Source organism: Streptomyces spinoverrucosus, from assembly GCF_006539505.1.
Taxonomy (GTDB): Bacteria; Actinomycetota; Actinomycetes; order Streptomycetales; family Streptomycetaceae; genus Streptomyces; species Streptomyces spinoverrucosus.
Map to the genome: position 1 here is coordinate 1 of NZ_BJND01000075.1, position 41,779 is coordinate 41,779.

The 41,779-nt window shown below is 70.3% G+C and carries 36 protein-coding genes and 5 pseudogenes; 28 read left to right on the plus strand and 13 right to left on the minus strand.

The genetic code is table 11. The features are described 5' to 3' along the window. Positions 1-28: 28 nt before the first annotated feature. The 5 genes from SSP24_RS35975 to SSP24_RS35995 form a co-directional block, all read right to left on the minus strand. Positions 29-643 (minus strand): GTP-binding protein, encoded by a 615-nt coding sequence (locus tag SSP24_RS35975; RefSeq protein ID WP_141314351.1) that lies wholly within the window; start codon positions 641-643, stop codon positions 29-31. Continuing rightward, positions 597-986, minus strand: a complete 390-nt coding sequence (locus SSP24_RS35980; protein ID WP_141314353.1) for a DUF742 domain-containing protein — start codon at positions 984-986, stop codon at positions 597-599. Before SSP24_RS35980 ends, SSP24_RS35975 begins: the two co-directional genes overlap by 47 nt. After that, positions 983-1,483, minus strand: coding sequence for a roadblock/LC7 domain-containing protein (locus SSP24_RS35985; protein ID WP_141314355.1), 501 nt, complete (start codon positions 1,481-1,483; stop codon positions 983-985). The genes SSP24_RS35980 and SSP24_RS35985 overlap by 4 nt, the downstream gene beginning before the upstream one ends. Before the next feature lies 1 nt (position 1,484). Continuing rightward, on the minus strand, positions 1,485-3,791 hold the full coding sequence (locus SSP24_RS35990; protein ID WP_141314357.1) for a sensor histidine kinase: 2,307 nt from the start codon (positions 3,789-3,791) through the stop codon (positions 1,485-1,487). Positions 3,792-4,099: 308 nt separating this feature from the next. Beyond that, positions 4,100-4,588 (minus strand): ATP-binding protein, encoded by a 489-nt coding sequence (locus SSP24_RS35995; RefSeq protein ID WP_141314359.1) that lies wholly within the window; start codon positions 4,586-4,588, stop codon positions 4,100-4,102. 350 nt (positions 4,589-4,938) lie between these two features. Here SSP24_RS35995 and SSP24_RS43195 point away from each other — a divergent pair, with 350 nt between their 5' ends. The 5 genes and pseudogenes from SSP24_RS43195 to SSP24_RS36020 all read left to right on the plus strand — a co-directional run bounded on the left by SSP24_RS43195 (position 4,939) and on the right by SSP24_RS36020 (position 10,242). Then, positions 4,939-5,310 (plus strand): hypothetical protein, encoded by a 372-nt coding sequence (locus tag SSP24_RS43195; RefSeq protein ID WP_167529801.1) that lies wholly within the window; start codon positions 4,939-4,941, stop codon positions 5,308-5,310. Between the two features lie 71 nt (positions 5,311-5,381). Then, positions 5,382-7,112: a hypothetical protein gene (locus SSP24_RS36005; protein ID WP_141314364.1), complete on the plus strand. Its 1,731-nt coding sequence runs from the start codon at positions 5,382-5,384 to the stop codon at positions 7,110-7,112. A gap of 102 nt (positions 7,113-7,214) precedes the next feature. Further along, positions 7,215-7,898 carry a response regulator transcription factor gene (locus tag SSP24_RS36010; RefSeq protein WP_141314366.1) on the plus strand — a complete coding sequence of 228 codons (684 nt, stop codon included), beginning with the start codon at positions 7,215-7,217 and terminating at the stop codon, positions 7,896-7,898. Beyond that, on the plus strand, positions 7,895-9,220 hold the full coding sequence (locus SSP24_RS36015; protein WP_141314368.1) for a sensor histidine kinase: 1,326 nt from the start codon (positions 7,895-7,897) through the stop codon (positions 9,218-9,220). Before SSP24_RS36010 ends, SSP24_RS36015 begins: the two co-directional genes overlap by 4 nt. 235 nt (positions 9,221-9,455) lie before the next feature. Continuing rightward, positions 9,456-10,242, plus strand: a pseudogene (locus SSP24_RS36020) (carbon-nitrogen hydrolase family protein). 14 nt (positions 10,243-10,256) lie between these two features. On the opposite strand, the gene SSP24_RS45005 reads toward SSP24_RS36020, so the two are convergent. The 3 genes from SSP24_RS45005 to SSP24_RS36030 form a co-directional block, all read right to left on the minus strand. Then, positions 10,257-10,385 carry a hypothetical protein gene (locus SSP24_RS45005; RefSeq protein WP_268255113.1) on the minus strand — a complete coding sequence of 43 codons (129 nt, stop codon included), beginning with the start codon at positions 10,383-10,385 and terminating at the stop codon, positions 10,257-10,259. A gap of 75 nt (positions 10,386-10,460) precedes the next feature. Continuing rightward, positions 10,461-10,868 carry a PAAR domain-containing protein gene (locus SSP24_RS36025; protein WP_141314370.1) on the minus strand — a complete coding sequence of 136 codons (408 nt, stop codon included), beginning with the start codon at positions 10,866-10,868 and terminating at the stop codon, positions 10,461-10,463. Between the two features lie 50 nt (positions 10,869-10,918). Next, positions 10,919-12,277 (minus strand): COG1470 family protein, encoded by a 1,359-nt coding sequence (locus tag SSP24_RS36030; protein ID WP_141314372.1) that lies wholly within the window; start codon positions 12,275-12,277, stop codon positions 10,919-10,921. A gap of 285 nt (positions 12,278-12,562) precedes the next feature. On the opposite strand from SSP24_RS36030, the gene SSP24_RS36035 reads away from it, so the two are divergent. After that, the gene (locus SSP24_RS36035) at positions 12,563-13,747 is read left to right on the plus strand and encodes a lipid II:glycine glycyltransferase FemX (protein ID WP_141314373.1); all 1,185 of its coding nucleotides are present in this window, start codon (positions 12,563-12,565) and stop codon (positions 13,745-13,747) included. A 47-nt stretch (positions 13,748-13,794) separates the two neighbouring features. Then, positions 13,795-15,531, plus strand: coding sequence for a murein biosynthesis integral membrane protein MurJ (murJ, locus tag SSP24_RS36040; protein WP_141314375.1), 1,737 nt, complete (start codon positions 13,795-13,797; stop codon positions 15,529-15,531). A 25-nt stretch (positions 15,532-15,556) separates the two neighbouring features. Here the strand turns inward: murJ and SSP24_RS36045 are convergent. Next, positions 15,557-16,859, minus strand: a pseudogene (locus SSP24_RS36045) (L,D-transpeptidase). A gap of 185 nt (positions 16,860-17,044) precedes the next feature. On the opposite strand from SSP24_RS36045, the gene SSP24_RS36050 reads away from it, so the two are divergent. Next, positions 17,045-17,503 (plus strand): hypothetical protein, encoded by a 459-nt coding sequence (locus SSP24_RS36050; RefSeq protein ID WP_141314377.1) that lies wholly within the window; start codon positions 17,045-17,047, stop codon positions 17,501-17,503. 32 nt (positions 17,504-17,535) lie between these two features. Here SSP24_RS36050 and SSP24_RS36055 read toward each other — a convergent pair whose 3' ends face one another. Further along, positions 17,536-18,171 carry a helix-turn-helix transcriptional regulator gene (locus SSP24_RS36055; protein WP_141314379.1) on the minus strand — a complete coding sequence of 212 codons (636 nt, stop codon included), beginning with the start codon at positions 18,169-18,171 and terminating at the stop codon, positions 17,536-17,538. Between the two features lie 186 nt (positions 18,172-18,357). Beyond that, positions 18,358-19,418: pseudogene (locus tag SSP24_RS36060) on the minus strand (IS110 family RNA-guided transposase). A 332-nt stretch (positions 19,419-19,750) separates the two neighbouring features. Here SSP24_RS36060 and SSP24_RS45375 point away from each other — a divergent pair. The 3 genes and pseudogenes from SSP24_RS45375 to SSP24_RS44515 form a co-directional block, all read left to right on the plus strand. Continuing rightward, positions 19,751-20,161 (plus strand): annotated as a pseudogene (locus SSP24_RS45375) (IS110 family transposase); the annotation flags it as partial. 313 nt (positions 20,162-20,474) lie between these two features. Then, positions 20,475-20,597, plus strand: a pseudogene (locus tag SSP24_RS45380) (transposase); the annotation flags it as partial. Beyond that, positions 20,598-20,783: a hypothetical protein gene (locus tag SSP24_RS44515; protein ID WP_229866320.1), complete on the plus strand. Its 186-nt coding sequence runs from the start codon at positions 20,598-20,600 to the stop codon at positions 20,781-20,783. A gap of 365 nt (positions 20,784-21,148) precedes the next feature. On the opposite strand, the gene SSP24_RS36070 is transcribed toward SSP24_RS44515, so the two are convergent. Further along, a complete protein-coding gene (locus SSP24_RS36070; protein WP_141314382.1) occupies positions 21,149-21,781 on the minus strand; it encodes a Pvc16 family protein in 633 nt (210 codons plus the stop codon). Between the two features lie 185 nt (positions 21,782-21,966). Here SSP24_RS36070 and SSP24_RS36075 point away from each other — a divergent pair, with 185 nt between their 5' ends. The 17 genes from SSP24_RS36075 to SSP24_RS36155 all read left to right on the plus strand — a co-directional run bounded on the left by SSP24_RS36075 (position 21,967) and on the right by SSP24_RS36155 (position 41,471). Beyond that, the gene (locus SSP24_RS36075; protein WP_141314384.1) at positions 21,967-23,523 is read left to right on the plus strand and encodes a phage tail sheath subtilisin-like domain-containing protein; all 1,557 of its coding nucleotides are present in this window, start codon (positions 21,967-21,969) and stop codon (positions 23,521-23,523) included. Positions 23,524-23,586: 63 nt separating this feature from the next. After that, on the plus strand, positions 23,587-24,048 hold the full coding sequence (locus SSP24_RS36080) for a phage tail protein (protein ID WP_141314386.1): 462 nt from the start codon (positions 23,587-23,589) through the stop codon (positions 24,046-24,048). Further along, positions 24,045-24,452 carry a phage tail assembly protein gene (locus SSP24_RS36085; protein ID WP_141314388.1) on the plus strand — a complete coding sequence of 136 codons (408 nt, stop codon included), beginning with the start codon at positions 24,045-24,047 and terminating at the stop codon, positions 24,450-24,452. The genes SSP24_RS36080 and SSP24_RS36085 overlap by 4 nt, the downstream gene beginning before the upstream one ends. Then, positions 24,449-24,607, plus strand: coding sequence for a DUF6760 family protein (locus SSP24_RS45160; RefSeq protein WP_308439659.1), 159 nt, complete (start codon positions 24,449-24,451; stop codon positions 24,605-24,607). The genes SSP24_RS36085 and SSP24_RS45160 overlap by 4 nt, the downstream gene beginning before the upstream one ends. A gap of 1,269 nt (positions 24,608-25,876) precedes the next feature. Then, positions 25,877-27,238 (plus strand): eCIS core domain-containing protein, encoded by a 1,362-nt coding sequence (locus tag SSP24_RS45385; RefSeq protein ID WP_167529802.1) that lies wholly within the window; start codon positions 25,877-25,879, stop codon positions 27,236-27,238. A gap of 11 nt (positions 27,239-27,249) precedes the next feature. Continuing rightward, positions 27,250-27,717: a phage tail protein gene (locus tag SSP24_RS36095; protein ID WP_141314391.1), complete on the plus strand. Its 468-nt coding sequence runs from the start codon at positions 27,250-27,252 to the stop codon at positions 27,715-27,717. Beyond that, on the plus strand, positions 27,714-28,196 hold the full coding sequence (locus tag SSP24_RS36100) for a phage tail protein (protein WP_167529803.1): 483 nt from the start codon (positions 27,714-27,716) through the stop codon (positions 28,194-28,196). Before SSP24_RS36095 ends, SSP24_RS36100 begins: the two co-directional genes overlap by 4 nt. Positions 28,197-28,203: 7 nt before the next feature. Further along, positions 28,204-28,923 (plus strand): LysM peptidoglycan-binding domain-containing protein, encoded by a 720-nt coding sequence (locus SSP24_RS36105; RefSeq protein WP_141314394.1) that lies wholly within the window; start codon positions 28,204-28,206, stop codon positions 28,921-28,923. 5 nt (positions 28,924-28,928) lie between these two features. Further along, positions 28,929-30,842: a phage baseplate assembly protein V gene (locus tag SSP24_RS36110; RefSeq protein ID WP_141314396.1), complete on the plus strand. Its 1,914-nt coding sequence runs from the start codon at positions 28,929-28,931 to the stop codon at positions 30,840-30,842. Positions 30,843-30,859: 17 nt separating this feature from the next. Next, positions 30,860-31,279 (plus strand): GPW/gp25 family protein, encoded by a 420-nt coding sequence (locus tag SSP24_RS36115; RefSeq protein WP_141314398.1) that lies wholly within the window; start codon positions 30,860-30,862, stop codon positions 31,277-31,279. Continuing rightward, positions 31,279-33,234 carry a putative baseplate assembly protein gene (locus SSP24_RS36120; RefSeq protein WP_141314400.1) on the plus strand — a complete coding sequence of 652 codons (1,956 nt, stop codon included), beginning with the start codon at positions 31,279-31,281 and terminating at the stop codon, positions 33,232-33,234. Before SSP24_RS36115 ends, SSP24_RS36120 begins: the two co-directional genes overlap by 1 nt. Beyond that, positions 33,231-33,770 (plus strand): phage tail protein, encoded by a 540-nt coding sequence (locus SSP24_RS36125; protein ID WP_141314402.1) that lies wholly within the window; start codon positions 33,231-33,233, stop codon positions 33,768-33,770. Before SSP24_RS36120 ends, SSP24_RS36125 begins: the two co-directional genes overlap by 4 nt. A gap of 557 nt (positions 33,771-34,327) precedes the next feature. After that, the gene (locus SSP24_RS36135; RefSeq protein WP_141314404.1) at positions 34,328-35,527 is read left to right on the plus strand and encodes an NADase-type glycan-binding domain-containing protein; all 1,200 of its coding nucleotides are present in this window, start codon (positions 34,328-34,330) and stop codon (positions 35,525-35,527) included. A 608-nt stretch (positions 35,528-36,135) separates the two neighbouring features. Further along, the gene (locus SSP24_RS36140) at positions 36,136-38,676 is read left to right on the plus strand and encodes a CARDB domain-containing protein (protein WP_141314406.1); all 2,541 of its coding nucleotides are present in this window, start codon (positions 36,136-36,138) and stop codon (positions 38,674-38,676) included. Positions 38,677-38,899: 223 nt separating this feature from the next. Continuing rightward, the gene (locus tag SSP24_RS43610) at positions 38,900-39,697 is read left to right on the plus strand and encodes an NlpC/P60 family protein (RefSeq protein WP_141314408.1); all 798 of its coding nucleotides are present in this window, start codon (positions 38,900-38,902) and stop codon (positions 39,695-39,697) included. A 38-nt stretch (positions 39,698-39,735) separates the two neighbouring features. Next, entirely contained in the window at positions 39,736-40,182 is a 447-nt protein-coding gene (locus SSP24_RS36150; RefSeq protein ID WP_141314410.1) for a hypothetical protein, read from the plus strand. 92 nt (positions 40,183-40,274) lie between these two features. Continuing rightward, positions 40,275-41,471, plus strand: coding sequence for a coiled-coil domain-containing protein (locus SSP24_RS36155; protein WP_141314412.1), 1,197 nt, complete (start codon positions 40,275-40,277; stop codon positions 41,469-41,471). Positions 41,472-41,537: 66 nt separating this feature from the next. On the opposite strand, the gene SSP24_RS36160 is transcribed toward SSP24_RS36155, so the two are convergent. Then, the coding region (locus SSP24_RS36160; RefSeq protein ID WP_174864782.1) for a transposase at positions 41,538-41,779 on the minus strand (242 nt) is incomplete at its 5' end.

The following is a 41,779-nucleotide window of genomic DNA, read 5'->3' on the forward strand; positions in this document are numbered from 1 at the left end:
CCCCGCCACAGGCGGGGCCCCGCGCGCTTCAGGCGGCCGGTTGGCCGGTGCGGCAGTGCAGGTGGAAGGCGCGCTCCACGGTGCTGATGAGGGCCAGGACGCAGTCGTCGCGGTGCCGGGCGTCGGCGACGACGACGGGAACGTCCGGGCCGATGCGCAGCGCAGCGCGGACCTCCTCGGGGCTGTGGGGCAGCTGCCCGTCGAAGGGGTTCAGCGCGATGACGAAGGGCAGGCGGCGTTGTTCGAAGTAGTCGATGGCGGCGAAGCAGTCCACCAGACGGCGGCTGTCGACCAGGACGACGGCGCCGATCGCGCCACGGGCCAGGTCGTCCCACATGAACCAGAACCGTTCCTGTCCAGGAGTGCCGAACAGGTAGAGGACGAGGTCCTCGGCGAGCGTGATGCGGCCGAAGTCCATGGCGACCGTGGTGTGCGACTTGCCGGCGGTGCGGGACAGGTCGTCCACGTGGGCGGAGGCGGAGGTCACCACGGCCTCGGTGCGGAGCGGTTCGATTTCGGACACGGCGCCGATCAGCGTGGTCTTGCCGACGCCGAATCCGCCCGCGATCAGGATCTTCGAGGATGCCAGGGAGCGGTCAGAGATCACGGAGGCCACGGAGGACTCTTTCCAGGAGGTGGGCATCAGATGGTCCGGCGGCGCCGGCCTGGTGGACGGTCACCAGGCCGGACTGGGCCAGATCGGCGACCAGGACGCGCGCGACGCCGAGGGGCAGGGGAGCCAGTGCGGAGATCTCGGCGACGGACCGCGGCTGCGTGCACAGATCACGGATGCGCCGGTGCTCGGGAAGCAGGGCCGGCCCCTGGGCGTGGTGCGGGCCGGGCGCGGCGCGCACGAGGGCCTCGACGGCCAGGTCCAGCGAAGCACGGGTGCGGCCCCGGGTGAGGGCGTAGGGGCGGGGGCCGAGCGGGACGACGTCGTCCTGCCACCCCTCGGCGAACGTGGTGGTGGGGGAGGCGGCGGTCATGGGGAGTCCTTGCGCCTGGGGCGGGCGGCGGTGCCCTGGATCTGGCGCGGGCCGGAGCCAGGGGAGGGGGAGCAGGCCCAGCCGGTACGGGCGGACGGTGACAGGACGGCGCCGGCCCGGCGTATCAGGCGGCGGGTCTGGTAGCCGAGCAGGCTCATGTCGCAGTCGTGGCCGGCCAGGACGGCGAGCAGGGCGTTGGGCGGCAGGCTGGCGACCAGGAGGCTGCCACCGCGCATCTCCACCAGGCTCTGCCGCACCCGGCCGCGGCGCAGCAGTTCGGCGCCGCCCGCGGCCAGAGCGGCGATACCGCACGTGAGGGCGGCCAGCTGGTCGTGCCGGGTGGCCGGGCCGGGGCTGTGGTGGGCGAGCAGCAGCCCGTCGCAGGAGACCACGGCGGCTTCGCTCACGTGCGCGGTCTCGGTGACGAACGACGTGATGAGCCAGTCGAGTTCACCTGCCGCGCCGTGCTGGGCCGGGGTGGCCGCGTGACGGCGCATGTCAGACTCCCTCGCTCTCGAGCCGGTCGTCCTGCGCTGCGCGGCGCGCGCCCTGCTGGAAGCCGCTGAGCCGGGCCCGAACCTCCTCAGCCCCGCGCCGAGCGATCTGCGGCCGTCCGCCTGCCTCGGGCGTAGGCGACTGGCCGGCCAGGGCGGGGGCGAGACTGGTGTCGGGGATGCGCTGGGGCAGCGGCGCGGCCGCCTCCACGGCTGCGCTCTGCCCTCGGGCCGTACCAGCGGAGCCGGCCACCAGGGCGGCGGCTGCCTCGACCCTGTGCCGGCCCGCGGGCACCGGGCGGCGTGCCGGGGCGCACTGGCGGCCCGCTGCCGGCTCGTCGGGCGTGCCGGCCAGTGCCGGCGGCAGCACGACCTGTGCGCACACCCCGCCCGGTACGCCCTGGCTGAGGGTGACCTGGATGCCGTGGCGGTGTGCGAGCGTGCCGACCACATACAGGCCCATCGGCTCGGACAGGTCCGCATCGGGCGCGGGCCCGGCCTCCAGGCCGGCGTTCGCGGCCGTCAGCTGCTCGGGGGTCATGCCGATGCCCAGGTCGCGGATCTCGACCAGGACCCGTTCGTCGGGCAGGTGCTGGCCGCTGACGGTCACCTCGGTCTGGGGGCTGGAGAACGCCACGGCGTTCTCCAGCAGTTCGGCCAGGAGGTGGACGACGTCGTTGACCGCGCCGCTGGCGATGTCCAGGGCGGGCAGGGTGTGCGGCACGATCCGCTCGTACTGATCGACCTCCGACATCGCCGTGCGCACCACATCCAGCAGCGGCACCGGCCCGGTGGCCGGGGCCCCCAGTTCGCCGCCGGCCAGGACGAGCAGGTTCTCGCTGTTGCGGCGCATCCGGGTGGCCAGGTGGTCGAGCTGGAACAGCCGGGTGAGCTGCTGGGCGTCGGGTTCGTCCTGCTCGAGCGCGCTGATCAGGACCAGCTGGCGCTGGACGAGGCTCTGGTTGCGGTGGGAGAGGTTACGGAAGACCGCGCTCACATTCTCCCTCAACTGGGCCTGTCCGGCGGCCAGGTGCACCGCTTCGCGGTACACCTGGTCGAACGCCTGGCTCACCTCGGCGATCTCGTCGCGTCCGGGGATGAGCAGGCTGCGGTCATCGAGGCAGGGCGCCTTGAGCGTGCCGGCATCCAGGGCGGTCCGCAGTTCGGGCAGCCGCTGCTCGGCCACGTCCACGGCGGCGCCGCGTAGCCGGCGCAGCCGGCCCATCAGGGAGCGCGAGACACCGAAACCGATCAGCGCGGAGCCGCCCAGCAGTCCGGCGGCCACGGCCGCGTCGGCGGCCGCCTCGTCGCGGGCCTCGTGCTGCCTGGCCGCGCTCTCCTCGACCAGCCGGTTGCTGACCGTGGTCTCCAGCTGGGTGAGCCCGTCCAGCTTGGCGGTCAAGTCCTGGTACCAGGAGGCCGGCAGCACCTCCGGACCGGGGGCAGCCACCAGCAGGCCCAGCGCCTCATCGGCCTGCCGCACCTGCGGCTGGGCCATCAGCGCGTCGTAGCGGGCAAGTTCGGTGGAGTCCATGGCGAGGCGGAACTCCTGCGCCGTGACATCCCGGATGCGCATCGAGGCCAGCAGCGAGGCCCGCACGTCGCCGGCGAGCACCTGGTCGTTGGCGGCGTTGGCGATCAGCGCCCGCTGGCTGGAGACCATCGCGGTGGACAGCGACAGGGTGTACAGCGCCCAGCCCTGGGAGTGCGACTGGTTCAGCTCACCGCCCAGTTCGTTGTCCACGCCCAGCAGCGGCATGACGATATCGGTGTAACCGGAGACAACCTGGACCAGGCGTGCGTGGTCCCTGGCCGCCTCGCGCACCGTGGGCAGGGTCGCCAGCGCCTGGTCGATGGCGGTGAAGTGCCGCTGGAGCCGCTCGGAGCGCGGGGTCCGCTTGGCCTGGGCGCGGAAGGCCGTGATGGCCCGCTGGGTCTGCTGCTCCTGCAGGGCCAGCGCATCGCCTTCCGCGCCGGCCTGGGCGAGCGGGTTGACGGCCAGGTCGCGCTCTTGCTGCAGGTCCTGGATGAGCACGGTGGCCGAGCGGCTCAGCTGGGCCACCGCATGGAAGTCGCCGTAGGCATCGGCCCGGTTCACGGCGTCGTTGACGCGCAGCCCGGCCAGCGTGCTCGCGGCCACGACCGGGATCGCCAGGGCCGCGGCCAGCCGGGTACGGACCCGCATACCGCCCCGGCCCGTCCGGGGCCGGCGCGAGGATGCCTCACCGCTGGGGTGCGGGGGTTCGCCGCCGCCGGCGGAGCGCCGCTTCATCGACGCAAGGCGGGCCTGGGCACGGGGAAGGGAAGGCACGATCAACTCCGCGAAGTCACTGGGCGGGGCGCCGGCCCCGGGCCGAGGGGAAGCCGCACCGGGCGTCGGACGGCCAGAGCACCACAGGGCTCAGGCTGGATGCCGACGGGCGGTGGGGCACAGGATTGAGGTAAACACACGCAGTGCTAACGGAACGCTGGCATCGCCTGGGCAGTGGCGAAGACGGCGTTCGCGGCCACACGATGGCAACGCACGCAGCGCGCACAGAGGTTGGGAGGCAAGGCACGCCACCGTACCCTCGACGGCGCGCCCTCGGGGCGGCCGACGGCCTGCAGGGCGTGACCGCCTCACAGAGCCTGGCCGGCTGAGGGCAGCGGCAGCCGCGCCCACACCGTCTTGCCGGCGTCGGTGCAGTGCACCCCCCAGTCCCGGGCGAGATGATCGACCAGGAGCAGACCGCGGCCGCGCTCGGCGAGCGGGACATCGTCGCCGCGCGGGGCGGTGTCGCCGATGACGGGCCGCTGCGTACTGGCGTCGGCGACCTCCACCAGGAGTTCGGACTGATCCGTGTCGCACAGCACCTGCACCTGGCACGGGCCGGTGCCGTGCTCCAGCGCGTTACCGGCGAGCTCAGAAGTGACCAGCAGCGCGGCGTCGATGGCCCCGACGGCCGCACCCGCGGTGCGCAGAATGTCCTCGAGCGAGTGCCGCAGCTGCGACAGCCCCTGCGGGCCGTCACTGACACGCCAGGCATCGGCCTGTGCTCCGGCTGCCAGGGCAGTGCCGCCAGCGGGACGGGAGGAGGAACAGACGCCGTGAGACTGATGGTTGATCATGAGCAATCCAGGTGTGTCACGAAAAACAGGCGGGGCCGGGTGGCCCACGCCGCGGCCCCGGACGGGCCGCGGCGCGATGTGATGCAAGCCTCACCCGGCACCCCCCGCCCCGCCGCCCCCTGGTGCACGGTCTGCGCGGAGGAATGCCCGATCAGGCAGCCGGGGGACCGGCCCTCCACCGATCGCCCTCCCAACCGGCAGAAAACGCTTCTGACCAGCCACGACGCAGCCGTCCGTTAGCCCTGTGCTTACCGACGCCCTGGTTGACTGCCCGGCAGGGCCGCTGTGCACCCGCACTGCGGCCCCGCCCCGAAGAGAGGAGTACGGGCCAGAAGCTCCCGTCCACGCCAATGAAGTTCATCCACCTGGCGCTGCGTCAGGCAGGCCGCTCCGCCTGCCGGTTCAGGGTGGGGGCCGCACTCGCGGCGGGAAACCGGGTGCTGGCCGCCCAGCCCAACAAGTACCGCAACCCCGGACGCATCGACTTCCGCCACAGCACCTTCCACGCCGAGGAGGCCGTGCTGCGCAGGGTCACCGCCGCCGGGGGCACCGACATCTACGTCGCCCGCCTCGACGCCGCAGGCCGCCCCGCCCTGGCCCGCCCGTGCGAGCGCTGCATGCACACCCTCGCCGACGCCGGCGTGCTGCGCGCCCACTACACCACCGCCCACGGCGACGTGCACACCATCGACGTCCGCCGCGCCGCACGCGGCACGGCCTGAACCTGCCGACACCAGCCGGCGGTACGCCGCCACGCGCGGATACCGCCGCCCCCCGAGAGCCGGAGACACCTGTGACCAAACCGTCCACCGCTCCCGCCGCCGCGATCGTCGCGGATGCCTTCACGCAGCTGTCCGGCTCCATCGTCGAGACACTGGACATACTCAAAAAGGATCTCGGCAGAGAAGGCGATCAGGTCACCTGGCTGAAGGATACGATCCGCACCGAATACCAGGCATACATCTCCAAAGATGTGAACGCATTCCGGCAAGTCGACCCCGAACTGGCAGCACTGGAGGAATGCTGCGAGTCGCTGCGCCATTTCTGGTATGAGACCACCATCTTGAGTGGGTATGAGGACCTGGAAGATCAAGTATTTCTCCGTCACGCGGAAACGCTGATCGAACTCGTCACATTCGGTCTCGTCGAGTTCTGTGAAATCCTCGGCTCGAGGATCCCGGCGGCGCTGGCCATGGGGCAGATTCTTACTGAGGCCTACGATAAGATATGGGGCGAATCTGAGAAATTGGCTAAAAATCAGAAGGAATGGAATGAACTATGGAATGATGTAGCCGCCGCCATGGCGGAGCTTCAGGCTGTGTACCACCATTTCTTTCAGGTTCTCGAATTGCACTGGAATGCGTTTCGGGAAGCGGTGAGGAAGGGCCTGTTCGCGACGCAGGACAAACTTCAGGAAGCCCTTCCGCTGATACCGCAGGACGGTTCCGGAGGTGCTTTCCATCAATCTGTCTCCGGTTTCTTGGCTTCCCTGGAGCGTTTGGGGAGTGAGCTGACGCCCTACCAAGGTGGCGAGATATACCAGGCCGCCGCAGATGCGATCAGCGACTGCGCCAAGGGACTCAGTGAGCGTCGCCGCCAGGCCGGCGCTGCCGTCACCCCGACCGGGGCGCGGCAGTCGTCCCGCGGTGCGGCCGGCCCGGGGCCGTCGGCAGCCCCGGCCGCCGTCGCGCCGGTCAAGGCGACCGGGGTGAGCGCATCGGCCGGCACCGGCGCTGCCGGACAGCCGCTGGACCCGATCGCAGGCGAGGCCAGGCCCGCCGCGTCCGGGCCTGCCGTCCGCGCCGACAACAGCCGGCAAGCCGACACCACCGCTTTGACGATCTATGCACGCGAGTTGGTCAAGCGCATCGATCACAACGTGCCGTACGGCAACCTGAGAAAAGGGCTCGATGGCCTGCTGAATTTGATCAAGAACGACGCTTTTTCGTCCTGCTTTGATAAGGCGCGGCTGCGGAATGGATTCGAGGCTATTGATGCATCACGTAGGAGAGTGGGGGTTGCAAAGGGGAAACTGGCCGGCTGGGCGAAGAGCGAACAGCGCTCTCTAGAGCGTGGCTGCCGCGCCCTCTCCGCTCTGCGGGAAAGTCTTGCTGCTTTTGCCGTGGCTGTCGACAATATTCTCCCTGCGGCGATCGGGCTCGACAAGTCACTCGCCGATGGTATACGCACATTCACTGGCTCCTCTCCGGACAGGCAGAAAAGGGAAGCCTTCGAGAAACAGGTGAAGGAGCTTGCCGAGTCGCATACGCGCCTGATGCAGGACGCCAGGGCCGTTTACGAGGGGGCCCGTGCGCTGGCCACGGAGAACGTCCCCGTTCCCAAGGGTATGACGGTGGAGACGCCCGCCCTGGGCGACAACGAGTATCTGGAGCGGGCCATCAGGGATGTCAATGCGGTGGTCACCGAAGGGCTCCGGCCCAGTGCTCTGTCCAGCGTCGCACAGGGTTTCACCGGCACCGCCAGACGCCTGTGGCAGGCCCTCAAACCAAAGCCGCCCTCCTAGCTGAACCCCTGCGTCCTGCCGCCCGCGCACCCCGGCTGGCTGGCCCTCCGCAACGCCGCGTCCCCCGGCACCCCCTACGCCCGACCTCTCCCGGAAGACCTCATGCCCCACGTACTGCTCGTCGAGGACGACGACCACATCCGCACGGCCCTGGCCGGCTCCCTGCACGATCTCGGCCACCGCGTCGACGCGGTGGCCACCGCAGTCGAAGGCCTGTCCCGGGCGGTGAGCACCAGCCCCGACATCGTCGTCCTCGACCTCGGCCTGCCCGACATGGACGGCCTGCAGGCGCTGAAGATGTTGCGCGCCGGCACCCCGGTCCCGGTCGTCATCGCCACCGCCCGCGACGACGAGCGCCACACCGTGCGCGCCCTGGACCTCGGCGCCGACGACTACGTCATCAAACCGTTTTCCGTCGAGCACCTCAACGCCCGCCTTGCCGCGGTACTGCGCCGCGCCACGCCCGCCGCGCCCGAGCCGACGCTGGCCGTCGGCGACCTGCGCATCGATCTGCAGGCGCACACCGCCACCCTTGAGGGCCGGCCGCTGGAGCTGCGGCCCAAGGAGTTCCGGCTGTTGGCCTATCTGGCCGGCCACGCGGGAAGAGTCGTGGGCAAGGACGAGTTGCGCCAGACGGTCTGGGACAGCGTCTTCGGCATCACCGACAAAACCATGGACGTCCATCTGTCCTGGCTGCGCCGCCGCCTGGGGGAGACCGCGGCCAGCCCCCGCTACCTGCACAGCGTGCGCGGAGTGGGCGTCAAACTCGTAGATCCCGGCCAGTGAGGCTCCGGCTCGCGCTGCTGGCCGTCATCTGCTGCCTGGTCAGCACGCTGCTGTTCGCGCTCCCGCTGGCGGCCTACGCACGCCAGGCCTACCAGCAGCAGGACGACCGGCTGGCCGCCATCCGCGCCCACGTGCTGGCCTCCCTGGTCGCCGGCTCCTCATCCTCCGAGGACGCCGATCTGCTGCAGTACCTGAAGCAGGAGAACGCCCAGGGCGCCAGCGCCGCGGTCTTCTTCGCCACCGGCGAGCGCGTCGGCGCCCCCCTGCCGCGCTCCCGCGCCGTGGAGGACATCCTCGACGCGCATCCCAAGGCGACCGCCGCCCCGCCGCACACCGGTGACACGTACTACTTCCCGGCGGTCACCGCCCACCGGGTGCGTGCCGCGGTGGCGGTGACCGTCGACACCCACCGGCAGGAAGAGCAGATGCGCCGGACCTGGGCGGCGATCGGAGCCGCCGTGATGATCCTTCCGGCCTGCGCCGGGCTGCTCGCCGACCGGCTCGGCCGGCGCCAGGTCACGGCGGTCGACCGGCTGCTGCGCGCCGCCTCCCGCATGGCCAAAGGAGACCTGAGCGCCCGCATCGACCCGGCTGGACCGCCCGAGCTGCGCCGCCTCGGCGTGGCCCTCAACGCTCTGGCGGGCCGGATCGAGGCCCGGGTGGAGACGGAACGGGAGGCCGCCGCCGACCTCTCGCACCGGCTGCGCACCCCGGTCACCGCGCTGATGCTGCAGGCCGAGGCGCTGCGCCACCCGGAGGAGTCCCGTCGGCTGCTGGCCAGCACCGAGCGCCTGCAGCGCGAGGTGAGCCACATCATCGAGCGCGCCCGCCAGGGCGCCTGTGAGCGCCAGGTCGTCGCCGACCTGGCGGCCGTGACCCGCGAACGCGTGGCCTTCTGGCTTCCGCTGGCCGAGGACCAGGGCAGGGCGTGCACCCTGACCGTGACCGGCCGGGGCCACCGGGTCTACGCCGCGCAAGAGGACGTCGCGGCCGCCATCGACGCGCTGCTGGGCAACGTCTTCACCCACACCCCCGAGGGCACCGCGATGGCGGTGGAGGTCACCGGGCACCGCTACGGTGCCGCGACGCTGGTGGTCCGCGACGACGGGCCCGGCTTCGCCTCCCCCCGGGCGATCGAACGCGGACGCAGCACCAGCGGCTCCAGCGGCCTCGGCCTGGACATCGTGCGCCGCCTGGCCTGCTCCACCGGCGGCGGGATGGTCATCGGTGCCGGTCCGGGCGGCGGAGGCTCGGTCACGGTGACCCTCGGCGGCCCGCCCCCCGTCGCCCACACTGTGCCGCCGCGTGCCGCCGCCCGGTGAGACGCCTCGCAGTGCCGGGGCGCAGCGGCGCCACGGACCGGCGGCCGTCCAGCAGGCACGCCGCGCGGGCGCGTCGACCGTCCGGACGGCCCCGCGGCCGGCATGAGCACAGACCAACCGGTCCATCCCCGATGGGGGAAGGCTCTCACCCCGCCGCGGACCGTAGCGTCGTCGCATCGTCTTGACGTGCGGCTCGCCGTGATGCACAGCCAGCCCCGACGTGAGGAAGGACCCGATGCGCATTGCACTGCTCCAAGGCCTCGCCGGCCTGCCCACCACCGAGGACAGCCTCGCCGCGCTCGACGACGCAGCCCGCCGGGTCGCCGCAGCCGGGGCCCGGCTGCTGCTCACGTGCGAGCTGTACACGTCCGGCTAGGGGGCCGGCGCGGGAACGCTCGCCACACGGGCCGAGACCGCCAGCGGCCCACCATGTCGCCCGGATCGCGGCCGAGCACCACCTGGCCATCGCCTACGGCTATCCCGAGCGCGACGGGAGCGCCCTGTACAACTCCGTTCAGCTCATCGGCCCCGACGGCACGCCGCTGGCCAACTACCGCAAGACCCACCTCTTCGGCGGCTACGAAGGTGCCGTGTTCACGCCCGGCGACACCCACGTCGTCCAGGCCGCCTACGACGGCGTCCGGATCGGCCTGCTGATCTGCTAGGACGTGGAGTTCCCGGAGAACGTCCGGGCCCACGCCCTGGCCGGCACCGACCTGCTGCTGGTTTCCACCGCCCTGATGCGCCCCATGGAGATCATCCCGCAGCAGCTCGTTGCGATCCGCGCCTGGGAGAGCCAGCTGTACATCGCCTACGCCAATCGATGCGGCCCCGAGGGCGTCTACCACTTCGCCTGGCTCAGCTGCCTCGCTGCCCCGGACGGGACCACCCGTGCCCGCGCCGGGACGGGACAGGACCTCATCGTCACCGACGTCGACCCCGCGGCCGTCGAGGCCTCGCGCACCGCGACCCCCTACCTCGCCGACCGGCGCCCCGCGCTCTATGCCTCCCTCATGCGCTGAGAGATCTTCCGTAACTACGCGTAGTCGATCTTGAGGTTGGGGAGCACGGCGGCGGCGCGGGCGGTGTCGTTGATCGTCTCGCCGCGCTTGCGGCGTTGCCGCAGGATCTTGTAGTCCTCAAGGCGGGGACTGTCTAAAAACAAGCACTCCCATCCCCGGAGATGGTCTGGAGCAGCTGAGCGCCGTTGTCCTTGGCCTCGAGCAGCCTGAGGCGCCTGCTACCCGATCACCACATTGCCCGTCGCGATGATCTTTCCTTTGGGGGCGGGCACCGGGTCGTTGCAGGTCATGACCGTGTCGCCGTGACGGGCGGCGGGTTTGCCGCCGATCAGTACGGTCGCGCTGCCTGCGGACACTGTGCCGGAGTTGTCCGGCGGGCGGGAGAAGACCGCGCCCGGTGGGGTGGGCGGCGGCAGGTGCGGGGGAGAGTTGACGGCCCGGCTGCCGACCACGGCGGCCGGCCGGCCCGAGATCAGTACGTTCGCGCAGCACCCGGCGGTGAGGGTGCCGGAGAACGGCATCGGCATGACGGTGGGGACCGTGGTGCCCACTGGCGTGGGAACCAGCACGATGTGCTGGTCCACGCCGACGACCCGGTCACCCTGCTTGGCGGCGGGAAGGCTCATGTCCGCGCCCCTTTACGCGCTGTGGCCGGACGGCCGGCGATTGCAGCGGGTCATGAGGCCTCCTTGATGGTGCGGCCGGCGAAGTACGCGGAGGAGGTGCACTCCTCTTCGTCGCTGTTGGTGCAGTTCAACGCGTAGACGACCTTCTGTCCTTCGCTGAACTGCAGCGGTTCCATGAACAGCAGCTGCTTTGAGGTGATGTCCTCGAGTGCGAACCGCAGCAGGACCTTCTTGCCCCGGCGCACTTCGACCACGCCCTTGTCCTTGTGGGGATTCTCCAGGTGAATGTCGCTGATCCGCAGGGTCTGCCCCTTGTCGACCGCGTAGCTGTCGGTGGTGAACTTGCCCTCCACGCCCGGGGCGCCATGGGTCTCCATGCGGAACTCGGTGGACTGGACCTCCACCGACGGCGGCGCGTCATCGTTCTGCGCCGAGACGTCCTGCCCGCCGCCGCTGTCGGAGCTGCCGCCCGTGCCCGCCGGGCTCTTGGACGAGGCGCCCGCCCCGGCCTGCTCGCTGCTCGAGCCCCCGCCCGTCGGGGAGCCGCCGTCCCCGCTCGCCGTGCCGTCCGGCTTCGTGCCCCCACTCGGCGTGCCGTCCTCGCTGCTTCCGCCGCTGTCGCTGCTGTCGCTGTCCTCGGCGTCGGCGACCGTCTCGGCATGGGAGACCGCCTTGGGGTCGAGGAACGACGGCCCCATGATGGCGGCCACCGCCAGCGCCGCACCCGCCAGCAGCATCAGTTTCGGTGCCCCGGCCGGCAGTATCGGCGGCTGCACCAGGGAGCCGTCCACGGTGGTCTTCGTGCCGTCCGCGGTCTGCGCGGTGACCCGGTAGGCGTGCGTCCTGACCGGCCCGCGCAGGAACCGGCGGCGCGGCCGCAGCTTCAGCGGGACGAACCGGGTGGTGCCGCCCTCCACTGTCAGCACCCGCGTGCCGAAGCCGAACTTCAGCTCCCCTTCCTCGTCCACACCGGAGAACTGCACGGTGACCGGAGTGTTGCCGAGGTTGTCGACGGCCAGTTTGGTGCGGCCGCGGCGGCTGCCGCGCGCGGTGCGAGGCACCAGCTCAGCCACGACCTCACAAAAGCCGCCGACCCGTACCGTGCCTTCCTCGACCGCCGAGCCGTCGGTGTCCTCCCGGGACATCACCCGCACGGCGAACGACGTTTCGCCCCGCACGGTCTTCGCCGACCTCGGCGGCGCGAAGGACACCTCCACCGTGGCGTCGTCGCCGGGGAAGACCGACACGGTCTGCGGTGAGACGGTCACCCACTCCTTGGCGTCGCCGAGCACGTCCAGGGTGAACTGGTCGACCACGCCCCCGGTGTTGTGCAACTTCAGCTGACAGGTCGCCACCTCGCCCGGGGTGACGTCGACGACCTTCTCTTCGAGTGATGCGATGACTCCCATGCCCCCACCGTGACGGGACGGCCAGCGGCGCGTTAAGGGCTCCCCGGGCAGCCGTCCGGGAAGCCGCCCGGCCGCTCCCGACTCCCCGCTCCTGCCCGGCCGGTGAGGGCATGGGCGCTGCCCCGAAGGACAACCGGACGCCCCTGTCCGCCCACGCGGCGAGCGGACCAGGATCAGGGCACACCACATCCCCCTGCTCCCAGAAGCGACGAGTCCTTCGAGTCCGGCGCCACGCCCGAGAAAGGCGCACGTGAGCGTTGGACACCCCACAGAGAGGCCCACCTTGTGTCAGCACTCCTCGTGACGGCCGGCCAGGTCCAGGAAACCACCCGGCTGGGAGCCATCACTGCCGACACCTACCGCGCCTTCCTCGCCTCCCCCACCGGCGCGGCCCTCGGCGCCGGATACCTTCAGTGCCCCTCCTGGGCCCGGGTCAAGGAGGGCTGGCAGGCCCAGCTGCTCGGCTGGGGCCCCGCCCCGCAGACCGGCCGGCTGTCCGGGGTGGCCCTCGTCCTGCTGCGCCGGTTCCCCGGCACCCGCAAGTACTTCGCCTACCTCCCCGAGGGGCCCGTCGCCGACTGGGCGGCCCCCGGCATCGACGACTGGCTCACCCCGCTGCTGCACCACCTGCGCGCCGCGGGCGCGTTCGCCGTGCGCATCGGCCCCTCACCCGCCTACCGCCGCTGGAACGCCGCTCGGCTCACGTCGCTCACCGGCCCCGGCCGGCGCCTCGCCGACGTCCTCGCCTGCGAGGTCGACCCGCTCGGCACGGCCGTCGCCGAGCGGCTGCGCGCCCGCGGCTGGCGCCGCTGCGGCGACGACGGCGGCAGCGGCGACGGGGACGCACAGCCGCGCCACGTCTTCCAGGTGCCGCTCGCCGGACGCACCCCCGACGACCTGTGGGCCGGGCTCAACCAGGAATGGCGCCGCAACGTCCGCCGGGCCCAGAAGTCGGGCGTGGAGATTGTCGTCGGCAGCGCCGCCGAACTCCCCGAGTTCTACCGGCTGCTGCGGATCACCGAGGAGCGCGACGGCTTCCGGCTCGGCCGCTCGCTCGCGTACTACCAGCGCCAGTACGAAGCCCTCAACGCCGAGGAGCCCGGCAGGATGAAGCTCTACCTCGCCCGCCACCAGGGCGACATCCTCGCCGCCCACACCATGATCACGGTGGGCCGCCGGGTCTGGTACCAGACCGGCGCCTCCGCCAACCACCGCCGCGAGGTCCGCCCCTCCAACGCCCTGCAGTGGCGGATGCTGCTCGACGCCCACGCGCTCGGCGCCGACGTGTACGACATGCGCGGGGTACCCTCCACACTCGACCCGAACGTACGCGCGTACGGGCTGCTGCGCTGGAAGCTCGGCACGCGCGGGCGGGTCGTCGAGACGCTGGGGGAATGGGAGACACCGCTGGGCGGCACCGCTAACCACACGCTGTACCGCGCCTTCAAGGCGTACCTGGCCCGCAGGTGAGCACGACGTCCGACGCTGAACCTGAGGGAGCCCCGCCCCACCGCCTCGTGGACGAAGCCGCAAGCGCTCACCCCGGTACGGGACAGCCACCCCCGGCAGCGGCCACGCGCCCCCCGGCGGGCCACGGCGCCGCCGCCCCCGCCGCGGCCCGGCAGGACACCGGCCGGCAGCCGTCCGCGCTGCGCGGCAGCGCCGTCATGGCCGCCGGGTCGGTCGTCTCGCGCGCCACCGGGTTCGTACGGTCCGCGGTCGTCGCCGCCGCCCTCGGCGTCGGGCTGACTGCCGACGGGTACGCGGTCGGCAACACCGTCCCCACAGTCGTCTACATGCTCCTCATCGGCGGGGCGCTCAACGCCGTCTTTGTGCCCGAACTGGTCAGGGCCGCCAAGGAGCACGACGACGGCGGCGCCGCCTACACCGACCGGCTGCTCACCGTCTGCGCCGCCGCCCTGCTCGCGCTCACCGCGGCCGCGGTCCTGGCGGCGCCCGCGCTCGTCGCCGCGTACACCGGCTACACGGGCGAACAGGCAGCCATGACGATCGCCTTCGCCCGCTCCTGCCTGCCGCAGATCTTCTTCCTCGGACTCTTCACGCTCCTCGGGCAGGTGCTGACCGCACGCGGCCGGTTCGGGGCGATGACGTGGACTCCGGCCCTCAACAACCTCGTCGTCATCGCCGTGTTCGGGCTGTACCTGGCCACGGGGTACGGAGGCGGGCTCACCCCGGGCGAGACCGCGTTGCTCGGCTGGGGCACCACCGCGGGCATCGCCGTCCAGGCGCTGGCGCTCGTCCCCGCTGTGCGCGCCGCCGGCCTCCGCTGGCGGCCCCGCTTCGACTGGCGCGGCAGCGCACTGACCCGGCCGCTGCGCTCGGCGGGATGGCTCGTGCTCCTGGTGCTCACCAACCAGGCCGCGTACTGGGTGACCACCCGGCTCGCGACGGCCGCGGGTGCGGCGGCCGAGGCCCAGGGCACCGACGGCGGCGTCGGCTTCAGCGCCTACAACAACGCCTATGCGCTCTGGGCCGTACCGCACGGCATCGTCACCGTTTCGCTGGTCACCGCGCTGATGCCGCGGATGAGCGGCGCCGCGGCCGACGGCGACTGGGCGGGCCTGCGGCGTGACGTGTCGTACGCCCTGCGCACCAGCGCGGCCGCCGTCGTGCCCGCCGCGTGTGCGCTGCTCGCCCTCGCCCAGCCGGTGATGGCCCTCGTCTTCGGCCACGGCAGGACCGACGCCGGCGACAGTGCCGCGATGGCGGCCACCCTCATGGCCTTCGCGCCCGGCCTGATCTCGCTGTCCGGCCAGTACGTCCTCTCCCGCACCTTCTACGCCCTCTGCGACACCCGCACCCCCTTCCTGCTCAACCTGGTGATCGCCGGCCTCCACGCGGGCCTGTCCACCGTCGCGTACCTGCTGCTCCCGGCGCGCTGGACGGTGACGGGCATGGCCGGCGGGTACTCGCTGGCGCTGGCGTCGGGCTGGCTGGTGACGGCGTACGTGCTGCGCCGCCGGCTGACGGGTCCTGGCGGCGCGGACCGGCCTGCGCCGCGGCTGTGGCGCTCGGCCGCCGCCGGCACGCACGCCCGGCTGCTGCTCGCCGCGGTCCCGGCCGGACTGTTCGGCCATATCGCGCATCGCGGCGCCGACCCGCTGGGGGCCGCGGCGGCGACGGCGGCCGGGGCGCTCGCCGTCGCGCTCACCTTCGCCCTGCTCGCCCGCCCGTTGCGGCTCACCGAACTTGAGGCACTGATCTGCGCCGCCCGCCGCCGCCTCACGCGCTGACCGGGAACGCACCCCTTGGGATGCGTCAGTGCAGGGCGCTCATCGCCCGCCACTGCTGCCACGGCACGTTCCACGCGCCGAAGCCGTTGCCCGGCGCCACCGTCCCCTTCGTGTCCGCGCCGCTGATCTCGAACGGATCGCCCGCCTGCAGCTGCCCGTAGAGCCAGGCCGCGTCGGCGTCGCTCATGCCGATGCAGCCCGAGCTGTGGTTGGCCCTGCCGAAGTACGCGGCGTTCCACGGCGCCGCGTGCGCGTACATCCCCGACCAGGTCAGCCGCATCGAGTAGTCGACCATCTTGTCGTAGGCGTCGCCGAGGCCGACCGTCTCGGAATTCATGTTGATCCGGCGATCTGCTGGAGGCCGGGCAGGAGGGAGTGCCCTCCTTCGCCATCAGCACCGCCGTGCCCCGCCAGGAGCGCTTGTCGCCGCCGGGTGTGCCGCCGGAGACCGGGATGTCCCGTACGGTCCTGCCGTCGCGCTCCAGCGTGAGGTGGTGGCGGTCGAGGTCGACCTTGACGATCTGCCCGGTGCCGATGGTGAAGGCGGTCGTGTAGTCGCGGACGAACCAGCCGCCGTCCGGGCCCGAGTCGGTGCCGTTCAGCTCGGCATGCACCGTGACCTTCGTGCCAGGCTTCCAGTAGTCCGTCGGCCGCCAGTCCACCCGGTCCCGGCCGGACCAGTCCGTCAGCCAGCCCCACGAGCCCTCGGTGTTGTCCGACGTGGTGACCTTGAGCTGTTTCTCCACCTCTGCCTTGTTCTTGACCGGATGGTCGAAGACGAACGAGATCGGCTGGGCGATGCCGACGGTGGTGCCGTTGCCCGGCCGCCAGTCCACCTTGTTGACCTTGCCGGCCTCGGCGGTGGTGAAGGATGCCTCGGCCGTGCCGGCCGTGCCGCCCTTGGCACGGGTGGCCGCCGTGACCGTGTACGTGGTGCCGGGCACCGCCTTGCGGTCCGAGGTCCACAGTGTGCCGCCGGCCGAGATCCGGCCGGTGAGCGGGCGGCCGGCGGCGTCGGTGACGGTGACCGAGGTGAGGCTGCCGCCCGACGCGGTGACCTGGACCGGCACACCTGCTGCGGCGTGCTCGCCGTTCGGGGTGACGGAGACGGTCACGGGCGCATGGCTCGCCTCCCCGGCCCTGGCGTCGGCCCGCGTCGGGGTGCCGGTGGCCGTGCCGGGCGAACAGGCCGTGACCAGGACGGGCAGTGCTGCCAGGGCGACGAGCCGGGCACGCAGGGGGCGGACGGGTATGCCGCTCAACGAAAACCTCCTTGGGGGCAGGGCAGTGGCCCGCGACTCACCCCGCCGGGGGCGGCGGTTCATCAAGGGTGTCCTGCCAGCGAACTGTGATGGGTGGACCATGGGGTGCTCAAGGGCGGTGGGGCATGCGGCTGGGCAGCCGCAGGGCTGCTCCAGGACTGTGCGGGAGTTCGGCCGGGACATCGGTGCGGCCCCAAAGGACAGCCGGGCGCCTCTGCCGGCCCGATCGTCGCGCGAGCCAGGATCAGGGCATGGAATCCCTCCCCGAGCCGCCCTCCGGCCTCACCAGCGACGAGTTCTTCGAGTTCGACATCACCGACCGGGAGGAATTCCGGGGCCCGGTCGGCTTCCCCCACGACCAGCTCGCCGTGTGCTTCCAGCCGCGCGCCGGCACCGGCCCCCTCACCTGCACCGTCACCCTCCACGCCTTGCTGGGCGACGGCGGGGGCGCCGCGGAGGCGACCCGCGAGGAACTGCTCGGCCACCTGATGCGCGCCAGCATGGGGGATCCGCTGCTGGACGGCTCCCGACAGCTGGAGATCAGGGATGGCCAGGGCGAGTACGCCTGGGTGACGTTCCGGGGGTTCGGCTGGCACGACGAGGCCTGCACCCGGCCGGTGAGCTCGTGCTACTACACCGTCTCCCTGCGCGGGCACTCCACCATCCGGGCCCGCGTCTACGGCATCTCACCCCACTATGCGCCGGGGTGACCCACGACGTGCCCGGGGTGAGAGGACCCGTTTCAGATCATGCCCTCGCGGATCGCGTAGGCCACGGCGTGCGACCGGTTGCGCAGATGGAACCGGCTGGTCACATCATGCAGGGCGTTTTTGACGGTGCGCTCCGAGTACAGCAGCTGCTGGGCGATCTCCCGGGTGTCGAGACCCTTGGCGACCAGCCGCAGCACCGCGGCCTCGCGTTCGGTCAGACCCGTGGAGGCGATGCCCCGCGGCGCGAGCGCGTGCTGGCGGATGGTGGAGACCTGCTTGATGAGACGGCCCAGCAGATCCGGCGGGACCACCCCGGCGCCCCGCCGCACCGACGTGATCACCTGGACCAGCCGGTCCGGTGTCGCCTCGCACCGGCGCACCAGGCCCGACACGCCCTCCTCGGCTGCCGCGACCACCCCGTTCTCGTCCAGCGACGAGGCCACCAGGACGATGTGCTGGGCGCCGGCTCCGCGCACCGAACGGGCCAGCTTGAGCGCCTCGTCATCGAGGGATTCGGAGGCCACGACCCCCACCGCGGTGTCATCCAGCCCGCTCAGGTCGTCACGGCCGACCACCTCCAGCTCGGCCCGATCGCGCATCGCGGCCTTCAGCCCGGCCTCGGAGATGGGGTCCGACGCCCGCACGTACACACAGGTCCTGTTCGACATCTGGCTCCTCAACAACGCCTGGCCCGCGGGCTGTCCGCAGTGCCCGCCGCTTCGGTCGCGGCCAGTCCATCCTGCGCGGAGCTTGCCTAATAGGACACTAAATGGACGTTATGCCCGTCCCTATCGTGCACGCCGGTGCCCGCGCCCGAGCGGACGCGGCCCGCTGCTGCAAGCTCCTACAGATCGTCAAGCGGCCTGTGGGAGCGGATTGGTGGGATGGGTTACATGGGGTAGGTGCCGGTAGATCTCGCGTGCGACGAACCGCTTCAGGCACCGGACGATGTCCTTCTTGGACATGCCTTGGGCGGTGCGTCGGGCGACGTACTCCTGGGTGCGCTGGTCGTACTTCATGCGGACCAGCACGATGGTGTGGAGCGCGTTGTTGGCCTGACGATCGCCGCCACGGTTGAGGCGGTGGCGGTGGGTGCGGCCGGAGGAGGCCGGGACCGGGACAGCGCCGCACAGATGGGCGAACGCCGCTTCCGAGCGGAGTCGTTCGGGGTTGTCGCCCGCGCTCGTCAGCAGCTGCCCGCCGGTCTCAGGGCCGACGCCAGGCAGGGCGATCAGTCTTGGGGCGGCCTGGGTGACCAGTGGCCCGATCTCCTTGTTCGCGTCCTTGATCTCCTCATCGAGTGCCTGGTAGCGGCGGGCGAGGCGCCGCAGCGCGATACGGACTGCGCAGGCCGGATCGTTGAGGTCACCGCCGGGGCGGGAGCGGGCCAGCGTGTCGACCAGCTCCCGCGAGGGCAGCCCGCGCAGCTTGTCCCGCACTATGGACGGCGCGGTGACGATGAGGGTAGGGATCTGATTGATCGTCTGGGTACGGGCCTTGACCGCGCTCTTGCGGACCACCCGTAGGGCCCGGATCGCCTCCACGATCCCGTTGCGGGACTTGTGCGTGCCGCCAGCCCGGGCCGGACAGCACGGCGGTCGCGGTGCCGTAGGCGTCGACGGGGTCGGACTTGCCGTTGTCCCGCCTGGCCTTGCGGTCTGGACGGTCGACCTCGATGACCGTTACCTCGTTCAGGGTGAGGAAGCGCGCAAGTTCGCACCGTAGGCGCCGGTCCCCTCGACCCCGACGGCGAAGACTTCTCCGTGGGACCGGAGCCAGTCCAGCAGCCGCTGGTAGCCCTCGGGGGTGATCTCGAATTGCTCGGTGGCCAAGTGACGGCCGACGCCGTCGATGACCGCGGCCTGGTGGTGTGGGTGTCGATCCCGCCGATGACGCATCTCTCGTCTGCTGCCATGCTGTTGTGTGCTGCCCTTCCGACTCTCGCGTGTAGGAGGGCACGCGCCGGTCGGGCAGACGGACAAGACAGTGATGGGACCTCTGGCCAGGCTCCTGACTTGTTCAATCGAGCCCAGACGCACGGTCCGCGGCCGTAGCGTCCAGGGTGCCGGTCGGCACGGGCCCGCAGTGCTCCATGCCGCCCTCGGGGCTGGCTCGTTGATAGCGTGCCGCCGTCGACCGGCACCCGCGCGGTGTGGCTTGACAGAGGCATGGACGTGACTGGGCTTCAAGTCAGGGTGCCCACCGCGCTCCCTTCCCTGTCGCATCGAGTGCAAGGTCGGCTGCCCTGTGATCCTCATCGGTATCGATCCCCACAAGTCCTCCCACACCGCCGTCGCCGTCGATCCCGCGGGCCACGAGGTGGCCCAGCGCCGCTTCGTCGTCAACGCCGGCACCTTCCGCCAGCTGCTGCGCTGGTGCGAGCAGTGGCCCGAACGCCGCTTCGCGATTGAAGGCGCCCGCGGTCTGGGCCGCACCCTCGCCCAGCAGCTGGCTGCCGCGGGCGAGGACGTGGTGGACGTGCCCTCCACGCTGTCGGCCCGGGCCCGGCTGCTGGCCACCGGCGGCGACCGCAAGACCGACGCCGCCGACGCCCTCCACGTGGCTCAAGTCGCCCTGTTCCGGGACGATTTGCGGACCGTCGTGCCCGAGGACCAGTGCACGATCCTTCGGCTGCTGACCGAGCGGCACGACGACCTGGTCCACGAACGCACCCGTGTCCTGAACCGGCTGCACGCCGTGTTGCGCGACCTACTGCCGGGCGGTGTTCCCACCGGTCTGTCCGCCGACAAGGCGGCCGCCGCGATGAAGTGCATCCGGCCCGCGACCGCCACCGACGCCTGCCGCCGGGACATCGCCCGCGACCTGCTCGGTGACCTGCGCCGCCTCGACCGGCAGGTCAAGGACAACGAGGCCGAGATGCTTGACGCCCTCGCCGCGGCCCACATCACGCTGACGACCCTGCCGGGCCTGGCACCGTGCTGGCCGCCAAGTCATCGGCCACGTCGGCGACATCACTCGCTTCCCCACCGAGCACCACTTCGCCAGCTACACCGGCAGCGCACCCCTGGACGCCTCCAGCGGCAACAACGTCCGTCATCGGCTCAACACCGGCGGCAACCGCGCCCTGAACTCCGTGCTGCACGTCATCGCCGTCTGCCAGATCCGCGACGGCGGCCGAGGACAGGGCTATTACCTGCGCAAGATCGCGGAAGGAAAGACCCCAGCGGAGGCTCGCAGGGCCCTCAAACGCCGCCTGTCCAACGTGGTCTACTGGATCATGAAACGAGACCAACGGAACCACCTCGCTCAGGCCGCTTGACACACAGAGGCGCTATTAGGTCACAGTCACCCGGCCGGCCACGTGCCAAGTGGCGTCGCCCGGCAGGCCGACAATTTCAGCAGAGGACAACCTGAGCGTCAGTCAGGGCTCGAGTCAGACCTCCGGGCGATGCCATGGCCAATCCTCGCTGTCAGGGCTCGGGTCGCGTCCCGCAGGGCGGTGCAGTGCCGAGAGGCCATGGATTCGCAGGTCAAGGCCGCGCTGCGTCCGATGCCGCGTCAGATCGCGGTGCCAGCAGCCACGAGTGGCGCGGGCAGCTGCGTACTGGTCTGACCGGCGTCCGTGTCGGAGAGCTGAGCGGCGCCGTACGCTCCGCACGGCTACGCCACTTCGCGGGGGCACGATCAGGGCTCATGGCGCCGGTCGCGCTGCTTGGGCACGGCGGGCCGTTTCCTGGCCGTCGGGGTACGGCCCGGCGCCGGCCGTGGCCGCATGTCCACATCGATCCGGCGGGCCGGGGCCGGGACGGCCGTGTCGGCGGGTGGCACCAGTCCGGCGGTCAGGACCAGTCCCAGGCACGGGGCGGCCGGCACCTGCAGTGCCCCCCAGACCTCCAGCAGCCTGGAGCAGGACAGCTCCGGCGGGGCCAGGGCGATCTGCACCGGGCCTGCGCCGTCCTGCGCGAGCGGGCCAGGCAGCAGCTGGTGGGGCAGCGCCGGTGTGCCGGCCAGCACCGCCATGGCCGTGCCCAGCAGGGCCTGCTCCCGCTCGCTGTCCGGGCCGTGTGCCCACAGCAGGTAGTGCAGCCGGTAGCGGGTCACAGGTCCGCGGCGGGCCACGACGCGCCCGTCGCCGTCGCGCAGATCGGTCCACTCCACCGACCGGGCCCGCGGGTCCTCCTCGACGTGGAACACGAACGCGCCCAGCCCCTCGCCGCCGGGCCCGTCGCGCCCCGGCGGCTCGAACCGGAGCCCGGCCCCGGCGGGCAGCGCCGGGGCCAGCAACGCGCGCAGGCAGGCATTGGCATCCAAAAGCATGCCAGGAAGTCTCACCCGCCCCCGCCGCCCCCATCGCGCCCGTGCGTACGTCCGAGGGGGTCGGGCGGGCTGCCCGATCGGCTGGTGATGACCTGCCCTTCCGGTCGTCCGATCGTGAGTGAAACCGGCCCGTCCGTTTTGCCAGGCTCGGGGCGATCAGCAGTTCACAGTGGACCGGAGGCCACATGCCCAGCTATCTGTCGCCCGGCGTGTACGTGGAGGAAGTCTCATCGGGCTCGAAGCCCATCGAGGGGGTCGGAACCGCCGTCGGCGCGTTTGTCGGGTTCGCCGAGAAGGGCCCGGTCAACGAGCCGGTCCTGGTCACCAACTGGACCCAGTTCGCCCAGAGGTTCGGCGAGTTCATCGAGGGCTCGTATCTGGCGCACGCGGTCTACGGCTACTTCCTCAACGGCGGCGGCAGCGCCTACATCGTGCGCGTCGAGGCGCCCGAGGACGTCACCGACGTCCCCGCCCGTGCGGCCCGGGCACAGCTGCCGGCAGCCGGCGACGACGCCGCGCCGTTGCTCACGGTCACCGCCCTGCAGCCCGGCGAGGCCGGCAACCGGCTCAGCGTCGAAGTGACCCAGGCCGGCGACGCCGCCGACGACTCCTTCAAGCTCGTCGTCAAGCGGGACGGTCAGAGTGTCGAGAGCTTCGACAACCTCACCCTGCGCCGCGGCCCCCTCAATGCCCTGTCCGTGGTCCGCCGCAGCTCCCAGCTCATCGCCCTGGACCGGCCCGCTGACGCGGTGCCGCCGTCCGTCAGCGCCCAGCTCGCCAAGCACGTCGAGGTCAGCCTCACCGACGGCGCCGGACCCGAGGTGCGCACCACCCCGCTCAACCCGGCGGACTTCATCGGTTCCGCCGACGAGCGCACCGGCATTGCCTCACTGGAGGCCGTCGACGACGTCACCATGCTCGCCGTGCCCGACCTGATGGCCGCCTACCGCAGGGGCCTTTTGGACGAGGACGGCGTCAAGGCCGTCCAGCTCGCCGTGATCGCGCACTGCGAACTGATGGCGGACCGGGTCGCCATCCTCGACACCCTGCCCGATCTGACCGCGCAGCAGGTCAAGACCTGGCGCACAGAGTTCACCGGCTACGACTCCAAGTACGCCGCCTTGTACTGGCCGTGGCTGAAGGTCCTCGACCCTCGCTCCGGAAAGCCCGAACCGCTGCCCCCCAGCGGCCACATCGCCGGCATCTGGGCCCGCAGCGACGACAGCCGCGGCGTGCACAAGGCTCCCGCCAACGAGGCCGTGCGCGGCGCGATCGCCCTGGAACTGGCCCTCACCCGCGGCGAGCACGACCAGCTCAACCCGATCGGCATCAACTGCATCCGCGCCTTCCCCGGCCAGGGCATCCGGGTGTGGGGAGCCCGTACCCTCAGCAGCGACCCCGAGTGGCGCTACCTGAACGTCCGCCGCCTGTTCAACTACGTCGAGAAGTCCATCCTCGCGGGCACCAGCTGGGTGGTGTTCGAACCCAACGAGCCCAAGCTGTGGGACTCGGTCAAGCGCACCATCACCATGTTCCTGCGCGGCGTCTGGCGCGACGGCGCCCTGTACGGGCGCACCCCCGACGACGCGTTCTACGTCAAGTGCGACGAGGAGAACAATCCCGCGGAAAGCCGCGACCAGGGCATCCTCACCGTCGAGGTGGGCATCGCCGCCGTCAAGCCGGCCGAGTTCGTCGTCTTCCGCATCTCCCAGTTCGCCGACGGCGCCGCCCTGGACGAATAGCCCGCCGAGCGGCCGGCCCCCGGCTCGTCCCACCCGCCTCCCACCACCGCTTGAGGACCGCACATGTCCATAGGTCTTGGACCGAACCAGCAGCACGACGCCCTGACCGCGGCGCGCTTCTCCATCACCATCGACGGCTACGAGATCGCCTCGTTCTCCGAGCTGTCCGGCATCACCACCGAGGTCGAACCGGTCGACTACCTCTCCTCCTCCGACAAGGAGGTCATCTTCAAGAAGCTGCCCGGCAAGGCCAAGCCGCCCACCGTCGTCCTCAAACGGGGCAAGACCGGCGGCATGGAGCTGTGGGGCTGGCACCAGACCGTGCTGGCCGGCCAAATCGCTGCCGCCCGCAAGAGCTGCTCTTTGGTGATGTACAGCTTCGACGGCAAGCCCGTGGCCCGCTACTACCTGTCCCACGCCTGGCCGTCCAAGCTGGAGATCGGCGCCCTGAAAGCGGGCTCCAGCGAAATCCTCATGGAGACCGTCACCATCACCTGCGAGCACATCCAGCGGGTGTCGCCGTGACGCCGCCGACCGCCCCCGCCGCGCCGCAGGCCGGCCTGTGCACCGAATATCCCTTCACCCTGCCCCGCGGATACGTCGACGGCGAGGGCCGCGTCCACCGCGAGGGCGTCATGCGCCTGGCCACCGCCCGCGACGAGATCGCCCCCCAGTCCGACCCCCGGGTCCGCGCCAATCCCGCCTACCTGACCGTCATGCTGCTGGAGCGCACCGTCACCTCCCTGGGCACGCTGCCCGAGGTCGGCGGCTATGTGATCGAGAACCTGTTCGCCTCCGACCTGGCCTTCCTCCAGGACCTCTACCGGCGCATCAACCAGGACGGGCACACCCAGGCCGAGGTCGCCTGCCCCTCCTGCGGGCACGACTTCGCCGTCGACGTGGCAGGTGATGCCCCGGGGGAACGCTGACGTACGCCACGGACCGGCTCTGGGAGGAGCTCACCTACGTGGCGTACTACCTGCACTGGCCCCTTGACACCCTCCTCGACCTCGAACACCCCGCCCGTCAGCGGATCATCGCCGAGATCGGCCACATCCACCGCCAGATCTTCGACGGCCACTGACCTGCACCACATCCGCGAACGCCCGGAGACACCCTCATGTTCTGGCCCTTTGGCCGCAAACGGAAGACGGCCCTGCGCCCCGCCGCCGCGGCCGCCCCTGTCGCCCCGCGGCACCGAGGGCCCAGAGTCTGGGCCACGGCCGAGCCACTGCACCCCACCACCGCCGCCGCGCCCGCCCTCACCCAGCGCGCGCGGCAGACAGCCGTGGCAGGCGAGCGGACCCTCCTGGCCCCACCCGCCCAGGCAGCCACGCCCGCCGACGCCGCCGCGGCGGGCCCGCGCGGCCGGGTGGCGGGCCTGGCGCGCATCGTGCCCGACGCCCACACCAGCCCCCACATGGTCCGGCCCGAGCCCGCCGAGCAGGCCCCCTCGCCGCTGCCGCACCCCGCGCCCGTGCCGCGCCCGGCGGCCGCCCGCCCCCAGGCACGGCCGCAGAGCCTGGTCGAGGCGGTGGGGGAGTACGTGGGCGAGCCCCGCCCTGCCGCCGAACCCAGCCACCATCAGCCGTCCTGGCTGACCGGCACCGTGCCCGGGGCGTCCGTACCCGTCGACCCGACCGCCCTGCTGTTCCCCCTGCCACGCGAGGAACAGCCCGCCCCGCCACCACCCGCACCGGTCAGCCGGGAACACCGCCCCGCGCGCCCCAGGGCCACCCTGGGCCAGAGCCGCCGACTGGGCCTGGGCGCCCCGCTGCCCACCGAGCCGGCCACCGCCCCCCAGCCCGGGCCGGCACCTGCGAGCCCCGCCTCGCCGCAGCCCTCCCCGCCGTCCCCCATTGCCGGCGGGGTCGAGGGGCTGCGCGCCCTGCAGGAGGGGGCCCGGCACCTGGCCTCGCAGCCCGCCCCGTCCGACGTTGTACCGCAGCCGGTGGACAACTCGCCCTCCTCGCCAGTGCGCTCGCACCCCGCCCCCCAGCCCTACGCCCCGCCCGCTGTGCCGCACCCTCCCGCCTCGCCCGCCGTGCCGGAGCCGGCGCCGCCCGCGCCGATCAGCGGGGTCGAAGGGCTGCGCGCCCTGCAGGAGGGGGCCCGGCGCCTTGCGCCGCAGCCTGCTTTGTCCGACGTCGTACCGCAGCCGGGGGACAACTCGCCTTCCTCGCCGGTGCGTTCGCGCACACCGCGCCACCACCCGCGCCGCGGTGCCGATCCGCAGGACAGGGACCAGCCCGGCCCCGCCCCGCCCGCAGCGGACGGTTCGGCGCCGGCGCCACAGCCTGGGCCCCCGGCCGACACGCCCGCCCGGGCCACCGCCGTGATCCCCCATGAACTGGTGCGCTCCTTCACCGATCTGCACGGCACAGACATCTCCGACGTGCCCGTCCACCGCGGCCGGCGCGCCGTCGACCAGGCCGAGCGGATGTCCGCACGGGCCTTCACCCGCGCCGGCCAGGTCTACCTGCCCGAGCAGGCCGGCTCCCTGGACGATGCCCGGGTACGCGGGCTGCTCGCCCACGAACTCACCCATGTCGTCCAGCAGCGCCGGTACGGCGGCACCCTTCCTCCGGAGAACTCCCCGGCAGGGCGCGTCCTGGAGGCCGAGGCCGTAGCTGCCGAACGGTTCTTCCGCGGTGACCCGGGGGCCGGTACTCCGCTCCTGCACCCCCGCAAGCCCGGGCACGTCCCCGTCTCCCCAGCGGACGATGCCAGCGACGAGCCGCACACGAATACGCCGGCATCGGACACCTGGCATGGCCGGAGCGCGTCCTGGACCCCGGAGGGTGGAATGACCGTCGACGACGGTGTCCAGCGCGCGCCGAAGGAATTCGATGAGCAACAGATCACGGAGGAATTCTACGAAGAGATAAACACAGTCCGCCGCGAAATGAATCTGCCTCCGGTGCACACGCAGGACAAGCTGAGTGACGAGGAGTTGAACCGGCTCAAATACCGTCTGATGAAGGCATCGGGTTCACTCACGGGCGGATCGAGCCTGACGGCGGGCGACGATAAGGACGAAGTCGAACCCATCGACGGGGCGTGGCTACGCGGACAGATCGGCCTTGCTGCCGTCCAGGCACTCTTGTCCCCCTTCCATACCGTTAAAGATGATCAAGCCAGGGAGGTCAGGCACGCGTTCACAAACCGCCCTGCCGAGGACGCCGCCGTTTCGCTGGCCGAAGACAAGGGCTTCAAGGAAGGAATTGCCTCCCCTGCTCGACCGGGGGAATCCACCCATGCCCACACCAGCACCAGTCACAGTGCCGGTGGGCCACTGAGGGCCGGCGCCGTATCCGCCAGTGCTGGGGGAGTGGCAGGCACGCTCCCCCTGGACAAGTCTTCCGGCAGCATCCCGACCTGGGAGCAGTTCGGCGGCGATCTCGCCTTCGGCCTGGCTACCGCTCTGGCCTCGCCATTCGGTATCCCGATCAAGGAAGAGGACACCCCACAGCGAGTAACCAGCCCGACCCCCGCCAAGGTCCAATCACCCGACCCTCCCCCGGACGCCACGCCTGTGTCCAAGGAGGCTGACAAACCCACGGCCCTGCCAGATGCCACCCGATTTGTCGATGCCATGGACGACCTCGCCCTGGATCTGCTGTCCACCCGTATCTACGACCGGCTCCGCAGCCGCATCCGCCAAGAACTCCTGATCGACCGCGAACGTGCTGGCGTACTCACCGACTTCCGCTAGGAGAACACCCCATGGGTCTGACCGACAACAGCTCACTCGCCGTCGCCAACCGGTTCCAGGTCACCGTCGACTTCGGAAAGTACGACCTGGGCAGCTGGAGCCAGGTCCAGGGCCTGGACGTGCAGTGGAAACTGTGCGACTACCGGGCCGGTGACACCGGCAACGACCGCTGGTTCTTCCCCGGCTTCACTGAATACTCCACGATCAAGCTGACCCGTGCCGCCTGTGAGGACTCCAGGACCGTCCAGGAGTGGCTCTCCAGCAACTCCTTCTCGAGCACACCCCACGGCGGCTCCATCACGCTGCTGGACCCGTCGAACAAACCCGTCATCTCCTGGGAGATGCGCCGCATCATCCCCATCAAATGGTCCATCAACGGCTTCGAGGCCGGCGCCAGCAAGGTCGCCCTGGAAACCCTGGAACTGCAGCACCTGGGCTTCCTCAAGGACGACAACCTGCCCGGAGTGGGACGGGCATGACCATCGCAGGGAAGGGGATGACCGACAGCACCAGGCTGGGCCTGTCCATGCGCTTCGGCGTCGTCCTGGACGGCATCGACCTGGGCGGCTGGTCATCCTGCAAGGGCCTGGGCGTCGGTTTCGACAGCGAAGAACTCGAGGTCGGCGGTAACTACGAGTACAACGTCATCCTGCCCAAGCGGGTGAAGTACACCCCCATCACCCTCCAGCGCGCCATGACCGCCGACGGATCCGCCCAGGTGCAGGCCTGGCTGCGGCGCATCGTCGCCGACTGGTACAGCAGCGACACCGCCGACGACTTCCACGGCAGCACCGCCCAGATCAGCCTGCTGGACGCCCGCAACAATGCCCAAGCCCCGGTGGCGACCTGGTCACTGCGCAACGTCTACCCCAAGGGCTGGAAAGGCCCCGACCTGGACGCCACCAGCAGTCACGTCGCCATCGAAACCCTCGAACTCGTCCATCAGGGATTCCTGTAGGAACGCCATGGTCAACGCAATGCTCATCTGCTCCGCCCCGCCCATGCCCGGCGCCGTGCCCTTCGCCTTCAACCCGGAGAAGGTCACCATGGCGCGGGACTCCAAAATGTCCATCTTCGGCAGCGGCAGCCTGGGCGGCGGCAAACCCGCCGGCAGCACCGGCACCACCTTCAAACGGGCCGAGCCCGCCAAGATCACCCTGTCCGAGGTCACGTTCACCGGTATGCAGACCAAGCCGCTGTGCGACCAACTGCTGAACTGGCTCAGCCCCGGCTCGGGCGCACTGGGCCAGGCGGTGGGCGGCGCGCTGGCGGTGGCCACCAAAGGGGCCGTCAACCTCACCAACAACCTTCCCACCCTTACCTTCCAGTGGGGCGTACCGGAGATGGGCTTCTGGTACCAGGTGGTTCTGAGCAACGTGAGCATCAGCTACGTGCGGTTCAACCGGCAGGGCATCCCGGTCCGGGCCAAGGTCACCATGACCATGATCGAACAGCCCAGCCTGCTGGGCACCCTGCCCACCAACCCCACCTCCGGTGGTCTGCCCGGCCGCAGCAGCCACACCGTCACCGAGGGCGAGGACCTGCCCGCACTCGCCCGCACCAGCTACGGCAGCCCTTCAGCCTGGCGCACCCTGGCCGAGGCCAACGACATCGACGACCCGCTGCGGGTGCGCCCCGGCCAGACCCTCTACCTGCCCAACTCCGACGAACTCGCCGGCCGGTGACCTCCATGACCACACCCGTCTCGACCATTCCCTGTGTCCGCGCCACCGTCAGGGTTGGTGCGGTCGTACCACTGCCGCTGCGCACCGACCTCGAACGCAAGATCATCCGGGTGGTCGTCGACACCCACCTCCACCTGCCGGGCATGTTCGAGATCACCTTCCTCGACGACGACGGCACCGTCGCCGGCGACAGAAGCCTGAACGTCGGGGCAGCTGTGGAGATCCTCGGCGGCGCCCCCTCCAGCCGCACGGCCCAGCCGCTGATCAACGGCGAGATCACCTCCGTGGAAGCCGTGTGCGAGGCGATGAGCATCCACACCGTCATCCGCGGCTACGAAAAGGCCCACCGCCTCCAGCGCACCCGCCGCACCCGCACTTTCGTCAACATGAAGGACTCCGACATCGCCCGGCGTATCGCCCTGGACGCCCGCCTGCCGCTCGGCGACATCGACGAGACCCGCACCACCCACGCCCACCTGCCCCAGGTCGCCCAGAGCGACTGGGACTTCCTCACCCAGCGCGCCCGGGAATGCGGCTTCGAAACCGGGGTGAGCGAAGGCAAGTTCTACTTCCGGCGTGCCTCCGGCTCCTCCTCGCTGCCCGTCCGCCTCCCCGGCACCCGGCCGGCCCTCGCGTTCAAGGACAACCTCCTCACCTTCCGGCCCCGGCTCAGCTCCGCCGCCCTGGCCCCCCGCATCGAGGTCCGCTCCTGGAACCCCGACGCCACCACGGTCGCTGTCGGCCGCGCCGCCGCCGACAGCACCACCGCCGACCTGACCGGCGGTATCGACGCCGACGAGCTGACCGACCCGTTCTTCTCCCCTGGCCTGGGCGCGGCCCTTGCCCGCATGCCCGCCGCTGGGTCGGGAAGCAAGCCCGACCCCGACGCCCACGTCGTGGTCAACCGGCCTCTCGCCCAGGGCCCGTCTGCCGCGGCCGCCGCCGACGAGGCCGCCCGCGCCGCCGCCGAGCACATCGCCAGCACCTTCGCCGAAGCCGAAGGACTCGCCATCGGCGACCCGCACATCCAGGCCGGCCACCAGGTCGACATCAGACAGGTACCCGCCCCGTTCGCCGGCGCCTGGACGGTCACCAACGCCCGCCACGTCTTCTGCGAGGAGGACGGCGGCTACCTCACCCGCTTCTACGTCAGCGGCCGCCAGGACCGCTCCCTGCTCGGCCTCGCCTCCCTCGGCGCCACCCAGCACACCCCCCAACCCGTGCAGGGGCTGGTCTGCGGCATCGTCACCAACATCAACGACCCCGCCTCCAAAGGCCGGGTCAAGGTCTCGCTTCCCTGGCTATCGCCCGACTACGAATCCGACTGGGCCCGCGTCGCCCAGGTCGGCGCCGGCAAACGCAGCGGCGCCCTGTTCATCCCCGAGGTCGGCGACGAAGTCCTCGTCGGCTTCGAACTCGCCGACCTGCGCAGACCGTTCGTCCTCGCCGGCCTCATCAACGGCCAGAGCGGCTACAACCTCGGCGGCGACGCCGTCGTCACCAGCGGCCACTCCACCGCCGCCGTCCAGCGGCGCGGCATCGCCACCCCCAGCGGAAACCGCCTGGTCTTCACCGACGACGTGCCCACCCCGCACGGCCGCGCCAAGGCCTCCTCCATCACCCTGGGCACCGCCCGCGGCAACCTCTCCCTGGCCATCGACCAGAAAGCCGGCACCGTCACCCTGCGCTGCGACCCCGCCACCCCGGACAGCGACCGCAAGAACGGCACCATCACCATCTCCTGCGGCACCAAGGGAACCGTCAACGTCCTCGGAGGACAAGGCGGCACCGTCAACGTCGACGCCGGCGGCACCCTCAACCTCAAGGCCGCCCAGAACATCCGCATGGAAAGCCAGGGCCGCATCCACATCAAGGGCCGCACCGTCCAGATCAACGGCACCCCCATCAAGCTCAACTGACCAGGAGACAGACCGCCATGACCCACGCCAGCACGGACCACTTCGTCGGCGCCGGATGGGCCTTCCCCCTGGGCGTCAACACCACCGGCGGCATCGCCCTTGCCCGCAGGGAACAGGAAATCGAACAGGCCATCCGGCTGATCCTGTCCACCTACCCGGGCGAGCGCCCCATGCGCCCCGCCTTCGGCAGCCGCCTGCGCGACTACGTCTTCCGCGACACCGGACCACAGACCCTGGCCGAACTCACCAACGAGGTCCGCACCGCACTCATCAGCTGGGAACCGCGCATCGACGTCCACCTCGTCAACGTCACCCCCGACCCGGACGAGGACGGCCTGCTCTACATCGACGTCCAGTACGCGGTCAAGACCACCAACGACCGCCGCAACCTGGTCTTCCCCTTCTACACCATCCCCGAGGAAGGGGACGACTACTGATGGCCCTGCCCGCTCCCAACCTCGACGACCGCCGCTTCCAGGACCTCGTCGACGACGCCAAGCGCATGGTGATGCGCCGCTGCCCCGAATGGACCGACCACAACGTCTCCGACCCCGGTGTCACCCTCATCGAGACGTTCGCGTTCATGACCGACCAGCTGCTCTACCGCCTCAACCGCGTCCCCGACCGGCTCTATGTGAAGTTCCTCGACCTGATCGGCGTCACCCTGCTGCCGCCCACCGCCGCCCGGGTCCCGGTCACCTTCTGGCTGTCCGCCCCCGCCACCGCCCCCCTCACCCTGCCCGCCGGCACCGGCGCGGCCACCCTGCGCACCGAGGCGGAGCCGTCCGTGGAGTTCTCCACCATCGACGACCTCCACCTTCTGCCCTGCACGCTGGAACAGCTTCTCACCCTCGACACCGACACCGGACACCTTCAGCCCCGCGACGAACACCTGCGCCTGGGCGTGGAGTTCCCCGCCTTCGGCGAGACCACCCCCCGCCCCGGCGACGCCCTGCTCGTCGGCCTGAGCACCCCCGCACCCCGCTGCATGATCAGCCTCGACTTCGACTGCCACATCCGCGGCCTCGGCGTCGATCCCGACCAGCCGCCCCTCGCCTGGGAGGCCTGGGACGGCACCACCTGGACACCCTGCGAACTCCACAAGGACACCACCGGCGGCCTCAACCGCCCCGGCTGCGTCGTGCTGCAGATCCCCCACCGCCACGAGGCCAGCATCGTCGACGGCCGCCGCGCCGGATGGCTGCGCGCCCGCGTCACCGACCCCGCCGACGGCCGCCCCCGCTACAGCACCTCGCCCTTCATCACCGCCCTCAGCGCCGCGGTGATCGGCGGCACCGTCGACGCCATTCACGCCACCCTCGTCGAAGCCGACGAGGTGGGCACCTCCGAAGGCGTCCCCAACCAGACCTTCCCCATCTCCCGCACCCCCGTCATCACCAACGAGGCCGAACCCCAACTCCACACCAGCTCCGACCACGGCTGGCAGGAATGGCAGCGCGTCGAAACCTTCGCCGACAGCGGCCCCGACGACCGGCACTGGGTCCTCGACCCCATCACCGGCACCGTCCGGTTCGGCCCCGCAGTCCGCGAACGCGACGGCCTGCTGCGCCAGTACGGCATGGTGCCGCCCCGCGACACCGTCATCCGCCTCACCCGCTACGCCACCGGCGGCGGCCGCAAGGGCAACGTCGGCCCCGGCGCGATCCAGACCCTCAAATCCTCCGTGCCCTTCGTCGCCCGCGTGGAGAACCTCAAAGCCGCCCACGGCGGCGTCGACGGAGAAACCATCGACGAGGTCAAGGACCGCGGCCCTCTGCTGCTGCGCACCCGCGGCCGCGCCGTCACCGCCGAGGACTTCGAGGCCCTCACCAAACAAGCCGCCCCCGAAGTCGCCCGCGTACGCTGTCTGTCCGCCGGCGAAGCCGACGTGCCGCCCGCCGGAGTGAAGGTCCTCATCGTCCCCGCGGCTGGCGCGAGCGAGGGCCGCCTCTGCTTCGAAGACCTCCTCCCCGCCGAGGAGACACTCACCCGCATCGCCGCCCGCCTCGACGCATGCCGCCTGATCGGCACCCGGGTGCTGATCGAACCCCCGCTGTACCGGGGAGTGACCGTGGTGGTCCGGCTCACCGCCGCCACCGGCGCCGACGCCGCCCGCGTCACCGACGACGCGCTCACCGCCCTGTATGGCTACCTCAACCCCCTCACCGGCGGCCCCGACGGAACTGGCTGGCCCTTCGGCAGGCCCGTGCGGTCCGGCGACCTGTACGCCGTCCTGCAGCAGACCCCCGGCGTCGACCTGGTCGAGGAGGTCCGCATCTTCGCCGCCAACCCCGTCACCGGCGAACGCGGGGAGCAGACCGACCGTCTCGAACTGGAGCCGCACAGCCTCGTCTTCTCCTACGAGCACCAGATACAGGTGGACCAGCGATGACCCGCGGAACGATTCCCGGCCTGCCCACCCCCCACCCCATCGGCCGGATGCTGCCCGCCGTCTACCACGAGGACCCCTTCGCCCAGAGCTTCACCTCGGGCCTGGACGACATCTGGGCACCCGTCATCGCCACCCTCGACAGCCTCGACGCCTACATCGACCCCGCCCTGGCCCCCGAGGACTTCCTCAACTGGCTCGCCGGCTGGCTCGGGATCACTCTCGACGAGGACCTGCCCCTGGCCACGCGCCGCGCCGTCATCGCCCGGTGCGCCGCCCTCTACCGCTGCCGTGGCACCGCCACCGGCCTGAGGCAACTCCTGGAGCTTGTCTTCGACGCTCAGGTCCAGCTGATCGACAGCGGCGGCGTGGCCCACTCCACCGAACCCGGTGGCGCCGACTGGCCCGGCGACGACACTCCCCGCCTCGCCGTCCGCGTCACCCGCGCCCGCCCGCCGGCGCCCGCTCGCGTCGACGCCGTCGTCCGGGCGGCCAAACCCGCCCACGTCGTCCACAAGACCGAGGTCCGCGCGTCATGATCCTCTGCCGGAAGTGCGCCTTCACCAACCAGCCGACGGACACCTTCTGCGGGGCCTGCGGAAGCTTCCTGGAATGGACCGGCCAGAAGGTCACCCTCGACATCGCCGACGAGGTGCGCCAGGAGGCCGAGGCCGAGGTCAGCAACCCCAGGCAGACGCTCTATCAGCGCGTCAAGCGCACTCTGTACGCCGACGTCGGCGACCGCGACCCGATCCCCCGCAACACCCCGGGCGGACCGCCCGGCATGGGCGGCATGCCGGGCATGGGCAGCCCGCCTCGCCCTCCGGGTCTTGGCGGTCCGCCCGGGCTTCCGGGGCCGCCGGGTCTCGGTGGTCCGCCCAGGCCTCCAGGCCCGCCGGGTACGGGTGGTCCTCCGGGCCTCGGCGGTCCGTCCCGGCCTCCGGGCATGGGTGGCCCTCCGGGTCTCGGGGGTCCGCCGGGCATGGGTGGCCCTCCGGGCATGGGTGGCCCTCCGGGGCTGGGCGGTCCGTCCCGGCCTCCCGGCCCGCCCGGCCCTGCGAGGCCACCGGGCCCGCCTGGTCCGGGCAGGGCACCCGTGGGCACCGATGAGGATGACGACGATGACGACTTCCTTGCCCGTCTCCTGGCCGATGACGAGGACGAGGACGACGGCAAGAGCAAGAAGGGCAAGGACGAAGACGACGACGAGGACAACGATGACGATGAGGACTTCCTCGCCCGTCTCCTGGCCGACGAGGACAACGACGACGATGAGCTGTCGCTGCCTGAAGTGAAAGACGGCTCCGGCGACGAGGACGACGAGGAGGACGACGACGATTTCCTCGCCCGTCTCCTGGCCGAGATCGACGACGAGGACGACGAGGAGCAGGACGGCGCGGCCCGATCCGGTGTCACCGGGGGCGGCACCCAGGAGCCCGCTGCCGTACTGCCGCAGGCCACCGCGCCCCGCCGGCCCGCCGTGCAGCGCACCCGGTCGACCCGGCGTCCTCAGCCGGGGGACCGGCTGTGCTCACCCTGCGGGCAGAGCAACCCGTCCCACCGCACGTTCTGCAGCCGCTGCGGGGAGTCCCTCGAAACCTCGGCCGAAGTGCGCCTGCCGTGGTGGAAGAGGCTGCTGCCCAAGCGCCGCAGCACCGCCTACGAGGCCGGAACCCGCCCGGGCCAGCCAGGTGCGAAGACCAAACGGGGCCTTCCTACGGCCAGTTCACTCGTGGGACCCGTGCGCATGGTCGCCAGTGTGGCCGCCGTCGCGGCCACCACCCTGTATGCACTGCACCCGCCGTTCCAGCAGGCGGTGACGAAGGAAGTGAGCGAGTTCAACCGGAAGGTCCAGGCGACGATCAAGCCCGAATTCTCGCCCGTGAATCCCCTCAGAGTCACCTCCGGTGCCAAATCCCCCGCCGGGCATCCGGCCGCGACCATCGCCGACGGCGGCAAGAACTCCTTCTGGGCGTTCTCCGATCACGCGGGAACCGTCTCTGTGTCGCTGAAGTTCGAGGATCCAGCGGAGCTGGACCAGATGGTCGTCCACTCCGGTGCGCTTGAGGAGTTCAGGTCCTACAGCCGGCCGAAGCAGCTGCGGGTCGTCTACCCGGACGGGCATACCCAGAAGGTGACGCTGAAGGATACGCCGGAACCGCAGCATGTGACGCTGGAAGGCCGGACGGCCGATCGCCTGGAGATCCGGATCGATTCCTTCTACCACAGCCCCAAGGGCGGTCTTGCCGCACTGTCGGAAGTGGAGTTCTTCGCCCAGGTCGACGGACTCTTCTGACTGGTCCGGACAACACAGGAGCCCTCTCCCGCACTCACGCACCCTCGAAGGCGGGAGAGGGACCCCTGCTGGGACACCGCTTGCCGAGGGGGAGGCCGTTCGCAAGCGGATCGGGCACGTGCGCACCGCAGGTGCAGGGGCGGTACGGCAGTGCCGGTGAACGTCCGTGCCTCGGCTGCGGGAATGTCCCCACACCTCCCGCCGCGAAGGGCGGCCGTTCCCTTTCACTCTCGCCCAGCCGCACCGTCCTGGCCGCCCCCCGATCGGCTGCCGTACCGTCTCGTCACCGCTCGGCCAATCGCACGAACCACGACCGGGGGCGCGCCTGCCGGACATTCCGGAACTACACGGCCACCTGCGCATCTGCGCCTCGCCGCCGGACCGCCCCATCCCGTACGCCCCGGCGTGGCAACGCAAGAGGGCAGGTGCGAGAGCGTTCCGGTGAGGTGCCCGGAACCCTGCCTGTCCGGCTTCCCCAGCAGTTCTGTGATCGCGGGGAGGACTGACGGAAGTCTTATGCCGCACTCACCCACCCGCTGACCGTGATCCGCCCCGGAAGCAGGGGCGTGTCGGCCGGGTCCCCTCTGCGACCTCATAGGACGTCACGCATGGCAGGATCCCATTCCCTGAAATCCTCCCCTTCCCGAAAGACCGCCGCCGCGGCCGCCGGTGCGCTCGCCGCCTGCCTGCTGCTGCCCGTCGCGGCCGACCTCGCCGGGGCGACGGGCACCAGAACGGTGAACATCCCGTTCTCCTCGGGCAGGCTCGTCAACGGGGGATTCGAACAGCCGGCCATCCCCGCCGGCACCAACTACTTCACCGACCAGGTGCCGGGCTGGTCGGTGATCACCGAGGCCCCCGAGCCCGAGGTGGAACTATGGTCCGACGGGTTCGACGGCGGGGACGGCAACGGAGGAGTACCCGCCGATACCGGCAAGCAGTTCCTCGAGCTGAACGCGAGCCTGCCCACGGAGCAGTTCCAGGACGTGGCCACGACCCCGGGCGAGAAACTGGTGTGGAGCCTGGCCCACCGCGGGCGCGACGGCGAGGACACCATGCTGGTCCGCATCGGGCCGCCCGACCGAAGCAAACTGCAGCCGCAGACCCCGCAGGGCAGATCCAGCCCGGACATCGTCGACGGGGACAAGCAGTGGGGGCACTGGCAGGGCACGTACGTGGTGCCCGAGGGCCAGCACACGACCCGCATCGCGCTGACCTGGAAATCCGCCTCGTCCGGCAGACACGGCGTCGGTAACCTGATCGACTCGGTCTACCTCGGAGCCGAGCCCAGCGTCCAGGCCACCGTCAGCGCCGACCGGGTACAGCGCCGGGACGCGCTCACCTACACCACGGTCGTCGACAACAGCGACGGCGACAGCCCCATGCACCAGCCCGTGTTCACGCAGGACCTTCCCCCGCACACCACGTTCGTCCCCGGATCCCTCAGAGTCGACAACGAGCCGGTCACCGAGCAGGCCGACAGCGACCGCGGTGCGGTGGACGGCGAGGGAATCCGTATCCGCCTCGGCGCGGGAGCCACCTCCGGCCAGGACGGCGAACTCGACGCCGGCCAAAAGACCACCGTCTCCTACCAGCTGCGGGTGGCCGACGACGCCCCACCCGGCACCGTGATACGCCATCGCCCCACCATCACGCACACGCTGCTGCCCGGTCAGGAGCGGACCACCCTCGCCAACGAGACCGCCACCGAGCTGGCCACCGCCGACCTGTCCGTGAGCGGTGCCTTCACACCGGCGCCGCTGAAGGCCGGCAAGCCCGCGCAGTACGAGGTGACGGTCGTCAACAACGGACCCGACCCGGCCCTCGACGTGAGCGTCACCGGCGACATCCCCACCGCCCTCACCGAGGCCTCCGCCGCCATGAACGGCGCCACCTGCGACACCTCCGACGCATCGAAGAAAGCGGTATGCAGGCTGCCGGTGCTCAACTCCGGCCAGTCCGCCGTCATGACGGTCAAGGGAAACGTGCCCGCAGGCCATGACCCCGACAGCACCGTGAGCGCGCAGGCCGGTGCCGACTCCCGGACAGCAGACCCGGCCCCTGCGAACAACAGCCTCTCCCTCGAGGCGTCGGCCGAAGCCAGCGCCGACCTGTCACTCGCGATGCGCATCGACAACGACCAACCGCAGGCACGGCAGACCGTGACCTACACCGTCACCGCGCACAACGCCGGCCCCTCCGACGCCCGCCAGGTACAGATCACCGACGACCTGCCCGAAGGATTCACGCTGCACAAGGCCACACCCTCCGCCGGAAACTTCACCGACGCCAGCGGACTGTGGGACCTGGGCACCCTGCGCGTGGGCGAGAACGCCGAACTGACCCTGACCGGCCAACTGCCCGCCAACACGGCCGAGGTGACGAACACAGCGCAGATCACCCGGTCCACCACCCCGGACCCCGACTCCACCCCCGGCAAGGGCAACCCCGGAGACGACCATGTCGCCCAGGTGACCACCGCCGTCACCCAGGTCGCCGACCTCGAGGTGGACAAGTCCGTCGACACCGAACAGACCCGCGTGGGCGACCGTGTCACCTTCGACATCACCGTCTCCAACCAGGGCCCCTCCAACGCCACCGACGTGAAGGTGACCGACCAGCTGCCCCCGGGCCTGACCCATCACTCGGACGACTCCGACGGCGCCTACAACCCCGACACCGGCCAGTGGACCATCACGGCGCTGCCCGCAGGGCTGAGCCGCACCCTGAAGATCGAGGTGCAGGTCGACGCCACCGGCTCGATCACCAACCAGATCAACGCCGCCACCTCCGCCGCCGTCGACCCCTCGCCGTGCGTCTGGGACTGTGCCCGGGCAACCATCCAGGCCGACAAGACGCCCACGACCGACCCGAGCTCCGGCCCGAGCGAGGACCCCTCCAGGGATCCGTCCGAGGAGCCGTCCTCGGAGCCGACCCCGGAACCGTCCGGCACCCCTTCCGCCACGCCCTCCCCGCAAGCGTCGCCGGGAGCCTCCACGGAGCCGGACCGGAAGGAGTCGTCCCAGGACTCCTCCGGTGACAGCCTGGCCACCACCGGCGCCGCCGCCGTGGCAGGGATCAGCGCCCTCGCCTGCCTCTTCCTCGTCGGAGGAGCGCTGACCGTCTACGCACTGCGCCGCCGGCGTTGACCGACGGGCCGGGAGCGGAGGGGCCAACACGCCCTCCGCTCCCGGCCCCACCCGCCCCGCGCGTGCGAAGGGATCATCTGACCCTCACAAAGCCCTCCCTTAATGAATGTCTGATTAGCGTAAAACGCCCAGCCTGTCCTTCAGTAGCGAACACCGCCTTCCCGAAAGGAAATACGACGTGACCAGTAGCCGTGGCAGACACCGCCGACCCTCAACTCACCGCGTGGAGCGCGCCGTCGTCGTCACCGGCGCCAGCGCCGTGCTCCCGCTGCTCGCCGCCCTGCCCTCCCACGCCGCGGAGAAAAGTCAAACGGCCGCCGCCACGACCGTGTCCCAGCAGCGGGCAGCCTCTGCCGCCCCCGCCCCCGCCTCCGCCGCCGAGCAAAGTGCCCCCTCACACCAGCAGGTCACACACGAGGTCACGGCGGGCGACACCCTCAGCGGCATCGGCGAGGAGCACGACGTGCACTGGCAGGACGTGTGCGAGGCCAACGACCACAAGATCGAGGACTGCCGTCTCATCTACCCGGGCCAGGAATTCGTCATCCCGAAGGTCAACGCCAAGGTCGCGGCGACGCAGCCGCGCAGCAGCGACTCGGCATCTTCCCGCACAGTTGCTGCCGCACCCGCACCCGCACCCGCACCCGCACCCGCAGCCGCCAGCAGCCCCGCCCAGCAAGCCGTCGACTTCGCCCTCCAGCAGCTAGGCAAGCCCTACATCTGGGGCGCCACCGGACCCCACTCTTACGACTGTTCGGGCCTGATCCAGGCGGCCTATGGCCACGCCGACGTGAACATCCCCCGCGTCACCACCAAGCAGGCCAGGGCCGGCACACCCGTGGCCCTCAGCCAACTCCGCCCGGGCGACCTCGTGCTCTTCTCCCACCGCTCCCACAACGACCACGTGGGTCTCTACATCGGCAACGGCAAGATGATCCACGCCCCCAAGTCCAACGACGTCGTCAAGATCTCGGACATCCACAGCCAGGGCGCCACCCCGCACGGCGTCCGGGTTGCCTGAAGAACCAGCCCTGAAACCATGAAAGGACAGCCCGGAACATGAACGACGCTGCGTACCTCCTCAAGTCAGTGGCCCAAAAGACGGGTATTCCACAGGTGACCCTGCTTGACGCTGCGTGTGTGGCGTACCAGCAGGTCTGGCCTGCGGGAACCTGGAGCAAATTCAAGGAGGCTTGGGGGCTCGCCCTCGAGGGATGCGCCCTCCCTCGGGATCAGGCCCAGGATGTCCTCAAGCTGATCGAAGGGGAGCCGGCATTCGATTCCTTCACAAGTGAGGAGCTCGGCGGTCCCGGCTTTCTTTACAACAATTATCAAGACCTGCTCTGTGAATTCGAGGCTCAGGCGAACGACTACACTGCAGAGTACTCCACACAGCAAGAGCCGGCGTGGCACCAAGAAGGGCAAGCTTCGGAGTTGACGCGAGAAAACCCGGGTAAGCTGATCGTGGAGCACCTCGACGACGACGAGCTCCACCTTGGCCTCTGAACCCGTGATGCACGTACGCATAGCAGATTCGGCGAGGTAAAGCGGCTCTGTTTATTTGCTAGGTAACCAACGTCAAGGATAGGTAATAAGAAATGACCACTCCCAGCCCTCTTATGGTGGCAGGCCCGATCGGGTCGGCTGCATCAAGTGCTGCGGGTTTCGTCTACGGGCTCATCAAGGATCAGGGTAAGGTCGTTAAATGTGTTCCGCAGTCAGGGAAAGGCCTCGCTGACTCGCTACCGCAAGGCGAAGGGATAGACCGCTTCACAGTCCTTCACACCGTGAAGATCCAGTCCGCCTGGTTTACGCACACTCGGGCATGGCGTCGCGGGATATTCAAGCATAAACTCGAGTCAATATACATCTGTACGGTATTTCCCTTCGAGATCCGATACAACGTGGTGAAGGCGGACACGACCAATCTGTGGACGTCCGTGGAAACCCAAAAGGCGGAATGCGAGAAGGATGAGAATGAGGCCAAGCGTACATACAAGCAGAGGATGGCGGAGATAGAACGCAACCCTGCGCGCGAACTTGCCGGCAAATATATGAAGGAGGTGATCGATCAGAAGAAGAGGCAGCTCGCTTCTCTCGAAGCGGCTACGAAAAGAACCGAGGCGAAGAAGAACCAGAAGTGGGGTGAGATTGAGGCTAAGCGAACCGAGATTAAGGCCAAGGAGGGCGAAATTGAGCGCGAAAGACAACAAGGAAGGAGGAAAACAACAGTACTGGACCATGAGCTCAGCACGCTGACCAAGGAGCTTGACAAGCTGATAGCCAGATATGAGGAGCTTGGCCGCAGATTTGACAGCTTGGCTGACCAGACGGATAAGTACCATAAGGCTCTGGGCGAAGCAATGAAGATTTTTCCGGCCGACGTGGAACCGGAGCGCTTGAAAGAATTTGCGAAGCAGGAGCGGGACTCGAAGCTGAGGCTTGTAGACGCGAAGCGTGACAAGTATCGTGCAGAGCGAAAGCGACTGGAAATCATCGACAAATGTCAATACATTCAGGATTTCCAGTTCGATGCCCTCGACGAAGTCGAGACCAGCGATGGCATTCTCAAGGCCAACAGCTACCAGACCGTCAAAGTGGATTCCACCCTGACCTGCACACCGACTGTGGAGTCCGGAGAAGACAGACGCGTGAAGGTAAAACTCGAGTGGAATGAGTCGGTCCTCGGGTACGGCTACCGGGCGGACGGTTACGTGGAATTCAAGCCCGATGGGACTTACACCGGTGCGGGAAAGTTCTACAAGAGGTTTCACAGGTACGCGAAATATGTATAGCCCAGAGCGACTTTGCGATGGACCAGCCAGCCGTGGGGGTCACGTCCCCTGTGATGGTGTAGTCGATCAATCGTCCGTAGTGTTCGGGGTGTTGGGGAGTGCAGGGGTGGTGTGCTCGGCGTGTTCGGCGGCGTAGATGGCCGTCATGCTGCCTTCGGACAGGTAGCGGCGGGGGAAGGCGATCCATTCGTCGTGCATTTCGCTGAGCACGGCGGTGACGAGGCGTTCGAGGGCGGCCGGGTTGGGGAAGACCTGCACGACGTCGGTGCGGCGCTTGATCTCGCGGTTGATCCGTTCCAGTGGATTTG

Excerpts from the sequence above, each read along its gene's own strand:
- SSP24_RS35975 (WP_141314351.1), bottom strand. The coding sequence starts at position 643 with ATGCCCACCTCCTGGAAAGAGTCCTCCGTGGCCTCCGTGATCTCTGAC.
- SSP24_RS35980 (WP_141314353.1), bottom strand. The coding sequence starts at position 986 with ATGACCGCCGCCTCCCCCACCACCACGTTCGCCGAGGGGTGGCAGGAC.
- SSP24_RS35985 (WP_141314355.1), bottom strand. The coding sequence starts at position 1,483 with ATGCGCCGTCACGCGGCCACCCCGGCCCAGCACGGCGCGGCAGGTGAA.
- SSP24_RS35995 (WP_141314359.1), bottom strand. The coding sequence starts at position 4,588 with ATGATCAACCATCAGTCTCACGGCGTCTGTTCCTCCTCCCGTCCCGCT.
- SSP24_RS43195 (WP_167529801.1), top strand. The coding sequence starts at position 4,939 with ATGAAGTTCATCCACCTGGCGCTGCGTCAGGCAGGCCGCTCCGCCTGC.
- SSP24_RS36010 (WP_141314366.1), top strand. The coding sequence starts at position 7,215 with ATGCCCCACGTACTGCTCGTCGAGGACGACGACCACATCCGCACGGCC.
- SSP24_RS36025 (WP_141314370.1), bottom strand. The coding sequence starts at position 10,868 with ATGAGCCTTCCCGCCGCCAAGCAGGGTGACCGGGTCGTCGGCGTGGAC.
- SSP24_RS36030 (WP_141314372.1), bottom strand. The coding sequence starts at position 12,277 with ATGGGAGTCATCGCATCACTCGAAGAGAAGGTCGTCGACGTCACCCCG.
- SSP24_RS36050 (WP_141314377.1), top strand. The coding sequence starts at position 17,045 with ATGGAATCCCTCCCCGAGCCGCCCTCCGGCCTCACCAGCGACGAGTTC.
- SSP24_RS36055 (WP_141314379.1), bottom strand. The coding sequence starts at position 18,171 with ATGTCGAACAGGACCTGTGTGTACGTGCGGGCGTCGGACCCCATCTCC.
- SSP24_RS36070 (WP_141314382.1), bottom strand. The coding sequence starts at position 21,781 with ATGCTTTTGGATGCCAATGCCTGCCTGCGCGCGTTGCTGGCCCCGGCG.
- SSP24_RS36075 (WP_141314384.1), top strand. The coding sequence starts at position 21,967 with ATGCCCAGCTATCTGTCGCCCGGCGTGTACGTGGAGGAAGTCTCATCG.
- SSP24_RS36080 (WP_141314386.1), top strand. The coding sequence starts at position 23,587 with ATGTCCATAGGTCTTGGACCGAACCAGCAGCACGACGCCCTGACCGCG.
- SSP24_RS36095 (WP_141314391.1), top strand. The coding sequence starts at position 27,250 with ATGGGTCTGACCGACAACAGCTCACTCGCCGTCGCCAACCGGTTCCAG.
- SSP24_RS36100 (WP_167529803.1), top strand. The coding sequence starts at position 27,714 with ATGACCATCGCAGGGAAGGGGATGACCGACAGCACCAGGCTGGGCCTG.
- SSP24_RS36105 (WP_141314394.1), top strand. The coding sequence starts at position 28,204 with ATGGTCAACGCAATGCTCATCTGCTCCGCCCCGCCCATGCCCGGCGCC.
- SSP24_RS36110 (WP_141314396.1), top strand. The coding sequence starts at position 28,929 with ATGACCACACCCGTCTCGACCATTCCCTGTGTCCGCGCCACCGTCAGG.
- SSP24_RS36115 (WP_141314398.1), top strand. The coding sequence starts at position 30,860 with ATGACCCACGCCAGCACGGACCACTTCGTCGGCGCCGGATGGGCCTTC.
- SSP24_RS36120 (WP_141314400.1), top strand. The coding sequence starts at position 31,279 with ATGGCCCTGCCCGCTCCCAACCTCGACGACCGCCGCTTCCAGGACCTC.
- SSP24_RS36125 (WP_141314402.1), top strand. The coding sequence starts at position 33,231 with ATGACCCGCGGAACGATTCCCGGCCTGCCCACCCCCCACCCCATCGGC.
- SSP24_RS36140 (WP_141314406.1), top strand. The coding sequence starts at position 36,136 with ATGGCAGGATCCCATTCCCTGAAATCCTCCCCTTCCCGAAAGACCGCC.
- SSP24_RS36150 (WP_141314410.1), top strand. The coding sequence starts at position 39,736 with ATGAACGACGCTGCGTACCTCCTCAAGTCAGTGGCCCAAAAGACGGGT.
- SSP24_RS36155 (WP_141314412.1), top strand. The coding sequence starts at position 40,275 with ATGACCACTCCCAGCCCTCTTATGGTGGCAGGCCCGATCGGGTCGGCT.